We start from the raw sequence: 57,671 nt of genomic DNA on the forward strand, positions 1-57,671 counted from the left end.
GTCGCGGATGACGCGGCTCGTCACCTTGTCACCCTCGGTACCGGCGAGGGGCGAATCGTTCACGATGAACGACATGGTGACGGTGGGCGGATCGATGGGCTGGGCCGCCATGGCCTCGGTCACTTCGAGCGCGCAGAAGGTGTCAGCCACCGTGCCCTTGGAGAGGCCGGCGATGGCGACGATGTCGCCCTGCACGCCTTCCTCGATGGGCTGACGCTCAATGCCGCGGAAGGCGAGGATCTTGGAGACGCGGCCCTGCTCGACCAGCGAGCCGTCCTGCGCCAGCACCTTGATGGCCTGGTTCGGCTTGATGGAGCCGGAGGTGATGCGCCCGGTGATCATGCGGCCGAGGAAGGGGTTGGCCTCCAGCAGCGTGCCGATCATGCGGAACGGGCCGTCGTCCACGGTGGGCTCGGGCACATGCTTCAGCACGAGATCGAACAGGGGCGCCATGCCCTGGTCCATGGGACCTTCCGGGCTGTCGGCCATCCAGCCGCTGCGGCCGGAGCCGTAGAGGATGGGGAAGTCGAGCTGGTCGTCGGTGGCGTCGAGCGCCGCGAACAGGTCGAACACCTCGTTGATGACTTCGGTGGGACGGGCGTCGGAACGGTCCACCTTGTTGATGGCGACGATGGGCTTCAGGCCGATCTTCAGCGCCTTGCCGACCACGAACTTGGTCTGCGGCATGGGGCCTTCCGCAGCGTCCACGAGCACGATGGCACCGTCCACCATGTTCAGGATACGCTCCACCTCGCCGCCGAAGTCGGCGTGGCCGGGGGTGTCCACGATGTTGATGCGCGTGTCCTTCCAGACCACCGAGGTGGCCTTGGCGAGGATGGTGATGCCGCGCTCCTTTTCCAGATCGTTGGAATCCATCACGCGCTCGGCCACGCGCTGGTTCTCGCGGTAGGACCCCGACTGCTTCAGCAGCTCGTCCACCAGCGTGGTCTTGCCGTGGTCGACGTGGGCGATGATGGCGATGTTCCGCAGCTTCATGGAGGGTCCAGCACGAAAACGCGGGTCCGAATGGTTCGGGCCCGCCGGGAAAGGGGTATTTTGCGGCGCAAAATACACACAAACCGATCAAGATCAATGTGCCGGCGCTGCGGCCATGTCACCGGGGCCCCTCGGAACCGCGCCGGCACCACCCCGCAAAGCCCTTGAGCGCAACGCCTCGGCGCCCCTTGCTGCCACGTCCGTGCTGGTCCATCACGCTGGTTGGCGGGTGCGCACCCACCTGATGCGGAGAGCGATGGGGATGTTGATGGACGGAGCATTCGCTGCGGGCCTTCTGGTGAGCATCATCACCATCGCGATCCAGGCCCTGGGTACCGTCGTCGTCATCAAGATGGTGCGGATCGCTGCGCAACACCTCAGCGGACGGCGCAAGATCGAGACACTCGTCGTCGTCATGGCGGCCTCGGGAACGCTGCTCACCGTCTTCCACCTCGTGGAGGTGATGGTGTGGGCGCAGCTCTATGCGCTCACCGGTGCCACCGAGCCCGACAACATCTATTATTTCGCCTTCGTCAATTTCACGACGCTCGGCTACGGCGACCTCATCCCGGCCCGGCCCTGGCGCATCCTCGGGCCGATGACGGCGGCCAACGGCATGCTGCTGTTCGGCTGGTCCACCGCCGTTCTGTTCTCCGTGCTGTCGCGAGCCATCGCCCAGCTGCACATCAAGTAGCGCCAGCGCTGTCCCGCGTTTGAGGTAAGAGCGTCCCGCCCCGGCTGCGCTATAGTGGTTCATCGTGAGGGGCGCACGCGGACCATGGTACCAGGAGCATCACAGCAGCAGAGACCGGACCCGACGGTTCCGGCAGGAACGGCGCCGGCCGCCCTGGCGGCCGCGCAGGTGATGGCGCGCCATCCCTATTTCGCCGGCTTTCCCCTGGAGGCGCTCAGCGCCCTCATCGCCGGTGGCGAATGGATGGACGTGGCGGCCGGCACCCGCCTGCTCTGCCGGGGCGACATCGGCACCTTCGCCCTGCTCGTCTTCGAGGGCACGGCGGTCGTCACCATCGACACGCCTTACGAGCACGTCCAGCTCGCCCAATTGCAGGCGCCGGCGGTGATCGGCGAGATCGCCGCCTTCACCGGCGTCGCCCGCACCGCCCATGTGGATGCGCTCACCCCCATCCGCGCGGTACGGCTGTCCGCCGAGGCGCTGGAGGCGGCGGGGCGGGTGCACCCCGATCTCCTCTCCGCCGTCATGCGCCAGTTCGGCCGCCGCTTCGAGACCTTCAACCAGGTCTTCGGCTTCTACGCCAACGCCCTGAATGCGCTGGAACGGCGCAACTTCGACCTCGCTTTGCTCGACGACCTGCGCAATCCGCTGCCGGAGATGGTGGATTTCTCCCACTCCTTCCGCCGTCTCGCCGAGGCCATCATGAGCCGGGCGGCCGAGCGGCGGGAGATGGCCAACGCCGCCGCCATCCAGCGCGCCATGCTGCCCCCGCCCCTGCCGGCGGAGACGCTGGCCGGGCAGGCGGACATTTTCGCCGCCATGCGTCCGGCGAAAGACGTGGGCGGCGATTTCTACGATTATTTCCTCATCGACGGCCGCCGGCTGGTGGTGACGCTCGGCGATGTCGCCGGCAAGGGCACCCCCGCCGCCCTGTTCATGAGCGCCACCCAGACCGCGCTGCGCATGGTGCTGCGGAGCGAGCCGGACCTGGCCGTCGCGGTGGCGCGGGTGAACGAGCTGCTCTGCGCCACCAATGGCGAGGACATGTTCGTCACCCTGTTCTGCGGTGTCATCGACCTCGACACGGGCCTCCTCACCTACTGCAATTGCGGCCATACGGACTGCATGATCCTGCGCGCCGACGGTGGGCTGGAGCGGCCCGCCGCCACCGGCCCGGCCCTTGCCATGATGGAGGGTGCCCGCACCCGTGCCGCGACCGTGTCCCTCGCCCCCGGGGATCGCCTGTTCCTGTTCTCGGACGGCCTCACCGACGCGTTCAACCCAGCGGAAGAAGCGTTCGGCGAGGCCCGGCTCGAAGCCGCCGCGCAGGCCGCCCTTGCGGCAGCGCCCGATCTTCCGGCCGCGACCTTCATCACCAGCCTGCTCGACACCGCGACCCGCTGGGCCGACACCGCTCCCCAGTTCGACGACATGACCGCACTGGCGGTGACGCTCGGCCCGCGCTGATCGCGGAACCTCGCCCCCGCCCTGCGTGTTGCCCGAAGGGGGCCGAGCGAGCGGAGGACGGCCATGGCCCATGAAGAGAGCACGCACCCGACGGCTTTGGACGGCCTGCCGGCGCGAACGCCGCTGGAACTGGACATCGCCACGGCAGCCCACCGCAAGCTGCTGGTGCTGGCTCTGCAGCTGATGGCGCGGGACGAAACCCTCCGCCTCGCCCTCATGGAGGCCGTCAGCCAGACGCTGACCTTCCACGATTCCCACGAGGACGCCGGCCTCGAGGCCGATGCCGCCTTCGCCTTCGAGCGGCGGGTGGACGCGGAATTCCGCCGCATCCTGACCGACGTGCAGGCGGTGCTCGGCGACGGGATGCGCTCCCCCGTCGCCTGAGAGGGACGGGACGGCACGCCGATTGCTTCGTCCGGCGCACGATCCTCAGTTCCGTGTCCGCATCCGGACGCATTGCGCGGAAACCCGCCCATGAGCCAGTTCTCCTTCGCCCACGCCGGCAATACCGACTGGCAGGCCGCCCTTGGCTCCTGCTGGAGCCAGCTGCACGCTCAACTGGCGGACAAGCCGCCGCCGACGCTCGGCTGGTGCTATCTCTCCGACCGCTACACCGGCGCCGCCGGAAACATCATGGAGGCGCTGAAGGCGGGCCTGCCGGCGGTGCGCTGGGTCGGCACCATCGGCGTGGGGGTCGCGGCGGACGATGTGGAATATTTCGACGCGCCCGGCATCGCGCTCATGCTGGCCGACATTCCGCCCGACGACTTCCGCGTCTTCTCCGATCTGGCACCGCTCGGCACGGACGGGTTCGAGCCCTTCACCGCCCTCGTCCATGCCGATGGCGGCACGCCGGACCTGCCCGAGCGGCTCAAGTCCCTGGCCGGACAGACCCTCACCGGCTACCTGTTCGGCGGCCTGTCCTCCGCCCGCAACCAGCCTCTGCTGTTCGCCGACGACGTGATGCTCGGCGGGGTGTCGGGCGTCGCCTTCGGACCCGAGGTGCCGGTGCTGTCCCGCGTCACCCAGGGCTGCCAGCCCATCGGCCCCAAGCGGACCATCGACCGCGCCGAAGCCAGTTACCTCGTCACTCTCGATGGCGGACGCGCCCTCGACTGCGCGATGGAGGACCTCGGCCTGCCCGCCGACATCCCCGACGAGCAGCTGCGCCTCGAACTCGGCCAGACGCTGGCCGGGCTGATCGCGCCGGGTGAGGACACAAGCTCCGCGCCGGGCCGCTTCGGCACCGACACGCAGGTCCGCCACCTCTTGGGCGTCGGCCGCAAGGCCGGGGTGCTGGTGGTGGCGGAGCAATTGGAGGCCGGCACCAGGCTCGCCTTCTGCAAGCGCAACGCGGAGGCTGCGCGCCACGATCTCCTGCGCATCGTCGCCGAGGTGAAGGCCCAGGCCGAAGCCGCCGGCGGCGCCCGTGGCGCGCTCTATGTGAGCTGCTCCGGCCGCGGCGGCCCGCATTTCGGTGCCCCCAACGCGGAGTTCGCCATGGTGCGCGAGGCCCTCGGCCCGGTGCCGCTCGTCGGCTTCTTCGCCGGCGGCGAGATCGCCCGCCACCATCTCTATGGCTATACCGGCGTGCTCACGCTCTTCGCCTGAGGGCCACGCGCGCCGCCCCCCAGAGCATCCCGACGAATGAAAGCCGCAGCGCGGAACCCTTGGCAAAGGCCGGGTTTCGGCTCGCGCCCGCGCGCCCGGCACCCCGATATGCCTTAGCGTCAGCCCGGCCGCCCTATAGCAGACCCGCCGGATTTTGCAGTGCCGCATGTCACGATAGTGCCATTTGGCACTATTGCCGGAGACATGGCCCGGCGCGTTAGAGTTATCCCAATAAGAAAACGACCGGGAACAGACAAGCAAGCTCTTCATCGAGAAGCGACAGTCTTGATGTGCGCATCCGTGCGCGCAGAGCCTTCTGTTTGTCTTTTTCGGCGAAGAGATCCGGTCGTCACACGCCTGCCTTCCGGATTATTTACGGGGAGTTGAGATGACGCACGAAACGCTGGGTGTCAGCAAATACGATATTCTTTTCGAGCCCATCAAAATCGGGCCGAAAACCCTTCGGAACCGCTTTTACCAGGTGCCGCACTGCATCGGCGCCGGTTCCGACAAGCCCGGCTTCCAGGCCGCGCACCGCTCCATCAAGGCCGAAGGCGGCTGGGCGGCCCTCAACACGGAATACTGCTCCATCCACCCGGAATCGGACGACACGCACCGCGTCTCCGCCCGCATCTGGGACGAGGGCGACGTGCGCAACCTCGCCGCGATGACCTCGGAAATCCATAAGTACGGCGCGCTCGCGGGCGTCGAGCTGTGGTACGGCGGCGCCCACGCCCCGTGCATGGAGACGCGCCAGACCGCGCGCGGCCCGAGCCAGTATGCCTCCGAGTTCGAATCCCTCACCTACTGCCACGAGATGGACTACGACGACATCCGTCGCGTGCAGGGCTTCTACGTGGAGGCGGCGCGCCGCGCCCGCGATGCCGGCTTCGACATCATCTATTGCTACGGCGCGCACTCCTACCTGCCGCTGCAGTTCCTCTCCAAGTATTACAACAAGCGTACCGACAAGTACGGCGGCAGCTTCGAGAACCGCGCCCGCTTCTGGGTCGAGACCCTGGAGCAGATGAAGGCGGCCGTGGGCTCCGAATGCGCCATCGCCACCCGCTTCGCCGTCGACACGCTGATCGGCGAGGACGGCATCGAGGTGGAGCGCGACGGCCTCAAGTTCGTCGAGCTAGCCGACGACCTCGTCGACCTGTGGGACGTGAACGTGGGCGACATCGCCGAATGGGGCGAGGACGCCGGTCCGTCCCGCTTCTACCGTCAGGGCCACCAGCTCTCCTGGCAGAAGTTCGTGAAGCAGGCCTCGAAGAAGGTCGTGCTGGGTGTCGGCCGCTTCACCGATCCGGAGAAGATGGTCGAGGTCATCCGCAACGGCGAGCTCGACGTCATCGGCGCCGCCCGCCCCTCCATCGCCGATCCCTTCCTGCCGGAGAAGATCCGCGACGGTCGGCTCGACGACATCCGCACCTGCATCGGCTGCAACGTCTGCATCTCCCGCTGGGAGATCGGCGGCCCGCCCATGATCTGCACCCAGAACGCCACCGCCGGCGAGGAATTCCGTCGCGGCTGGCATCCCGAGCGCTTCCCCAAGAAGGGCTCGGACGATGCCATCCTGGTGGTGGGCGCCGGCCCCTCCGGCTCCGAGTGTGCCCGCGTGCTCATGGAGCGCGGCTATGTGGTCCATCTCGTGGACAGCGCCGAGAAGGTCGGTGGCTATGTGAACGAAGTCGCGACCCTGCCGGGCCTCGGCGAGTGGAGCTATCACCGCGACTATCGCGAGGTGCAGCTCGGCAAGCTGGTGAAGCGCAACCGCGACAGCCAGATCGCCCTCGGCGGCAAGAAGCTGTCGGTGGAGGACGTGCTCTCCTACGGCGCCGACAAGGTGGTGATCGCCACCGGCGCCCACTGGGTCACGGACGGCACCAACTGCCTCACCCACGCGCCCATCCCGGGCCTGGAAGGCACGCCGCGCGCCAATGTGCTGACGCCGGAAGACGTGATCCTCGGCACCAAGCCCATCGGCAAGCGGGTGATGATCCTCAATGCCGACCCCTACTACATGGCGCCGAGCCTCGCGCAGAAGCTGGCGGAGGCAGGGCATCAGGTGACGGTGGCATCGGGCGTGGAACTCGGCCGCTACATGCACTTCACGCTGGAAGCGCCGAACATGCACCGCATGCTGCACGAGCTGCACATCAACGTGCTCTCCAGCACCTGGGCGAGCCGCGTGGAAGACGGGCGGATCGAGCTCTACAACCTCTGGGGCGACGGGCATAAGCGCGTCTATACCGGCCCCGGCAAGATGCCGCGCAGCGCCAACACCACCCACGCCTGGCACGAGTACGACACCCTTGTGCTGGTCACCGCCCGCCGCTCCGAGGATGCCCTGTTCCGAGCCCTCAAGGCGCGCTCCGGCGAGTGGGACGCCCGCGGCATCAAGGGCGTGTACGTGATCGGCGACGCCTGGGCGCCCAAGCTCATCGCCGATGCCACTTTCGACGGGCAGCGTCTTGCCCGCGAGATCGAAGAGGCGAACCCGCAGGAGCCCAAGCCCTACCGGCGCGAAGCTGCCGTCTACGGCTCGCCCTACCAGCCGGGCGGCTCCTACGAGATCCGCTACCAGGGCTAGTTCCCCTCGTCCTGGTCAGAGCGGGCGGGGCGCGGCAGATCACGCGCCCCGCATGCCCGCCGTCGTCGGGGTCCAATCCCTCGGCCGGCACGGGCATTCGCATGAGCACAGCCAAGAAAAAAATCAGAGGGCGAGCAGCACATGATTCCGAGCGGCATCGATCCATCCAAGGTCACGCGCATCCTGTTCCAGGATTTTTCGCCCTGGATGCTCGCGATCTTCTATGTCTATGCCATCGGCTGCATGGCGGCGTTCGCGTGGGGCGTCTATGCTCAGGTGCACAAGTATCGCGCCGGACGCCGGGGCGCGCGCCTCGCCTGGGGCGACATCGGCCGCAGGCTTCTCGATACCGCGAAGACCATCGCCTCCCATCGCACGCTGCGCCGGCGTGACACGACCGCCGGGCGGCTCCATGCCTTCATCTTCTACGGCTTCACGCTGCTGTTCATCGGCACCGCCACCATCACCCTGCAGGAAGACATTCTCGGCCCGCTCATCGGCCTCGAATTCTGGCACGGCCACTTCTATTTGCTGTTCAAGCTCACGATGACGCTCGCCGGCACCGGCTTCATCTGCGGCCTCCTCTATATGATGTGGCGGCGCGGCTGGCTGAAGCCGCCGAAGCTCGATTACGCCCGGCCCGACCGCACGCCGCAGGACGCCGACTTCTCCCGCGAGCGCTACCGCATCGAGGACTGGGCCTTCCTGTGGACCCTGCTGCTCATCGGCATCACCGGCTTCCTGCTCTCCGGCGCCCGCATGGTGTGGCTCCAGAATGATCCGGCGGTGTGGGACACGCGCTGGTGGGCGCCGGTGGGCGCGTCCATCGCCGCCGGCCTGAAGGCGGTGGGCTTCACCAGCGCCGGCGCGGGCGCCCTGCGCATGGGGCTGTGGTGGCTGCACGGCGTGCTGGCGCTCACCTTCATTGCGCTCATTCCCTACACCAAGGCGAAGCACATCTTCACCGCGGCCGCCTCGTGGCTGCTGCGCAATCCCGACGCCATCCGCCACCTGCCGCTGGGCGATCTTGATGCCGACCGCATCGGCTATCGCGAGCTGGGCGACGTTGCGAGCCGCTATCTCGTCCAGGCGGACGCCTGCACCAAGTGCGGCCGCTGCCACGAGGCCTGCCCGGCGCGCGCCGCCGGCTATCCGCTCTCCCCGCGCGACGTGGTGCTGACACTGCGCGAGCAAGCCAACACCCATCTCGGCGAGGTGCTGCCCAAGCCCCGCGCCGCCGGCTGCGCCACGCCCCTCATCGGCCTCGCCACCGGCGAATACCGGCCGGAGACCCTGTGGTCCTGCCGCCAGTGCGGTGCTTGCACGGAGATCTGCCCGGTGGGCGTGGAGCACGTGCCGCTCATCAACATGCTTCGCCGCACTTTGGTGGATGAAGGCGAGATGGATCCGGCCCTCCAGCGCACCCTCGGGGCGGTGAACAAGACCGGCAATTGCTTCAACGAAAGCCGCCGCAAACGCCCCAACTGGACCAAGGACCTGCCGTTCAAGATCAAGGACGCGCGCAAGGAGCCCGTGGATGTGCTCTGGTTCGTCGGCGACTATGCGAGCTTCGACCCGCGCAACCAGAAGGTCAGCCGCGCCTTCGCCCGCATTCTCCACTCCGCCGGCATCGACTTCGGCATCCTCTACGAGGGCGAGACCACGGCCGGCAACGACGTGCGGCGTGTGGGCGAGGAGGGCCTGTTCCAGCAGCTCGCGGAAGGCAACATCTCGACGCTCGGCGATTGCAGCTTCAACCGCATCGTCACCACCGATCCGCACTCCTTCAACACGCTGAAGAACGAATATCCCGACCTCGGCGGCACCTATGACGTCAGCCACGCCAGCGCCTTCCTGAAGGAGCTGATGGCGGACGGGCGCATCACCCCCGCCCGCAAGCTGGACTTCACCGTCACCTACCACGACCCCTGCCACCTGGGCCGCCTCAACAAGGGCTATGACGCCCCGCGCGAGCTGCTCGCGGCCACCGGCGTGAAGCTGGTGGAGATGGGCAAGAGCCGCGACAATTCCTTCTGCTGCGGCGGTGGCGGCGGCCGGGTGTGGGTGCCCGATCCGCCCGGCACCACCAAGGTGGGCGAGATCCGCGCGCGGGAAGCCGCCGAGATCCATGGCCTCGATGCTCTGGTGGTCAACTGCCCCAAGTGCATGACCATGCTCGAGGACGCGGTGAAGACCACCGGCAACGAGCGCAATTTCCGGGTGCTGGAGCTGACCGAGCTGCTCGCCGAGGCGCTGGAGCCCGAAGAGCCTGCCGTCCTTCCCGCCCACGCCGAGGTCGGCTGAGCGATGCGCGCGCCCGCCAACATGAGTGCGCTGACGGGTGCGCTGATCGCCCGGGGCGATGCCTATCTCGCGCTGCCGGCCTACGGGGCGGAGGGCGCGGAGTGGGCGCAGGCGGCGCTGGCGCGGCTGCTGCTCTCGAACGCGCGGCTGAAGCTGGTGTTTGCCGCGCTGCCCTTCGCGCCGCCGGCCTTCCTCGCCCTCCTCTCCGGCGAGGACCGGCCCGCCATCCTCCAGCGCATCGTGCGCAACCCGGCCACCTCAGGCGCGACGCTGCTGCGCCTGGCGCGGCAGATGGACGATGCGGAGACCCGCAAGGCGCTGGCCGCCCATGCTCACACGCCGGCCGTGGCGCTCATCGGCCTCGCCATGCATGCGGACGCCGCCGTGCGCGCCGCGCTGCTGCGCAATGCCGGAACGCCGGCCGTCGCCCTCCATGCCCTGCTGGACCATGCGGATGCCGCGGAGCGCGCCGCCCTCGCCCGCCATCCGCAGGCGGACGCGGAGCTGCTGCGCACTTTGCTCGCGGGCGGCGACGCCGTGGTGCGCGCCGAGGCGGTGGCTCACCCCCATTGCCCACTCACGCAGGTGGCCGATGCGTGCGTCGATGCCGATGCCGCCATCCGCCGCCGGGCGGCCTCCAATCCCGTGCTGCCGCCGAGCCTGCGTCAGGCGCTGATGGGTGATCCCGATCCGGCCGTCCGCGCGGAGGCCCTGCGCCTTCATGCGGAAGGCCAGGAACCGGCTTTGACCGATGACGGCGACGTCCGGGTGCGCCGCGCCCAGGCCCGCCATGTGGCCTTGCCGGAGGATCTGGCGGAAGCCCTCTCCCGCGACGGCGACGTGTGGGTGCGGGTCTGGCTCGCCCGCAATCCGGCGCTTCCCTCTGGCCTCATCCAGCGGCTGGGCGGCGATGCCGAGGCGCGGGTGCGCCATGCCGCCGGCCGCAATCCGGCCTGCCCGGCCGACGTGCTCGCGACCCTCGCCCGCGATGGCGACGAATGGGTGCGCGCCGCCGTGGCCTGCCGCCCCGACCTTCCGGCCGAGGCCCTGCGCGCGCTCGAACAGGAAGACGCGGTGGATGTCGCCTCCGCCGTCGCCCGCAACCCGCAGGCGCGGGAAGTCGCGCTCCGCCGCCTCGCCCGCCACGGGCAGGCGGACGTGCGCCGTGCCGTCGCGCTCAATCCCGATGCCCCGGCAACGGCCCTGCGCCTGCTGCTGGACGATCCCTATCCCCTCAACCGCGCTTTTGCCGTCCGCCATCCGAACCTTCCGGTGGCGGATGCCTGGGGCTCAGCCGACGACGACGCGCCGCAGGTGCGCTTCGCGGTGGGCAAGCGCGCCGTCACCCACGCCGCGGCCGCAGGGCGCGCCGCACGCAGGCACCTCGAAACCTTCCCACAGCCGTGAGGGCACCCATGAAAATACTCGTGCCGGTGAAACGCGTCGCCTCGCTCGATGACGAGTTCGAGCTGCGCGACGATGGTCGCGATGTCGACCCGGATTTCTGCGAGTTCGACCTCAACGAATTCGACGAATACGCGCTGGAAGCAGCGGTCCAGATCAAGGAAGCCGCGCCCGAGGGCTCGGTCGAGGTGGTGGTCCTGACCATCGGCCCCGACGATGCCGACGACGTGCTGCGCAAGGCCCTCGCCAAGGGGGCCGACCGCGCGATCCGCGTGGACGATGCCGGCCTTGAAGAGGCGGACCGCGTGGCCATCGCCCGCGTCATCGCCAAGGTGGCGGAGAACGAGGAGCCCGGCCTCGTGCTGTGCGGCGCGCAATCCGCCGACCAGGGCAACGCCCAGACCGGCATGTCGGTCGCGGCGCTGCTCGGCTGGGCGCGCACGGCGGTGGTCTCGAAGCTCGACTTCACCCCCGGTGCCGCCACCGCGCAGGTGGAGCGGGAACTGGAAGGCGGCCTGGTGGAGCGCATCGAGGTGGAGACGCCCGCGGTGCTCACCATCCAGCTCGGCATCAACACGCCGCGCTACGCCTCCCTGCGCTCCATCAAGCAGGCCAACGCCAAGCCCATCGAGTGCCTGACGCCCCACGACGTCGGCCTTGCCGACGCCGAGATCGGCGCCGCCGGCGCGCTCAGCCGCGTGCGGCGCGTGTTCGTGCCCGAGCGCGGGCGCGGCGAGATCATCGCGGGCACACCTTCCCAGCAGGTGGCCCGTCTCCTGGAGATCATTTCGGAGGTGAACGGCTGATGTCCGGAATTCTCATCCTGGCCGAGCACCGGCGCGGCACCCTGCGCGACGCCACGCTGGAGGCCATCGGCGCCGCCGGCACGCTCAAGGCGGCCCTCGGCGGTCCCGTCGCCGTCCTCGTCATCGCGGCCGATCCCGCCTCCCTGGTGGCGGCCGTCAGCGTCGGCGCGGTGGACGAGGTCATCACCGTCGCCCGCCCCGACGCGGCGACCTACGAGCCGCACGTCTACGAGGCGGTGCTGCGCGCCGTCATCGCCCAGCGCTCACCATCGCTGGTGCTGATGCCGCACAGCGTCGACAGCTTCTCCCTCGCCCCCGCCGTCGCCATCGGCGAGGGCCTCGGCTTTGCCACCGACGTGTTCGGTGTCGCGGTCGAGGACGGACAGGTGGTGGCGACGCGCGCCGGCTACAACGAGAAGGTCTTCGTGGAGATCGACTTTCCCGGCCGCTCCGGCGTGCTCCTCACCCTGCGCGGCGGTGCCTTCGCGCCGGAGACGGCGGCGGCCAGCCCCACCGTTTCCGCCCTCGACGCGGGTGCGGGCGCGGCCCGCAGCAAGCACCTCGACTGGCGCGATCCCCCGGCTTCCGGTGGCATCGACATCCCCGGCTCGCCCTTCATCCTCTCCATCGGCCGCGGGGTCGGGGACGAGGCGAACGTGGCGCAGTTCCTGGAGCTGGCGGACGGTCTCGGCGCGACGCTCGGCTGCTCGCGGCCCATCGCCGACAACGGCTGGCTGCCCAAGGCGCGTCAGGTGGGCCAGTCCGGCCAGCTGGCCGCCAAGTGCAACCTCTACATCGCCATGGGCATCTCCGGCTCGGTGCAGCACCAGTGGGGCATGAAGCACGTGGAGAACATCGTGGCGATCAACAAGGACCCCGAGGCCTCCATCTTCACCATCGCCCGCTACGGCATCGTCGGCGACATGCTGGAGATCGCCGAGGAACTGAGGAAGCAGAAGGGCATCCAGTAGAGCACAGCTGAAAATCCGGGCCGGGACCGAGCGCCAAATCGGTCCCGGCATCCGGCCATGACGATCGCGTCCAGAGGCAAGAAGAGCGACCTCCGATTTCGTCGGAAGCGCCGCAAGGGTGACGACAGACACCATCCGGGCCGGGCACGCACGCCGTCGCCCCGAAGCACCGGGCAAGGGAGGACACCGTGACGACGATAACCAACATTCACGCGACAACGGAGGGTGACGGGAAGCTGCACCGCTCCATCAGCTGGACCGGAGCCTTCTGGGTGGCGAGCGGCGTGCCCGCGCTCGTGCTCTTCTCCATAGGCGGCATCGCCGGCACCACCGGCACACTCTCCTTCCTCGTCTGGGCCATCTCCATCGGCATGGGCTTCATCCAGTCCTTCATCTATGCCGAGATCGCCGGCCTGTTCCCGAACAAGTCGGGCGGCGCCTCCATCTATGGCGCGGCCGCCTGGGTGCGCTACGTGAAGCTGGTGGCGCCACTCTCGGTGTGGTGCAACTGGTTCGCCTGGAGCCCGGTGCTCTCGCTCGGCTGCACCATCGCCGCCGCCTACATCCTCAACGCCTTCGCCCCCATCCCGGCGGTGAACAGCGCGGAGGTGGCGCAGTGGATCGCCGCCCATGCCACGACCCTCACCGGCACCGATGCCGAGAAGGCCGCGGCGGCCGTTGCGGCGCTGACGCCCGCGGTGCGTGACTGGACGCTGTTCTCCCACGCCATCGGCCCCGTCTCCTTCTCGCTGAATGCCTCCTTCTTCGTGGGCGCGACGCTGATGCTGGTGGTGTTCGCCATCCAGCACCGGGGCATCATGGGCACCGCCAGCGTGCAGAAGTGGATCGGCCTCTCGGTCATCATTCCCATGATCATCGTCGGCCTTGTGCCGATCCTCACCGGCAAGGTGGACTGGGGGAATTTCTCGCCGCTGGTGCCGCTCGCCGCCGCCGGCGCGGCTGATCCCGGCAGCTGGAACATCCCGGGCTGGACGCTGGTGCTCGGCGGCCTGTTCATCGCCGCCTGGTCCACCTACGGCTTCGAGACCGCCGTCTGCTACACGAGCGAGTTCCGCAATCCCGAGAAGGACACCTTCAAGGCCATCTTCTACTCGGGCCTCCTGTGCCTCGCGCTGTTCATCCTCGTGCCCTTCACCTTCCAGGGCGCGCTGGGACTGACCGGAATGCTGGACCCGGCCATCGTGGACGGCTCGGGCGTCGCCCAGGCGCTGGCGCACATGGTGGGCGGCGGCAAGATCGTCGAGAGCGCCCTCGTGATGCTCATGATCCTCGCTCTGATGCTGTCCATCATGACGGCCATGGCGGGCTCCTCGCGCACCCTCTACCAGGGCGCCGTGGACGGCTGGCTGCCGCGCTTCCTCGGCCATGTGAACGAGCACGGCGCGCCCACGCGGGCCATGTGGACGGACCTGTGGTTCAACCTCGTCCTGCTCGCCATCGCCTGCGCCGATGCCACCAGCTTCTTCTTCGTGCTGGCGGTGGCCAATGTCGGCTACATCATCTTCAACTTCCTGAACCTCAACTCGGGCTGGATCCACCGCATCGATTCCGGGCATGTGGCGCGCCCCTACAAGGCCCCCACCTTCCTCCTCGTGCTGGGCACCGTGTTTGCCTTCGCCAATGCGGTCTTCATGGGCGCCGGCGCCAAGGTGTGGAACCCGGTGGCGCTGTGGGCCGGTCTCATCACCGCCGCCCTCATCATCCCGGTCTTCATCTTCCGGCACTATGTGCAGGACGGCGGCAAGTTCCCGCACGAGACCTTCGAGGACCTGCAGGTCGGCGACGGGACGAAGACCCAGAAGCGCGCCGGCATCCTGCCCTACCTCGCGCTCATCGCCGGCATCGCGGTGGTGATCCTCTCCGACCTCTTCTTCCACCTCTGATCCGCAAGGAACATGCAGGATGACACAGGGACTTTCCGCCTTCTCGCGCCTCTCCGCGCTGTCCGACCGCCACCGCGCGCTCGGCACTGCCTTCGAGGCTTCCTGGAACGACATGCCGGTGCCGCAGAACTACGCCACCGACACCTATGACGAGGTCATCGCGGTGCGCACCGCCGCCGGCCTGTTCGACGTCTCCGCGCTGCGCATGATCGACGTGGCGGGCAAGGAAGCGCTCGCCGTGCTGAACGAGATGTGCACCTCGGACATCTCGAAGATCGCGCCCGGCGCCTCCTCGCTCACCAGCGTGGTGGACGAGAACGGCTCCCTTATCGACGACGTGCTGATCTATTGCGATGGGCCGAACGCCTATCGCATCTCCCACGGCGGCGGCTCGCTGGAGGACATCCTGCCCGGCGTCGCGGCGGGCCGGGACGTGACCTTCACCAAGGACAACGACGTCCACATCATGTCCCTGCAGGGGCCGAAGGCGCTCGACATCCTCAACCCGAACACCCCGTTCGCGCTGGAGACCCTGCCCTATTTCGGGCACCAGCGGACGACGCTGTTCGGCCGTCCGGTATCCATCGCCCGCGGCGGCTATTCCGCCGAGCGGGGCTACGAGGTGTTCTGCGCGGCGGCGGATGCGGTCGCCCTGTGGGACGCCATCCTCGCCGCCGGAAAGCCGGTCGGGGCCATGCCGGTCTCCTGGTCCTGCCTCGACGTGGTGCGGGTGGAGGGCGGCCTGCTGTTCTTCCCCTACGACATGCCACAGGGCGACACCACCCCGTGGGAAGTGGGCCTCGGCTGGACGGTGGACCTGTCCAAGCCCGCCTTCCGCGGCCGCGACGCGCTGGTGCGCCGCAAGGGGCAGGAGCGGGTGGCGCAGGTGGGGGTCGAAATCGACCACCACGCCGCCGTGGAGCCCGGCGCCAAGCTGTTCCGGGACGGCAAGGAAGTGGGGCTCGTGAACTCCACCGCCTACAGCCGCTACCTCATGCGCTCCCTCGCCCTCGCGCATGTGACGCCGGACCTCGCCGGCTTCGGCACCGAGCTGGAGGTCCGCGGTGCCGACGGCACGTTCGCGGCGCGGGTGGTGAAGACGCCCTTCTACGACCCGCTGCGCCTGCGCACCCACCCGCTTGAAGAACGTACGGCCTGAAACCTTAGCCACCTCAGGCCGTCGTGCCCCAGGGTTCTCTCCGGGCTTCCTCCGAGGAGCTTCCCCCCTGGGCGCTCGCCGGAGAGCGTTCCGTCCCAATCGCGCTCTCCGGCCCTACCCCTTGGGGCCGGTTTCGGCCGGCCCCATTTTTCTGAAGCGAGTCCCATGATGGTCCCTTCGCGCGCGCCCCAGAATTGCCAAGCACCGAAGCTTGGGCTTTATTCGCCGCAACAAGAATTTCGCGCGTGGCGAATCCGTTGGGGCATGTTGCGATGGTCGACGCCGATCAACCCCGGCCCGCTGCCAAACCTGCCCGCTACAGCGCCGTGCGTCTGAACAGCCCGGAATGGTTCGCGCGCGTGGGCGAGGTGGCCCGCGTGATCGGCTCGGACCGCTTCCACCGGGAACTGGTGGAACTCGCCGGCGCCGCCATCAACCACGATGCCTGCTGGATCATCCGCTATTCGCGCGTGGCGCCGCCGGATGTGCTCTACACCAAGGACGTGGCGAGCGACGTGGTCGCCTACTACACCAACCTCTATTCGTCGGTGGACCCCTTCTCCGAATACTGGAGAAAGAACGGCAGCCCCGGCGTGCTGATGCTGAACGACGTGGGCTCGCCCGGCCGCTCGTGGGACATGTACCACAAGGTGTTCCAGACGCTGGCCAGCATCTCGGACGAGCTGGGCATGTTCTTCTCCACCGTCGGCCATTGCTGCTTCGGCCTGTTCCTGGAACGGGAGACCGGGCGCTTCTCGCCGACCGACATCGAGCGGGCGCGGCTGATCTTCCCCATGCTGGAGGGCTTCCACCGCTCCCATCTGGGCGCCCTGTTCAACGACCTGCGCAACCCGCGCGGGACGCAGGTGGAGGGCTTCATCACCCGCCCCACCCTCATCGAGGACCGCTTCGGCGTGGATGTCTTCGCCAATGACGCCTGGCGCGACGCCGCCCGGCGCGCGCCTGCCCTTGGCGACGCGGTGGAGGCCCTGCGCGTGGCGCCGGGCGGGACGATCCATGCGGCAGGGCCGCTGACCGTGAAGGTGGAGGTCTTCGACCGCGACTTCCCGCTCGCGCCGGGCGGACGCATGTATGTGCTCGATGCGCCGCAGCGCGGGGTCGAGGACGATCCCGACCGCCTGCTGGAGGACGCGCTCGGCATCTTCACGCCGCGCGAGCGGGAGATCCTGCTGCTGCTGATGAACGGGCAGACCACCGGCGAGATCGCCCAGAAGCTCAGCCTCAGCAAGGGCACCATCAAGAACTGCCGGCTGCGCATGTACCGCAAGGCCGGCGTCGGCTCCGAGCGCGCGCTGGTCAAGCACGTGATGCAGTCCATCGGGGCGCGCTGAGGCCCCGGGGCCCCTACTGCGACAGTGCGGCCGAGATGCGCTGGGCGGCGTCGAGCAGCACCGGCAGGAACTGCGTCCGCATCGCCTCGATGGAGGAGCGGCCCTCATGGGTGGAGACGTTGAGCGCCGCCAGCACCTCGCCGCGCCGGTTGCGCACCGGCACGGCAATCGAGCGCAGGCCCAGTTCCAGCTCCTGGTCCACCAGCGCCCAGCCCTGCCGGCGCGCATTCTCCACCGCCTCCTTCAGGGCCACCATGGTGGCGACCGTCCGGGGCGTGCGCTTCTCGATCCGCACCCGGTCGTAGAACACCGCGAGTTCGGCGGGGGGCAAGCCGGCGAGCAGCACCCGGCCCATGGAACTGCAGAAGGCCGGCAGGCGCGAGCCGATGGACAGGCCGATGGTCATCACCCGCGCCGTGGGCACGCGGGCCACATAGACGATGTCGTCCCCGTCCAGCACCGAGAGGGAGCAGGATTCCTGCAGCGTGTTCACCACGTCGCGCATGACCGGCTGCGCCACCTCCCACATGGGCAGGGAGGACAGGTAAGCGAAGCCCAGCTCCAGCACCTTGGGGCGCAAGGCGAAGAGCTTTCCGTCCGTCTCCGCATAGCCCTCGCGCACCAGAGTGAGCAGGAAGCGGCGGGCGGCGGCGCGGGTCAGGCCGGTGTGCTGGGCCACCTCGCTGAGCGTCATGCGGGGCTTGTACTGGCTGAAGGCGCGGATCACCTCAAGGCCGCGCACGAGGGACTGGACATAGTCCTTGTCCTCGCCCGCCCCGGCGCGCTCCAGCACCTCGCCCGTCGTCATGCGCCCTCCCCGCCGGCGGCGGTCGATCCCGCCGGCGCATTATAGGGGGCGCCGTTGGCCTGCCCAGCCGCCTTATGTTCCGCCCCGCGGGCCGCCATCAGGCGCTCGTCGCGCCAGGCGACGCGGGCCTCCCAGTCCTCCAGCGGCAGCAGCGCCCGCCGCTCGGCCGTGGCGCGGGCGACGAGGGCCTCGCTCCACCCTTCCGGCTGGCCGCGCTCGGCCCCCATCTGCCGGTAACGCTCGCCCATGCGGCGGGCGTGCTCGGCGAGGCCGCCGCGATAGTTGAGATCCGACGTCTCGAACGGCCCGACGATGGACCAGCGAAGCCCCAGGCCGGACGTCATCACCCGGTCGATGTCGGCCACGTCGGCGATGCCCTGTTCCAGCATCCAGTAGGCTTCGCGCAGCACGGCGCCCTGCAGGCGATTGTAGATGAAGCCGTTGACCTCGCGCTTCAGCACCACCGGCACCTGCCCGGCGCGCGCCATGAGCACGCGGGTGCGTTCGGCGGCGGCAGGATCGGTGAAGGGCGCCGGCACGATCTCGACGATGGGAAGAAGATGGGGAGGATTGGCCGGGTGGGCGACGAGGCAGCGCGCCCGCCCGGGAAGATCCGCCGCGAATTCGGAGGCCGGCAGCGAGGAGGTGGAGCTGGCCAGCACCGCATCGGGCGGCGCCATCTCGTCCATCGCGCGGAACAGCTCCCTCTTCAGGTCGAGCCGTTCCGGCACGCTCTCCTGCACATGAACGGCACCGTCGAGCGCATCGGCCAGGGTATCGACCACCCTCACCCGGGCCATCACCGCCCGTGGCGCTTCGTCGAGGAGACCATGGGCCGCGAGCGCGGCGAGGCGCTCGGCCACGGCGGGCAGAACCCCACGGCGCACGTCCGCGGAGGCGTCGTGCACCCGCACATCGAGCCCCGACCGGGCGAACACGATGGCCCAGCCCACCCCCATGCTGCCGCCGCCCACGAGGGTGACGGGACCGCTCCGGCCTTCGGTCATGACGCGCCCCTTCCGTGCGTAGACGACATCGTTAGTTCGTAATGCGAACAAAATTGGAAGGCAAGCACGCTCGGCAGGCTCCAATCCGGAACGATCGGTGCGATCGCCGAGACGCCAGAGACCAGAACAGGAATCATTCAAAATCCAAGCCTTCGTTAGCAGGTGCAGCATGGAATCTGCTTGACGCTGGAGGCGCGCGCGCCGTACGAATTGCCGCATAAAAGTTCGCTATTCGCACAAATTCTGATCCGGATGCACGCCGTGGCGGAAGCCCTCATTCGCGATGACGCCCTGCTCCTGCCATCCGGCACTTCGGGTTCCTTTGGCCCGCCAAATCCCGTGGGAGTCCCGTCGCACCTCGCCATCCGGACGCCCTGACCAGCGCGCCCTTTCACCCTCAGGAGGAAACATGAAGACCAAGGCCCTCGCGGTGCCCTTCGCAGCCGCGCTCCTCGCCAGCGCCATGATGGTCGCCCCCGCGGCCGCCCAGTATGCCGGCGGCGGCGTGAAGATCGGCGTGCTGACCGACATGTCGGGGGCCTATTCGGACCTCGCTGGCGCGGGCTCGGTGGAAGCCGCGAAGATGGCCATCGAGGACTTCGGCAAGCCCATCAACGGCAAGCCGGTGGAGCTGGTCTCCGCCGACCACCAGAACAAGGCCGACATCGCCTCCGCCACCGCCCGCAAGTGGTATGACACGCAGGACGTGGATGCCATCTTCGACATCAACGGCTCCGTGGCGGCCCTCGCCGTGCGCGAGGTGGCCAAGGAGAAGGGCAAGGTCGACATCAATTCCGGCGCGGCATCCATGTCGCTGACCAACAAGGCCTGCTCGCCCACCGGCCTGCACTGGACCTATGACGTCTATTCGCTGGCCGCCGGCACCGGCAACGCGCTGGTGAGCGAGGGCTTCAAGACCTGGTACTTCATCACCGCCGACTACACCTTCGGCCACGACCTGGAAAACCAGGTGGCCAAGATCGTGAAGGAGAAGGGCGGCACGGTGAAGGGCGCGGTGGCCCATCCGTTCGGCACCTCCGACGTCTCGTCCTATTTGCTCCAGGCGCAGGCCTCCGGCGCCAAGATCATCGCCATGGCGAACGCCGGCTCCGACACCATCAACACCATCAAGCAGGCGCGCGAGTTCGGCATCACCCAGGGCGGGCAGACGCTGGCGGCGCTGCTGCTGTTCCTCACCGACATCCACTCGGTGGGCCTCGACGCCGCCCAGGGCATGGTGCTGACCACCGGCTTCTACTGGGACACGGACGAGAAGACCCGCGCCTTCTCCAAGCGCTTCGCCGAACGCATGAAGGGCAAGATGCCCACCATGGTGCATGCGGGCGTCTATTCGTCGGTGCTGCACTATCTGAAGGCCGCCGAGGCCGCCGGCACGGACGAGGGCGAGAAGGTGATCGCCAAGATGCGCGAGCTGCCCATCGACGACATGTTCGCCAAGAACGGCAAGATCCGTCCCGACGGCCGCATGGTCCACGACATGTATCTCGCCAAGGTGAAGTCCCCGAAGGAGTCCAAGGGCCCCTGGGACTATTATGAGATCGTCCGCGTGATCCCGGGCGACGAAGCCTTCCAGCCGCTCAGCGAGAGCACCTGCCCGCTGGTGAAGAAGTAGGTCTCGCGCGCGCCGGGCCGTCTCCTCCCCGGTTCCGGCGCGCCCTCGGGCGCCTGCGCGCACTTGCAGCGCGGGCGCCCGGGGTCTTTCCTCAGCTTTGTGCCGTCCAGAAGGCGAAGACCATGCTGTTCCATGTCGAGATGCAGGTGAACATTCCCCACGACTTTCCCGCCGAGAAGGCGGACGCCATCAAGGCGGCGGAGAAGGCCTATGCGCAGGACCTCCAGCGGCAGGGCAAGTGGGTGCACCTCTGGCGCATCGCCGGGCGCTACGCCAACGTCTCCATCTTCGACGTGGAAAGCGTGGACGAACTGCACACGCTCCTCTCCTCGCTGCCCCTCTTCCCCTTCATGGACATCAAGGTGACGCCCCTGGCGCGCCATCCCTCCGCCATCTGAAGCCGCGCCCGAAGGACCGCCGCATGCCCTACATGATCGAGACCTTCGACAAGCCCGGCACGCTGGATCTGCGCACGCAGGTGCGGGACACGCACCTCGCCTTCCTCGATGCGCACAAGCACCTGCTGCTCGCCTGCGGCGCCAAGCTGGACGACGACGGCAACGCCGCCGGCGGCGGCCTCTATGTGGTGGCGCTGGAGACGCGGGCGGAGGCGGAAGCCTTCATCGCATCAGACCCCTTCTTCACCGCCGGGCTGTTCGAGCGCGTCCAGATCCAGCGCTGGCGCAAGGCCTATGTGGACGGCGTCTGCTACCTGCCGGGGGCGAAATGAGCCCGCGCACCCTCGTCACCGGCGGCGCAGGCGGCATCGGCCTCGCGGTGGCGCGGCAGGAGCTGGCCGCCGGCCGCGCCGTGGTGGTGCTGGACCGTGAGCCGCCCCCCGCCGATCTCGATGCACGCTTCGTCTGCGTCAACCTCATGGACGAGGCGGCGACCGCCGCCGCCCTCGCGGAAGCCCTGTCGCACGGCCCCGTCACTCGCCTCGTCAACAATGTGGGCATGGTGCGGCCCGCCAGCCTCGACGACACCACCGGCGCGGATTTCGCCGCCGTCATGCGGCTCAATCTCGGCGTCGCCATCCAGGCCACGCAGGCGCTCCTCGCGGGCATGCGGGCGGCGCGCTTCGGGCGCATCGTCAACGTGTCGAGCCGCGCCGCCTACGGCAAGGAATTGCGCACCGCCTATGCCGCCAGCAAGGCAGGTCTGCTCGGCGCCACCCGCACCTGGGCGCTGGAACTGGGCAAGGATGGCATCACGGTGAACGCGGTCGCGCCCGGCCCCATCGCCACCCCCCTCTTCACCGCCGCCAACCCACCCGACGCGCCACGCACCCGCGCCATCGTGGAGGCCATCCCCGTCGGCCGCATGGGCACGCCGGAGGATGTGGCGCAGGCGGTTTCGTTCTTCCTCTCGGACGAGGCCGGCTTTATCACCGGCCAGACGCTGCCGGTCTGCGGCGGCATCACGGTGGGCAAGGGCGCGGTCTGAGCGCAGCGGCAGCTTCGCTCCGGCGCCGCCCGGGCTTCACCCAAACGGAGACGTCCATGCCGTCCAATCCCCGCTGGGCCCGCCGGCCGGAAGGCTCCACCTGGGGCGATTTCGGCCCGGACGACGAACTCGGCCGCCTCAACCTCATCACCCCGGACAAGGTGCGCGCCGCCGTGGCCGAGGTGAAGGAGGGCCGCACCTTCTGCCTCAGCCTGCCCCTCGACCGGCCCGGCGGCAACGTGCTGAACCCGCGCCGCGTCCCGCCCGTGCTGACGCCCACCGGCACGGCGGAGGCGCCGCGCTTCAACGCCACGCTCTGCGCGGAAGACGCCAGCCTCGTGGACGTGGTGAGCGACGACAAGGTGGAGATCTGCCTGCAATACTCCACCCAGTGGGACAGCTTCGCCCACGTGGGGGCGCTGTTCGACGTGAGCGGGGACGGCCGGCCCGAGCCGGTCTATTACAACGGCTTCCGCGCCGGCGCCGACATCGTCGGCCCGCGCGACGCCGAGGCGCGCGGCATCGCCTCCGGCGCGCACCGGCTGGGCATCCACAATGCCGCCGTCCACGGCGTGCAGGGCCGCGGCGTGCTGGTGGACCTGCTCTCCCTGTTCGGCCGGGAGCGCCACCTCGTTGGCTATGACGATCTCATGCGCGCCATGGACGCGCAGGCCGTGACGGTGGAGGAAGGGGACATCCTCTGCCTCTATACCGGCTTCACGCAGGTCGTCATGGAGATGAACGGCACCCCCGACGGCACCATCCTCGGCAAGAGCTGCGCCGCCCTCGACGGGCGCGACACGCGCCTTCTGCAATGGATCTCGGACAGCCGCATCTCGGCCCTCGTCGCCGACAATTACGCGGTGGAGCATCTGCCGGCGAAGCGCCTCGCCGCCACGACCCAGGCGGCCATGCCGCTGCACCACCACTGCCTGTTCCGGCTGGGCGTGCCGCTGGGCGAATTGTGGTGGCTTGCCGATCTCGCCGCTGACCTGCGCGCCGCCGGGCGCAGCCGCTTCCTGCTCACCGCCCCTCCCCTGCGCCTGCCCGGCGCCGTGGGTTCTCCCGTCACCCCCATCGCCACCGTGTGATCTTCCACAGGAGAGCCGGATGCCCTTTATCGCCGTCGACGGCCGCACCACCCATTACGCGCTCGAAGGGGCGGAGGGGGCGCCAGTCCTGCTGCTCGCCAATTCGCTCGGCACCAGCTTCCTCGTGTGGGACGCGGTGATGCCGGCGCTCACCGCCCGCTTCCGCGTGCTGCGCTACGACATGCGCGGCCACGGCCTCTCCGACGCCGCGCCGCTGCCCGACGAGAACACCGGCTATTCCATCGCCGCCCTCGCCGGGGATGCGCTGGGGCTGCTCGACGCGCTGGGCATCGAGAAGGCGCATGTCTGCGGCCTCTCCATCGGCGGCATGGTGGCCCAGCATCTGGCGGCCCATGCGCCCGGCCGCGTGGATCGGCTCGTTCTGTGTGACACCGCCATGCAGATCGGCCCCGCCTCGGTGTGGAACGATCGCCTCGCCGGCATCCGCCGCGACGGCCTCGCCGCCATCGCCCCCGGCGTGATGGCCCGCTGGTTCACCGATGGCTTCCGCGAGCGGGTACCTCACATCGTCCGCGGCTACGTCAACATGGTGGCCCGCACCACTTTGGAGGGCTACGTGGGCTGCGCCATGGCCGTGCGCGACGCCGACCTCACCGCCTCCGCCGGCAGCATCTCCGCACCGACGCTGGTCGTGGTGGGCGACAAGGACCCCGCCACCTCCCCCGCCTCCGCCGAGGCCATGAGGGCGGCGATCCCCGGCGCGCGGCTGGAGGTGATCGCCGACGCCTCGCACATCCCCTGCGTGGAGCAGCCGGAAGCGCTCTCCCGCCTGCTCATCGCGCATCTGGCGGGGTGAGACGGCTCCTCTAAACGGTCTCCGGGTACGCTTCGCAGAAGCGTACCCGTCGCCCGAGATCCGCCAAGGCCCCATTTTATCGTCCTTGGCGTCGGACTTGGCACCCGCGGCGCGCATGTTCACGAGCTCGGAAAGACCATCTGGAGAATCGGTGGACCGGCGAGGGCAGCGGCAAGCTCCCAAGGCGTCAGGTGCGGCGCAATGGCCGATGAAGCCGGACCCGCCGACGCGCTTCAACACCCGACATCACGATGCGGGCTGCGTCTGTATCTGGGATGGGCGCTTGATTTGGCTGGGGGACCTGGATTCGAACCAGGATTAACGGAGTCAGAGTCCGCGGTTCTACCGTTGAACTATCCCCCACCACCCGGCGGGCCGCAGGAGCGGGGCGGGTGGGTCTGCCGAGGCAGGTGGGCTCTATACGCAATTCGAACGTCGGGTTCAACTCCCGTTTCGCGCCATTCACAGGCCCGTTTCTGTCGGGACTGTCCGGGGTGGGACGGAACCCATGCGACCGGCTGGACCCGTGGTATACGACATACGCAATGGTGCCATGCACAATCCGCTATATTGCATCGCACGCGGATGGCCTATCTTGCCTTCATCAAATGGAGGCGAAAATGGTCACGATCACTGCACATGCTCCCCGCGAAACCGGCTTCTTCGGTCGCATCGGCAATGCGGTGTGCGACTTCCTCGACGCCGTCGCCGAAGCCCGCGCCATGTCCGAGCGCTATGAGTACCTCTCGCGCCGCTCCAACAGCGAGCTCGCCGAGATGGGCCTCGACCGTCAGCGCATCACCCAGGCCGTTGCCCGCGGCTTCTGAGAATTCCTGAAGGCCCGGCCGCGCGGTTTCGCGGCGGCCGGTCTCAAGTTCCTGTCTTCCGCGTTTCCTCCCAGTGCCCTCCACCCGCTGCCGCAAGGCAGCGGGTTTTCTTTTGCTCACTCCACCTTCACCGTCACGCTGTCGCTGCGGCCATCCGCATCGATGACCGTGAGGCGGGCGAAGCCGCGGCCGGGCGGGGTCCAGAACAAGGTGCGGCGATCCTCCACCCGCGCCACCGGGCGGCCGTCCATGAGCAGGGTCAGGGGGAAGGTGCCGCCGTCCACCTTGAGGGCCAGCGTCTCCGCCCCCTCGGCTGCGACGCGCGCGCCGTCGGGGGGATAGACCACCTCCAGCGCCTGCTCCTGCCGGACCCGGCCGAAATGCCGCTGCGGCGGAGGCAGCCGCGCATTGCCGGCCATCACCGCCCCGCGCGGGGCGGCGGCGAGGCTCGCGGGGGTGCGGACGATGCGCGCGAAGGCATCGAACAGCAAAGGCGCCGCCGCCGCGCGGCCGGTGAGGTCCGGCACCGCCTGCCCGTCCGGCCGGCCGACCCAGACGCCCACCGTGCGCCGCCCGTCGAAGCCCACCGCCCAGCTGTCGCGATAGCCGTAGGAGGTGCCGGTCTTGAAGGCGATGCGCCCGCCCAACGCATTCTCCGGCGCCGGTGTGCCGAGCAGGCACTGGCCCACATACCAGGCGGCCACCTCGTCCACGAGCCGGGCCTTGCGCGGCGCCGCCACCGCCCCGTCGCCGCGACGGAAGACCGGGGCATGGGCCTCCCCGCCCCGCGCCAGCGCGGCATAGAGGGTGGTAAGGTCGATGAGGCGGATGCCCACGCCGCCGAGCCCCATGGGCAGGGCAGGCGCGGCGCCGGGAGGTAGCTCCAGCCGCCCGCCCGCCTGCTGCATACGGCTGGCGAGGCGCTGTGGCCCCACCGCCTCCAAGAGCCGTACCGCCGGCACGTTCAGCGACATCTGGAGCGCCTTGCGCACGGAGAGGGTGCCCTGAAAGGTGCGGTCGAAATTCTCCGGCCGCCACGCGCCGAAACGTGCGGGCCGATCCTCGATCAATGTCTCGGGGTGGGCGATGCCGTCCTCGAAGGCGAGCGCATAGATGAAGGGCTTCAGCGTGGAGCCCGGCGAGCGCACGGCGCGGGCGAGGTCCACGGCGCCGGCGCGGTCCTTGTCGAAATAGTCGGCGGCCGCCACATAGGCGCGCACCTCGGCGCTGTCGTTGTCCATCACCACGATGGCGGCGGAGAGCCCGCGCCCCAGCGTGCGGGTGCGCTCGCGCACCAGTTCCTCCAGCCGCTCCTGCAGAGGGGCATCGAGGGTGGTGAGGTGGCGGGGAAGGTCCGGCCGCTCGGCCGCCATCTCCTCGGAAAGATGCGGCGCGATCTGCGGCAAAGGCCGGCGGGCCGTGGGCACGGCCTCGGCCTTGGCGACGCGCACCTCGTCCGGCGCGATGATCCCCTGCGCGGCGAGGCGGTCCAGCACCCGGTCGCGGGCCGCCTTGGCGCGGGCGGGATAGCGGTCCGGCCGGCGCGTCTCGGGAGACTGGGGCAGCGCCACCAGCAGCGCCGCCTCGCCGAGCGTGAGCCGGCGCGGCTCCTTGCCGAGATAGGTGAGAGAGGCCGCGCGCACCCCCTCGATGTTGCCGCCATAGGGCGCGAGGGTGAGGTAGAGCGAGAGGATCTCGTCCTTGGAGAGCCGCGCCTCCAGCTCCAGCGCGCGGCGCATCTGGGCGAGCTTGGCGCCCAGCGTGCGGGCACGCGGCGGCAAGGTGAGCCGCGCCACCTGCATGGTTAGCGTGGAGCCGCCGGAGACGACCCGCAGGGACCCGGCCGCCTGCCCCGCCGCGCGCAGCAAGGCAATGGCATCGACGCCCATGTGGTCGCGGAAGCGCCGGTCCTCATAGGCGAGGATCATGGCGACGAGGCGCGGGTCCACGTCCGTTGCCGACGCCGCCAGCCGCCAGCGCCCGTCCGGCAAGGCGAAGGGGCGCAGCAGGCGGCCCTCCTTGTCCACCACCTCGGCCGAGACCCTGGGCTCGGGCGGCGGGGGGGCGTCGGCGCGGATGACGGCGAGCCCCACCGCGCCGGCGCCCACCGCCAGCACGAGGCCGAGCCCCGCCGCGCCCGCCACCCAGCGCCAGCGGCGCGAGAAAGCGGAAGGCGGGACAGGAGGCGGGAGAGGCGCGGGCAGCTCGCTCATCGGGCGGGCGCGACCTCCATGCTGCCGGCCGCCGTGCGGGCGAAGCGGTCGGGGCGATACATGTCCTCCACCATGGCCGGCGGGTGGGCATAGCGGCCGGGCGAAACCGCCCGCACCGTGTAGGCGACCACGAAGGGCTCGTCGCCCTCCTGTCGCGTCACCGCGGCGACGAAGCGGTCGTCGCGAAACTCCACATGGCCGGCCTCGCTGGTCTCGTCCAGCCAGGTGAAGCCACCGTCGCCGCCCTTGATGAGGTTGGGGTTCTCGATCTCGAAGCCGGCCGGCAGGAAGTCCACCAGCAGCACGTCGGCGAGCGCGCTCTTCTCCTCGGAGAAGGTGAGCACCACCGCGAAGCGCTGGTTCTGCACCGCCTTGGTGGGGTCCGCCGGCTTGCCATCGAGGGTGAAATACTTGCGGTCCAGCGAGAAGCCCTTGGCAATGGCCGGCTCGGGAGCGACCGGCGCGCCGTTGACGCCGATCACCACCTTCACCGCCTCGGTGCCGGCATTGCGCAGCGTGAGCGGCCCGCGCTCCAGATCGGCGCGCGAGAGCTTGCTGCCGAACGGGCCGCGCACGAGCCCGCCATCCACCTCCAGCGTCATGTTGGCGGCGCTGGCGGCGAGCGTTCGGGCGGCCAGCAGCATCCACGCATTTTCCTGCGTGGAGGTGCGCTCCGTGCGCACCCGCGCCGCATCCACGCGGGCGAGCGCCACGGCGGCCACCTTGTCCAGCCCCGCCTCGCGGGCGAGCACGGTCAAAGCGGCGGCGTCGCGCAGCACCGAGCCGAAATCGGAACGGCCGATCTCCGGCGCGGTGGCGCTGGCGGGGATACCCTCCAGCGCCACGTTGAACGCCCGTTCCGCACGGGTGCGATCGCCGAGCAGCGCGAGGGCCGCGCCCACCTGCCCGCGGGCCAGCGGCGAAGAGAGATCCTTCAGCCGCGTGTCGGCGATGTAGCGCAGGTCGCCCAAAGGCGCGCGGCCGTTGCGGGCCAGCACGTAGAGGGCATAGGCGAGGCCCTCGCTGGCGGATCGCATGTCGGCCCCCGCGAGGTTCACCGTGTTGCGCAGCCGGTCGAGGGCCAGCGAAAAGGCCTGATCGGGAACGGTGAAGCCCTTCTCCTTCGCGCGGGTGAGGAAATCCACCACATAGGCGTCGAGCCAGGTGTCGCTGCCACCCGCCGACCACAGGCCGAACGAGCCGTCCGACCCCTGCCGCGAGAACACGCGGACGATGGCGTCGCGGATGCGCTGGTCGGCCTCCGGGTCTTTCGCCCGGCCCACGAGCACCGAGAGGTCGTTGTAGGAGAGCAGCGGCAGGGCGCGGCTCGTCACCTGCTCGGTGCAGCCATAGGGGTAGCGGTCCAGCGCCGCCAGCAGCGCCGGTACGTCGATGGCGCTGGAGGGCGACACGCTCACCGCCACGCTGCCGGTGCCCGGCAGCAGATCGGCGAGGAGATCGCGCGACACGCTGATGCTCTCGCCGGGGGCGAGGTTGCGCACCGTGCGCCGCTCGATGTCCGGATAGGCCGGGCGCACCTGCATCTGGAAGGAGCGGGTGATGTCGATGCCCTGCCCCGTCAGCCGCGCCGTCAGGGTTGCCGGGCCGACGCCCCGGCCCTCCAGCGCCAGCCGCACGGACTGGCGCTGCTTCTGGGCCAGCGTGATGGGCGGCACCGCGCCGGTGACGGCAGCGGCGCCGGTGGCCGTCACATCCAGCCGATACTCGCCCGCCGGGCCTTCCACATTGGTCAGGTCCAGATTGACGCTGGAACGGTCGCCGGAGGCGAGAAAGCGCGGCAAGGTGGCGAGCATCACCACCTTGTCGCGCACCACCACATCGGCCGAAGCGTGGCCGAGCCGGTTCTGGCTCCAGGCGATGGCCATCACGCGGAGCGTGCCGTCGAAGGCGGGCACGGGGAAGGAGACGGTGGCGGTGCCGTCCGCCCCGACGTCCACGAGGCCTGAGAACAGCGCCACGGGCGGGCCCTGCGGCGGGCTCGCCATCATCGCCGTCTCGCTGCCGTCGCCGCCGGAGCGCAGCCGGCCGGCAGCGCCCTGCATGCCGTCGATGAGCGCGCCGTAGAAGTCGCGGATCTCGGCGGCGAGCCGGCGCTGGCCGAACACCACGTTGTCCGGCGCAGGCGGCTTGTAGCCGGTGAGGTTGAGGATGCCCACATCCACCGCCGCCACCGTCACATAGGCCTTCTCGCCGGCGGGGAGGTTCGACACCTTCACCGGGATGGCGAGCGTCGTGTTGGGGCGCATGTCGGCAGGCGGGGACAGCTCCACCTTCAAAGTGCGCGCCTCCTTGTCCACCGAGAACCACGAGAGCCCCATGGCGCGGCCGGGCATCCGGCTCGCCTGAACGTCCAGCGGGCGGTGGAGGAAGGCGACCACATAGGCCCCCGGCCCCCAGCCGCCCTCCACCTTGAAGCTGACCTTGGCGGCGCCCGGCTGCACCTGCAGCACCTTGGAGGCGCGCACGCCGTCATTCACCACCATCACCGTGGCGGTGCCGGCGGTGCGGGCGGTGAGGGTGGCTTCCAGCGTGTCACCGGCGGCGTAGGCGGGCTTGTCGAGGGTCAGTTCCAGGCGGTCCGGCGTGTCGGCATTGCCGTCGCCGCCGAAGCCGGCCTCGAAGGTGAGGGAGGTGAGCGGCAGGCCGTCGCCGGTGAGGTCGAGGCGGTAGCGGCCGTACTGGGTGGGCACGGAGAGGCGGGCCGGGCCGTCGGCGGTGGTGGCGATCACGCCTTCGCCGACGCGGGTCACGGTCTTCACCGGCTCATAATCCCACGAGCCGCTCACGCGGTACCACTGGTAGCGCGTCTCGATGCGCGAGAGCTTCCAGGTGAGGCCGGGCGAGGCGAGCAGCTTGTCGTCCACGCCGGCCACCACCACGTCGAAATTCGCCGTCTCGCCCTCGCGGACGCGATCGGCGAACAGCGGCTTCACGCCGATCTGGCTGCCGGCCGGGGCGAGCGGGAGCACGATGGTGCGCTGGACGGCGCGGCCGCCGGCCTCCACGAGCCGCACGAAGGCCTCCATCTCCAGCGGCCGGGCGGTCTTGGGGAGCTGGCCCGCCAGCAGGCGGATGGTGGCGCGGCCGCGGGCGTCGGTGACGGGGGCGTCGGCCGTGGGCTGGCGCTCGGCCAAAACCTCGTCCTGCGCGTTGCCGAAGGCATAGCCGGCGAAGCCGGGCCGGTTGGCGGCGGCGCGCAGCTCGGTCTCCGCCTCCACGTCGAGGCCCGAGGCGGGGGCGCCGAACAGGAAGCGGCCGTCCACCAGCACCTCCACCGCCTTGTCACGCGGCAGGCGCGGCTCGCGGGCCTTGAGATCGAACTCCACCCGGTCGGGAACGTAATCCTCCACCAGGAACGTGACCTCGCCGATGGCGGGGGCCTTCAGGTCGGTGAGCGCCTTGGCCCGCCAGGTGCCGGTCATGGCCCCCTTGAGGATGGGCAGATCGAGCGTGCGCCCGCCCGCGCCCTGGTCCTGCACCACCACGCGGCGGTCGGCGACGCCATCGGGGCGCACCAGTTGCACGGTCAGCGGCACGTTGGGCGCCGCATTGCCCGCCGCGTCGCGCAGCAGGACGGTGACATGCACCGTCTCGCCGGAGCGGTAGACGCCGCGCTCGGTGGCGAGGAAGGCGTCGAGCGCGCCCGGCGCCTCGCGGCCGGAGACGCCCCGGTCGGTGAGGTCGAAGGCATTCTCCTTCATGGAGAGGAAGGCGTAGTCGCCATTGGCGGCGCGCGCCGTCACCACCTCCGGCCCCATGCCGGCGGGACCGCGCGAGAGTCCGGCATCGAAGCGGGCATAGCCGTTGGCGTCGGTCTTCGCGGTGCCCAGCACCTCGTTGGAGCGGGCAACCAGCGTTACGTCCGCGCCGGCCACCGGCTCGGCGCTGCCCAGCGAGCGCACCAGCACATGCACGCCGTCCGGGCCGGCCAAGGCGGTCATGCCGAGGTCGGAGACGATGAACCACTGGGTGGCGAGGCTGCCGTAATCGTCGTCGCCGGAGGTCTCGCGGGGCTCGGCGGTCATGGCGTAGACGCCGGCTTCCAGCTTGCCCACCGCCTCGTTGACGGGGATAGCCGTGACCACATCGGCATTCAGCGCGCCGTCCACCTCCAGCGTGCCGGAGAACACCTCGATGCCCGCCCCCTCGGCGAGACGCTCGCGCACGTAGCCGTCGAGGCCCTGGCGGAACTCGCCCTGGATGGCGGTGGGCACGAGGCCCCGGTCGCCGATGCGCAGCACCTTGATCTTCAACTCGCGCGAATTGACCGAGGTGACGGGAATGCCCTTCTGCCCGGTGCGCGGCAGCACATAGTTGCGGCCGGAGAAATGGGCCGAGGGCTGGCGATCACGCACATAGATGGAAAGCTCGGTGGCCTTCTTCAGCTTCTCGCCATTGGCCGAGGGCACGCCGGGCCGTACGGCGATGGTGTAGCGGGAGCCGTGCTTGAGGCCCTCCACGCAGATCTGCCGCGCCTCGCCGGTGATGGCGGGCTTGTCCATGCCGCCCACCTGCACGAAGGCGGAAAAGTCGGTGCCCGGCGCGATGTCCTCGGAGAATTGCACGCAGGCGCGCGGCGTCACGGCGTCGGATTCGACCGAATAGTCCACCAGCCGGAAGCCGTGCTCGTCCTTCAGCTTGTCGTAGAAGGCGCGGTCGGCGGGGGTGTCGCGCAGGTCGAGGGCCAGCTTCATGGTGTCGATGGCCGGCTGCCACAGGCGCCGGTCGGCATAGACATGGCCGATGAAGGAGAGCGCCTCGCCTTCCTCCACCCGCGTCGTGGCGCGGCGGTAGGCGATGAAGGCGGCGGCCAGCGCATTGTCGATGAAGGTGGAGGCGTCCTCGTCGTCGGTGGGCTTGATGGCCGCCAGCGAGCGGGCAAGCCGCATCCAGATGCCCGGGTCCTGCGCCTGCGCCAGCGCGAGGCCGGCGTAAAGCTCGGCGGCGGCGCGGGCATCGTTGCGTTGGAAGGCCTGGGCGGCGTCGCGCCGGGCCTTGTCCAGCGGCCCGCTTGGGGCGGTGGCCTCGCGGCGCAGCAGCCGCTCGTAGCGCCGGGCGCCGGCGATCAGATCCTGCCGCTGGAACGTCTTCTGGCTCGCCGCGCGGGGCGGCAGCGGGGTCGCCGGCTGGGCGGGCGCGGGCTGGGCGGCCGGAGCCTGAGGGCGCGCCTGCTGGGCCAGAGCGGGCGTACCGAGGGCCACGCCGGCCGCCAGAGCGACGGCAAGGCCAAGGCGCGCGCCCATAGGACGGAAGCTGAGGAGACGACGGCGAAGGTCCATGGACCGCTCCCTCGGTGCGCGGCACCGTTGCGGGAGGCGGGGCGTGCGATGCGGCAGGACAGCTCTGGAGAGCGGCTCCTGCCCGCAGATCGTTCGACCGGCCCCCTCACGAGAAATGACCGACCGGTGCCCGTCATCCCCATTCCGGAACGACGTGGCCCGACCCCGCACCGCCATCTATGCGCAAGGAGGGCCGCTCGCCAAGAGGGACGTTTGCGGAACGTCAGTTATTCGCTGCTGGGATGTTCCCCGGACCAGCGACAGCGAACGCCGGAGCGCAGATCCGGGGTCCAGTGCAGATCGGTGTGAACATCCCTATCGAGCGTCATGCCCGGCCTTGTGCCGGGTATCCACGTGGAGTGGCCGGGAATACATCTCTGGACAGGGACTCGATCGGCCCGACGTGGATGGCCGGGACGAGCCCGGCCATGACAGCCTGTGAAGCGGGAGCCATGGCGGGAGAGGAGGTCCATGCGGCGGCAACCGCTTGAAGCCGCCGCGCAGGCGTCGCAGAATCGGGCAACATGCGGGGCGCAGCGTTCAGGGCGCGAGGGGGCTTGATCCATGGTGTCGTTGAGATTTTCCGCCGGCCTGCGGCCGTTCGCGCGTGCCGCTGTCCTCGCCGCCGGTCTTCTCTGCGCCGGCCTCGCGCACCCCGCCTTCGCGCAGGCGGTCGATCCCCTCCCCTCCTGGAATGCGGGGGCGACCAAGACCGGCATCCTCGATTTCGTGAAGGCCGTCACCACCCCCGGCGGGCCGGATTTCGTGCCCCCCGCCGACCGCATTGCCACCTTCGACCAGGATGGCACGCTCTGGGTGGAGCAGCCGGTCTATACCGAGGTCGCCTTCGCCGCCGCCCGCGTGCGCGCGATGGCGCAGGCCAATCCGGCCTTGAAGACCGAGGAGCCGTTCCGCACGGCCATTTCCGGCGACGAGAAGGCCAGCGAAGAGGCCCTGGGCAAGCTCTCCTCCGGCGATTTCATGAAAATCATCATGCTCACGCTGGAATCCCTCACGGTGGAGGAGCTGCGCGCCGCGGCGCAGGACTGGATGGCCACCGCCCGCAATCCGGTGCTGAACCGCCCGCACACCGAGCTCACCTACCAGCCCATGCAGGAGGTGCTGCAGCTGCTGCGGGCCAATGGCTTCCGCACCTATATCGTCACTGGCGGCGGGCAGGATTTCGTGCGCGCCTTTTCCGAGAAGCTCTATGGCATCCCGCCCGAGCAGGTGGTCGGCACGCCGGACGCGGTACGCTTCGGCTACGACGCCGCGGGCCGCCCGGTGCTGCGGCTGGAGCCTGCCGTTCTGTTCGAGGACGTGAACGGCGGCAAGCCGGAGGGCATCCACCTCGTCATCGGCAAGCGCCCCATTGCCGCCTTCGGCAATTCCACCGGCGACCGGCAGATGCTGGAATATACCAAGGCCGGCAAGGGCCTGCGCTTCGGGGCCCTGGTGCTGCACGACGACGGGAAGCGCGAATTCGCCTATGGCCCGGCGCAGGGCCTGCCATACTCCGAGGTCGGCACCTTCACGCAGAAGCTCTATGACGAGGCGAAGGCGCGCGGCTGGTACGTCATCTCCATGAAGGACGACTGGAAGAAGGTGTTCGCCTTCGAGCCGTAAGGGTCCTTCGCCGCTCCGTTGCGTCCTCCTCCATTTTGGGGATGCGGCGCCCGGAGCTTCCGTGGACGATGGCGACGCGCTCAACCGAGACCTCCCGGAAAGCGCCGGCCGGGCCGCCGCTTCCCCGCAGGCGCCCGGCCGGATTTTTATCCGGATACCGCCGAGCGCCCATTCGGCACCTCCCTGGTGGCGACTTTTCCCGCTGCGCCGGACAGACACGCGACTGTCACCGCCGTCCGCTTGATTTGCATCATGGAAGGCAGGACGCTGCCGGCCGACAGGTTGGGGCGAGCATCCGTCCGGAGGCCCTGCCCCCTGGCCGGCCCGGACGGCGGCACGAGGGAGAGCGCACATGACCGCTCATTTGGCCGCAGCGGCGGCCCAGGACGCCCAGCACAATCGACATGCCAAGTATGATCGCCTGATCTCGGCGGCCCAGGCGCTGCCGAAGCTCAAGGTGGCGGTGGCCCACCCCTGCGACGACGTTTCGCTCCGCGCCGCGCTGGAGGCGGCGGACCTCGGGCTCATCGAGCCCATCCTCGTCGGCCCCCCGGCCAAGATCGCGGCGGCGGCCGCCGCCGGCCAGCTCGACATTTCCGGCGTGCGGCAGGTGGCCGCGGCGCACAGCCACGAGGCGGCGGAGAAAGCGGTGGCACTGGTGCGCTGCGGCGAGGCCGACGCCTTGATGAAGGGCAGCCTTCACACCGACGAGCTGATGAGCGCGGTGGTCGCCCGCGACACCGGCCTGCGCACCGCGCGGCGCATCAGCCATTGCTTCGTCATGGACGTGCCGAGCCATCCGGACGCGCTCATCATCACGGATGCTGCCATCAACATCGCCCCCTCGCTGGAGGACAAGGCGCACATCGTGCAGAACGCCATCGAACTGGCGCAGGCGCTGTCCTTCCCCGAGGTGCGGGTGGCCATCCTCTCGGCCATGGAGACGGTGAACCCCGCCGTGCCCTCCACCATCGAGGCGGCGGCCCTGTGCAAGATGGCCGATCGCGGCCAGATCACCGGCGCCATCGTCGACGGGCCGCTGGCGCTGGACAATGCCATCGACCTCGGCTCGGCCGCCATCAAGCACATCTCCTCGCCCGTGGCGGGGCGGGCCAACGTGCTTGTCGTGCCGGACCTCGAAGCCGGCAACATGCTGGCGAAGAGCCTGTCCTTCCTCGCCGGCGCCGATGCGGCCGGCATCGTCGTGGGGGCGCGGGTGCCCATCATCCTCACCAGCCGGGCGGATTCCGCGCCGACGCGCCTCGCCTCCTGCGCGGTGGCGGCGCTGCTCGCCGCCGCCCAGCAGGCCACGGCCCGCGCGGCGGCCAAGGCGCTGGAGGTCTGACCATGGCGCGCGTGCATCTTGTCCTCAATGCCGGCTCCTCCAGCCTCAAGTTCCAGGTGTTCCTGGACGACGGCGCGGACGTGCCCAACCGCATCTATCGCGGCCTGTTCGAGGGGCTGGGCACCGATCCGCACTTCAAGGTGAAGGACCACGACGGCGCCACCGTCGGCGACCAGCGCTGGGATGGCCACGCGGCCTTCGGCTTCGAGGAGGCGCTGGCCACTCTCTCCGACTGGCTCGGCGCCCACCGGGGCGGCCACCAGCTCGCCGCCGTCGGCCATCGCGTGGTGCATGGCGGCCCGCATTATACCCATGCGGTGGAGCTGACGCCCGCCATCATCAACGAGCTGGACACCCTCTCCCCGCTCGCGCCGTTGCACCAGCCGAAGAGCCTCGAACCCATCCGCATCATCGCCCGCCGCGTGCCGGGCCTGCCGCAGGTGGCGGCGTTCGACACCGCCTTCCACCGCACCCAGCCGGAACTGGCGCAGATGTTCGCCATTCCCCAGTCGATGACCGACGCGGGGGTGAAGCGCTACGGCTTCCATGGCCTCTCCTACGCCTATCTCGCCACCCAGTTCCCGAAGGTGGACCCGCGCCTCGCCAAGGGGCGGGTGGTGGCGGCGCATCTCGGCAACGGAGCAAGCCTGTGCGCCTATGACGCCGCGCGCTCCATCGCCACCACCATGGGCTTCTCCGCCCTCGACGGGCTGGTGATGGGCACGCGCAGCGGCACCATCGATCCCGGCGTGGTCTTCTATCTCCAGCGCGAGATGGGCATGAGCGCGGAGGAAGCGGAGCTTTTCCTCTACACCAAGTGCGGCCTCGTCGGCGTCTCCGGCCTCTCCAACGACATGCGCGTGCTGCGCGAGCGCTGCGAGACGGATGCGGGGGCGCGGCGGGCCATCGACCTGTTCGTCTACCGCATCAACCGCGAGTTCGGTTCGCTGGTGGCGGCGCTGCGGGGCATCGATGCCCTCGTCTTCACCGCCGGCATCGGCGAGAACGATGCCGAGACCCGCGCCGAGGTGCTCCGCGCCGTCGCCTGGGCTGGCTTCGAGCTGGACCCGGAAGCGAACCGCGCCGGCGCCACCCGCATCACCAAGGGCACCGGCCCACAGGCCTATGTGATCCCCACCGACGAGGAATGGACCATCGTCCGCGAGATGCGGCAGGTCCTCTCCCACACCCAGGTTCCTTCGGCCTGAGGAGGCCTCCATGCATCCGCTCGACATGATGAACGTCTATGGCCGGGTGGCGGAGATCTACCGCCTGCGCATCGGCGAGGCGGTCTCGGCCTATGGCGCGGCCATGCGGGAAGCCGCCTCCGCCTTCGCCGGGGCGGGCCGCCCGCAGACGCCGGCTGAGGCGTGGCGCGACAGCGTCTCCTACGCCTTCGACGCCGCCCAGCGCTCGCTGATCTTCTGGGACACCATGCGCCAGCGCGGCAACAACTGGATCGCGCATGAGAAGGCCGGCAAGCCGCCGCTGCTCGCCTTCGACTATGAGATGGTGGCCGACGCCCGCACCTTCGCGCGGCCCTGCAACTATGCCCTCGTGCGCATCCTGCCGCCGGACGGCGTGACGCTCGATCCCGAGCAGCGCGCCTTCCTCATCATCGATCCGCGCGCCGGGCACGGGCCGGGCATCGGCGGCTTCAAGAAGGATTCCGAGGTCGGCTTCGCCCTGAAGGCGGGACACGCCGTCTACATGGTCATCTTCTTCCCCGAGCCGGTGCCGGGGCAGACGCTGGCGGACGTGTCGCTGGCGGAATCCGAATTCGTGCGCATCGTGCGCGATCGCCACCCCACCCGCGAGCGGCCGGTGGTGATGGGCAATTGCTAGGGCGGCTGGGCCGCCATGCTGGTCGCGGCGCTGGACCCGGACAATGTGGGCCCCATCGTGGTCAACGGCGCGCCCATGTCCTACTGGGCCGGCAACGATGCCGAGAACCCCATGCGCTATGCCGGCGGCGTGCTGGGCGGGGCCTGGACCGCCTCGCTGGCCTCGGACCTCGGCGGCGGCGTCTTCGACGGCGCCTATCTCGTGGACAATTTCGAGTATCTGAACCCGGCCAACACCTATTTCACCAAATACTATTCGCTCTATTCCAAGATCGACACCGAGCCCGCGCGCTTCCTGGAATTCGAGCGCTGGTGGGGCGGCTACTTCCTGATGAACCGGGAAGAGATCAAGTGGATCGTGGAAAACCTGTTCGTCGGCAACAGGCTGGCCGCCGGCAAGGCGGAATGGGCGCCGGGCAAGACCTTTGACCTGAAGGCCGTGCGCTCCCCCATCATCGTCTTCGCCTCGCTGGGCGACAACATCACCCCGCCCCAGCAGGCCATCAACTGGGTGGCGGACCTCTACCCCACCACGCAGGCGCTGAAGGATGCCGGGCAGGTCATCGTCGGCCTCATGCACGAGAGCGTGGGCCATCTCGGCATCTTCGTCTCCGGCGCCATCGCCCGGCGCGAGCATGCGCAGATCGTGGACCTGCTCGATTATGTGGAGGCGCTGCCCCCCGGCCTCTACGGCATGACCATCGAGGAGGACCGCTCCGGCCCCGAGGTGAAGTATGACGTGACCCTCACCGAGCGCCGGGTGGAGGATCTCGCGGTTCTTCAAAAATACGACCGCAACGACGAGATCCCGTTCGAGGTGGTGGCCAACGTCTCCCAGACCAATTCGCGGCTGTACGAGACCTTCGTACATCCCGCGCTCGCCGCCGTGGTGACGCCGGAGATGGGGCGCGTGACGCGGGCGGTGCATCCGCTGCGCGCGGTGCGCTGGGGCCTGTCCGATCTCAATCCGTGGCTCAAGGCCATGGCGCCGCTCGCCGATTTCGCCCGCAGCCAGCGCACGCCGCGCGACGAAAAGGGTGTGCATGTGGCCGGCGAGCATTTCGCCGCCACCGCCATCACCGCCGGCCTGGACCTCTACCGCCGCCTGCGCGATGCGACGGTGGAGACCGAATTCTTCCGCCTCTACGGCACCTTCGCCATGCTGGACCCGGACCTCACCGCGCCGGCCACCGCCGCCGCTCTGGTGGAGCAGCCGCCGGCGGAGGTCGCGGCCGCGCTCGCCGCCATCCGCGAGGGCGGCTTCACCGATGCGGGCGTGCGCGTGGCGCTCATCGGCTTCAAGCGGGGCGGCAACGAGCGCCGGCTGTCCACCCTGAAGCAGATCCGCGAGCTGGTGGGCTACGAGCTGGGGCTCCTGGCCATGCCCTCCGATGTGGCGCAGGCCATCATCCGCCGCCAGTCCATCATCGTGGACCGCAACGAGGCGGAGGCCATCGCCACCCTGCCCGCGCTGCTGAAGACGCCGCAGGAGCGCTCGCGCCTGCTGGCCCTGCTCGACCGGCTTCTGTCCAACATGGACATCGCCCCCGAAGCCGCCTCGGTGGTCGAAGAGGTGCGCCGCGTGCTGGCGGCGGCCGATGCAGCGCCGGGCGTGGCCCCGGCCTTGCCGCAGGGTGCGGGCGCGCAGGTGGTGCCGTTCCCGCTCAGCGTGGCCTGAAGCTACGGCACAGCGGGCCGGCCGGCTGGCGCCAAAAGGCAATTGGCCCGCCGCGCCGCCTGTGCCAAGCGCTGGAGCGAGACGGGTACGTTGCCGGCCCCGACCGCGGTGCTAGTGTGCGTGCAAGCGTGGCGCTGCCGGGTCGCGGCACGGCGGTGCGAAACACGTTGCGGAGGTCGGGGCGGCGCCGCCATGCGGCATCGTCCGGCCGATCAGGGGGGAAGAGCCATGGGCATCGTCGCTCGTCGGAAGCCGGCGCGTTGGGAAACCGTTCGTCCCGCTTTGTGGGCTGCCGCACTGCTGCTCGGCGCGGCACCGGCGAGCGCCCAGCAAGGCCCGATCCCCGTGGGGGTGGTGGCCGCCGAGCTGAAGCCCATCGCCGATGCCATGGAATTCGTGGGCCGCGTGGAGGCCCCCGAGCGGGTGGACATCCGCGCCCGCGTCAAGGCCATGCTGGAGGCCGTGCTCTTCAAGGACGGCGAGAGCGTGAAGGAGGGCCAGCCCCTCTACCGCATCGAGAAGGCGCCCTTCGAGGCCGACGTTCAGCAGGCCCAGGGTGACGTGGAGCGGGCGAAGGCCGCCCTCGCCCTCGCCAAGATCCAGCGCGAGCGCGCCGAGGAGTTGCTCACCAAGAATGCCGGCACGGTGGTGGCCCGCGACCAGGCGATCGCCAACGAGGACAGCTCCAAGGGCGCGCTGCTCACCGCCGAGGCGGCGTTGAATACCGCCAAGATCAATCTCGGCTATACCGACATCGTCTCCCCCATCACCGGCCGCATCGGCCGCACCGCTTTCACCCGCGGCCACATCATCGGCCCGGACAGCGGCCCGCTCGCCACCGTGGTGAGCCAGAACCCCATGTACGTCACCTTCCCCGTCAGCCAGCGCGACTATCAGGAAGCGCAGAAGGAAGAGGGCAAGGCCGACCTCTCCAATGTGGAAGTCCGCATCAAGTTTCCCGATGGCAGCTTCTATGGCGAGGTGGGGCGCATCAACTTCATCGACGTGTCGGTGAGCCGCACCACCGACACCATCGTCATGCGCGCCGACGTGCCCAACCCCAAGGGCCAGCTGACGGACGGCCAATTGGTGCGGGTGGAGCTGAAGTCCGGCAAGCCGGAGGAACGTATCGTCATCCCGCAGGCGGCGCTCATCGCCGATCAGGCCGGCGTCTACGTCTTCGTGGTGGAGGACGGCAAGGCGGTGGTGCGGCGGGTGAAGCCGGGCGGCAACGTGGGCGCCGGCATCGTGGTGGAGGGGATCAAGGCCGGCGAGCCTGTGGTGGTCGAAGGCTTCGAGGCGCTGCGCCCCGGCGCCGCCGTGCGCGCGACCCCCGTCGTCGGCGTGAAGGGCTGAGCCATGCTCTCCTCCGTCTTCGTCGACCGCCCGCGGCTCGCCATCGTCATCGCCATCGTCACGGTGATCGCGGGCCTGCTCTCGCTCTTCGCGATCCCCGTATCGCAATATCCCGACATCATCCCGCCGCAGGTGTCGGTGACGACCTTCTACCCCGGCGCCTCCGCCGAGGTGGTGGATTCCACCGTCGCCCAGCCCATCGAGGCGCAGGTGGTGGGCGTGGACAAGCTCATCTACATGAAGAGCGTGTCCGGCGATGACGGGTCCTACACCCTCACCGGCTCGTTCGAGCTGGGCACCGACCCTGATATCAACACCGTCAACATGAACAACCGGGTGCAGGTCGCGCTCTCCAAGCTGCCGGAGGACGTGAAGCGCCAGGGCGTGACGGTGAAGAAGAAGTCGTCCGCGCTGCTCGGCGTGCTGGCGATCTATTCGCCCAAGAAGACCTGGGACCCGCTCTATATCTCCAATTACGTCACCATCAACATCCTCGACGAATTGAAGTCCATCCCCGGCGTCGGCGACGCGGGCCTGTGGGGGCCGCAGGACTATGCCATGCGCGCCTGGGTGAAGACCGACCGCCTCACCGGTCTCGGCCTCACCGCCGAGGACGTGGTGAACGCCATCCGGTCCCAGAACATCCAGGCCGCCGTCGGCCGGCTCGGCGCCCGCCCGGTGGCGGACGACCAGCAATTGCAGCTGAACCTGCGCACCAAGGGCCGCCTCTCCAGCGTCGCGGAGTTCGAGAACATCGTCCTGCGCACCAATGCGGACGGCTCGGTGCTGCGCCTCGGCGACGTGGCGCGCCTCGAGATGGGGGCCTCCAACCTCGACCGCGAGACCCTGTTCAACGGCGGCCCCTCGGCGGTGCTGGCGCTCTACCAGTCGCCCGGCGCCAACGCCATCACCACCATCAACGCCATCCGCGCCCGCATGGACGAGCTGGCGAAGGGCTTCCCCGAGGATCTCGCCTGGAAGGTCACCTATGACCCCACCGTCTTCGTCACCGACACCATCCACGAGGTGCAGAAGACGCTCATCGAGGCGTTTATCCTCGTGGTGCTGGTGGTGTACCTCTTCCTCGGCTCGTTCCGCGCCACCCTCATCCCGACGCTCGCGGTGCCGGTGAGCCTCATCGGCACCTTCATCGTGCTGAACGCCATCGGCTATTCCGCCAACACCGTGTCGCTGCTCGCCATCGTGCTGGCCATCGGCATCGTGGTGGATGACGCCATCGTGGTGGTGGAGAACGTCGAGCGGGTGATGGAGGAGCATCCCGAGCTGTCCCCCGCCGACGCCACCAAGAGGGCCATGGCGGAGATCACCGCCCCCATCATCGCCATCACTTTGGTGCTGCTCTCCGTGTTCGTGCCGGTGGCCTTCATCCCCGGTATCTCGGGCGAATTGTTCCGCCAGTTCGCCATCACGGTGGCGGTGGCCATGTTCCTCTCGGCCATCAACGCGCTCACCCTCTCGCCGGCCCTGTGCGGCATCCTGCTGAAGCCCTCCCACGGACCGAAGAAGGGGCCCATCGGCTATGTCATGCGCGGCATCGACAAGGTGCGCGACGCCTATGGAGCGGTGGTGGCGCGCCTCGTGCGCTTTTCGCTCATCGGCCTCGTCTGCGTGTTCGTCGCCTCGGGCGGCATCTTCGCCTTTTCGAAGCTCACCCCCACGGGCTTCCTGCCCGAGGACGACCAGGGCGCCTTCTTCGTCGTCGTGCAGCTTCCCGGCGGCGCCTCGGTGGGGCGCACCACGGAGGTGATCCGCAAGGCCGAGGCCATCCTGAAGGAAGAGCACACGGTGGAGGACTACACTTCCGTCATCGGCCTCAACTTCATCGACAACTACTCCCAGCCCAACGCCGCCTTCATCGTCGTCACCATGAAGCCGTTCGAGGAGCGCAAGGGCAAGGACGAGAGCGCCAACGCGGTGCTCGCGCGTCTCGGCGAGAAGATGCGCATGATCCCCGGCGGAACGGTGGTGCCGCTTGGCCCGCCGCCCATCGTCGGCCTTGGCACCGGCGGCGGCTTCTCCTTCGTGCTGCAGGATCTGCGGGCGGGCGATCCGAAGGTGCTGGCGCAGGTGCTGCGCGGCCTGCTCATCGCCGCCAATCAGGACCCGCAGCTCACCCGCGTGTTCTCCACCTATTCCGCCACCAACCCCTCGCTCCAGCTCGACATCGACCGCGACAAGGCGCAGGTGCTGGGCGTGCCCCTCGACAGCGTGTTCACCGCGCTCCAGACCTCGCTGGGCGGGCTCTACGTGAACGACATGAACCTCTACGGCCGCACCTGGCAGGTGCAGGTGCAGGCGGAGGGCGAGGACCGGAAGGATGTGGAGGACATCTACCGCATCCATGTCCGCAACAACAAAGGCGAGATGATCCCGCTCAGGTCCATCGTGGAGGTGCGGGTGGAGGTCGGCCCGCCGGCGCTCATCCGCTACAACAACAAGCGCGCGGTGACGGTGCAGGGCTCGCCGGCCCCCGGCGTCTCCTCCGGACAAGCGCTGGCCGCCATGGACGCGGTGGCGGCCAAGACCTTGCCGCAGGGCTTTTCCGGCGCGTGGACCGACACCTCGTTCCAGGAAAAGCGGGCGGAGGGCAAGACGGGCATCATCCTCGCCTTCGCCGTGCTGTTCGCCTTCCTGTTCCTGGTGGCGCTCTATGAAAGCTGGTCCATCCCGGTGCCGGTGCTGCTCTCCGTCACGGTGGGCATGCTCGGGGCGTTCGCGGCCATCGTCATCGGCCAGCTCACCCTCGACCTCTACGGGCAGATTGGCATGATCGTACTGATCGGCCTTGCGGCGAAGAACGGCATCCTCATCGTCGAGTTCGCCAAGGAGCGGCGCGAGCATGGCGAGGACCTGCTCCAGGCCGCCACCGAGGGCTCGCGGCTGCGGTTCCGTCCGGTGATGATGACGTCGCTGGCCTTCATCCTCGGCCTCTACCCGCTGGTGGTCGCCACCGGCGCGGCGCAGATGGCGCGGCAGAATGTGGGCACGCCGGTGTTCGGCGGCATGATCGCCGCCTCCTTCCTCGGCATCTTCGTCATCCCGCCGCTCTACGTGCTGTTCCAGGGCATCCGCGAGAAGCTGCGCCCCGGCGCGCGGCCGAAGGTGGCGGCGCCGCCCAAGGTAACGACGCCACCCGCGCCGGAGGCGGGCGGCGGACACTGAGAAAGTTGGGCGGCCGCCCCTTTCGCGGGGCGGCCGCTCAGATGCCGAGATACGCCTCGCGCACGCGCGGGTCGGCGATCAGCTCCGCCGCAGGTCCCACCATCGTGACGCGGCCGGTTTCCATCACATAGCCCCGATCCGCCACCGACAGCGCCCCGAAGGCGTTCTGCTCCACCAGCAGCACGGTCACATCCAGCGCCTTCAGCCCCTTCACCACCTCGAAGATCTGCGCCACGAGGATGGGTGCGAGGCCCATGGAGGGCTCGTCCAGCAGCAGGCAGGCGGGCCGGCCCATGAGGGCGCGGGCGATGGCCAGCATCTGCTGCTGCCCGCCGGAGAGGCCGCCGGCGAGCTGGTTGCGCTTCTCCTTCAGGATGGGGAACATGGCGAAGGCATCCGCCATGTCGCGCTCCACGCGGTCGTCGGCGAAGACGAAGGCGCCGAGGCGCAGATTTTCCTCCACGCTGAGGTTGGTGAAGATCTGCCGCCCCTCCGGCGATTGCGCCAGCCCCCGCGCGACCCGGCGATAGGCGGGAACAGCCGTCAAAGCCTCGCCGCGGAAGGTGATGGTGCCGCCCGACACCGGCTGCACGCCGGAGAGGCAGCGCAAAAGCGTCGTCTTGCCCGCCCCATTCGCCCCCACCACGGTGACGATCTCTCCGGAGCCGACGAACAGATCCACCCCGTGCAGCACCTCGATGCGCCCGTAGCGCGAGCGCAGGCCCTCAACCGTGAGCATGGAGCGCCTCCGTCGTGCCGGCGCCGAGATAGGCCTCGATCACCCTGGGGTCGCGGCTGACCACGGCCGGATCGCCCTCGGCGATCTTCTCGCCATGGTCCAGCACCACGATGGTGTCGGAGAGGCGCATCACCAGCTTCATGTCGTGCTCCACCAGCAGGATGGCGACGCCGGTCTTCGCCACCTCGCAGATGAGGCGGTCGATCTCCTCCGTCTCCACCGCGTTGCAGCCCGCCGCCGGCTCGTCGAGCAGCAGCACGCGGGGCCGGGCGGCCAGCGCCCGGGCAATCTCGAGGCGCTTCAGCGCGCCGTAGGAGAGGGCGCCGGCCTCGCGCTCCGCCGCCCGCTCCAGCCCCACCCGCTCCAAGAGCACGCGCGCGCCCGCCGCCGCCGCCCGGGCCCGCTTGCGCGAGCCGGGAAGGGCGAACAGATCGGCCAGCACCGGCCCGCGCTCGTGCATGTGGAAGCCGACGATGACGTTCTCCAGGACGCTCATCTCCTGGAAGATCTGGAGGTTCTGGAAGGTGCGCGACATGCCGCGCACCGCCAGCAGGTCCGGCCGCAGGCCGGTCACGTCCTCCCCGTCGAGGCGCACCTTGCCGGATTTCGGCAGATAGACGCCGGAGATCATGTTGAAGAGCGTGGTCTTGCCCGCCCCGTTGGGGCCGATGACCGAGACGATCTTGCCCTGATCCAGCGCGAAGGACACGTCGTTGACCGCCGTGACGCCGCCGAAGGAGATGCCGAGGCCTTCCACTTGCAAAAGGCTCATTCCCCCCTCCCCCGCAGCAGGCGCCGGGCGCTGGGGATGAGCCCCGCCGGCAGGAAGATCATCACCCCCATCATCACGAGGCCCAGCACCACGTGCTCGTAGTCCTGCAGCACGGTGAGCACCTGCGGCAGCAGAGTGAGCAGCGCCGCGCCGAAGATGCCGCCCAGCACCGAGCCCGCCCCGCCCAGCACCGCCATGGTGACAAGCTCGATGGAGTGCATGAAGCCCGCCACATCGGGCGTGATGAGCCGGTTCTGCAACGCCAGCAGGGAGCCGGCGACGGAGGCGTAGACGGCGGAGATGACGAAGGCGTTCAGCTTTGCTTTCGCGATGTCGATGCCCGCCGTGCGCGCCGCCACCTCCGAGCCGTGCAGCGCCCGCAGCGCCCGGCCGGTGGGGCTTTCGCGCAGGTTCAGCGCGAGCCAGGCGCCGACGAAGAGCACGAGGCCGCAGAAGGCGTACCAGAATTGCGGGTTGGTGAGCTCGATGCCCACCTGTTCCAGCAGCGCGCGCAGGCCGGGATCGGGCACCTTGATGCCGTCCGGCCCGCCGGTGAGCCAGCCTTCATTGGCGAGCACCATGGACACCAGCACGCCGAAGCCGAGCGTCGCCACCGCGAGGTAATAGCCCTTCAGCTTCAGGATGGGCCGGCCCACGACATAGGCGATGGCGCCGGAAATCGCCGCGCCGGCCACCACCGCCAGCGCCGGAGGCAGGCCGAAATGCGCCGGCAGCAGCGCACAGGCATAGCCGCCGATGCCGAGGAAGCCGGCATGGCCCAGGCTGATCTGCCCGGCATAGCCGGTGAGGATGACGATGCCCACCACCGCGATGGCATTGACGAAGACCAGCGAGCCGACGCGGTAGTAATAGTTCGACGGGAAGAAGAAGGGACTGGCGATCATCAGTATCGCCAGCACCAGCAGAGTGGACTGCTTCGGGGAGAGCCGCATGGTCACACGCGCTCCACCGGATTGCTGCCGTAGAGGCCGCGCGGGAAGGCGAACAGCACGGCGAGGATGACGAAGAAGGCCACCGCATCCTTGTAGTGGGAGGAGATGTAACCCGCCGTCAGCGCCTCCATGAGGCCGAGCAGCAGCCCGCCCGCCAGCGCGCCCTTGGGGTTGCCCATGCCACCCAGCATGGCGGCGGCGAAGCCCTTCAGCGCCAGGGAGATGCCGATCTCGAAGCTGGTGGGCAAAATGGGGGTGATGAGCACGCCCGCCAGCGCGCCGATGGCGGCGGAGAGGGCGAAGGAGAGCGTCATCACGAAGCGCGTGTTGATGCCCACGAGCTGCGCCGCGAGGCGGTTGTTGGAGGTGGCGAGCACCGCGCGGCCGGTGAGCGTGCGGGTGAAGAACAGCCACAGCGCCACGAAGATGGCCACCGCCCCCGCCACCACCCACAGGCTCTGCGGCAGCACGGTGGCGCCCAGCACATGGATGGGATCATCGCCGGAGAAGGAGGGCAGCCGGTGGGTGCCCTTGTCGAGCACGATCTGGGTGACGCCCCGGATGAAGATGGAGGCGCCGATGGTGATGATGATGAGCGACACCACGGGCGCCCCGCGCGCCGGCTCGATGGCGAAGGTGTTCAGCGCCACGCCAATGGCCGCCGTGAGCGCGATGGCGATGAGCGCCGCGAGCGGCAAGGGCAGCCCGGCGGCGACGCCGGCCACGCTGATCATGCCGCCCAGCATCACGAACTCGCCCTGGGCGAAGTTCACCACGTCGGAGGCGTTGTAGATGATGGTGAAGCCGAGGGCGACGAGGGCATAGACCGCGCCCACCGTGACCCCGGACACCAGGAATTGCAGCAGATCGGACATGCGCTCGCTCCCCGCGGGCGGTTCGAGACGGCGCCGGGTGGACACCGGCAGGTCGCCTCACGCTGTGTGGAAGGGGTGCCGCGCCGTGCCGCCGGGTGCGACGCGTCCGGCGGGGGCGGCTTGTCTGAGGTCGGGGCGTCCACGGCCGCCCCTGACGGCGGCCGTGGACCGATGGCGGAAGGCCGGCGGACAGACGGGCCGGGTGGGGCCCTCTACTTCACCAGCTTCCAGCCGCCGTTGCTGATTTCCAGCATGCGGAAGGCGGAGAGATCGAGGCCGAGATGGTCGATCTTCGAGTAATTGTAGGTGCCGGTGGTGCCGACGAGGCCCGTGGTGCCCTCGATGGCATCGCGGATGGCGGCAGGCTTGGCGGACGGCGCCTTGGCCAGAGCCTCGGTGAGGATGCGCATGGCGTCGTGGGCATAGCCGCCGAAGGTGGAGACCGGCGCGCCGCCGGCCGCCTTCTCGAAGCTCGCCTTGTAGGCCAGCACCACATTCTTCTGCGGGTCCTTGGGGTCGAGCAGCTCGCCCACGAGCAGCGCGGTGCCGGGCAGGCGCACGCCCTCGGCATTCTTGGCGCCGGAGAGTTCGATGAAGGCGTTGGAGGCGACGCCGTGGGACTGGTAGAGCGGCAAAGTGATGCCGAGCTGCGCATAGTTCCGCGTGATGGTGGCCGGCCCCTGCCCGAAGCCGGTGTTGAGCACCGCCTGGATGCCCGGCTTGTTGCGGATGTTGGTGAGCTGCGGGGTCATGTCCGCATCCTTCGGCCCGTAGGTCTCGTCGGCGACGATCTCGATGCCGGAGGTCTTGGCCACCGCGATGCACTGGGTGCGCATGGAGGCGCCGAAGCCGTCGGTGCCGGAGATGAGGCCGATCTTCGTCAGGCCGCGCGACTTCATGTCGTCGAAGATCTTCTGGCACGCCATGCGGTCGGTGTGCGGGGTCTTGAAGGTGAAGGGCTTCACCGGATCGATGATCTCGATGGCGCCGGCCAGCGAGATGAAGGGCACCTTGCTCTCTTCCGCCACCGCGAGGATGGCGAGCGAGGTGCCGGTGGTGGTGCCGCCGACCATGGCGACGACGCCATCGTCTTCCACCAGACGGGTGGCGAAGGTCTTGGCCTTGGAGGGGTCGCCGCCGTCGTCATAGAGGACGAGCTTGGCCTTCTCGCCCTTGATGCCGCCCTTGGCGTTCAACTCCTCCACCATCATGCGGATGGTCTTGGCCTCGGGATCGCCGAGGGAGGAGGCCGGTCCCGTCTCGGAGACCACGGCGCCGATCTTGATGTCGGCGAGGGCGGGGGTTGTGGCGGCGGTGGTGGCGGCGGTGGCCATGAGGGCCAGCGCGAGGGCGCCCGTGACAATGCTCTTCATGTGTCCTCCCCAGAATTGATGGGTGACGCCGCCGAGCCGTCGCCACCGCTGACAAGCCTGAGGAGACAAGCCTGCGGGAGAAAGCGAGGGGGCATCACGCTTCGATCTATTATCGTTAGATCGTTCGGTCTTTTTAATTCAGATCCGTTCGCATTTCCACCAGAATCTTGAGCGCTTCAACGCAACGTCAGCAGGGCCGAATTTTTTGGGTCTTTCAGGGCATTAAGCGCGCCTCTGGGCGATCTCTCAGCGGCGGACGCGGAAAGAATTTGCGTCGGCCGATCGCAGGACGCCGCTTGACATGGCTCAAGGAACGCGAGAATACTTAGATCGATCGTTCGATGAATTATCCGACAATCCAACGTCGCATCAGGGGTGGACCGCCATGCCGCACGCCGCCGTGTCCGAGGCCGCACAGGCCCACGACTATCGCGCGCTCATCGAGCCCGCGCGCATCAACAGCCGTCTTTATTATGATCCCGCCATCTTCCAGGAAGAACTGGAGAAGATCTGGTACAAGACCTGGGTCTATGTGGGCCACACCAGCGAAATTCCCAACAAGAACGATTATGTCACCAAGTCCATCGGCCCCATGCCGGTGCTGATGGTGCGGGACCGGGAAGGCGAGGTCCGCCTCCTCCTCAACAAGTGCCCCCATCGCGGCAACCAGCTGTGCGCCTACCAGAAGGGCAACCGCACCAGCTTCACCTGCCCCTATCACTCCTGGACCTTCTCCAACACCGGCGACCTCATGGGCTATGCCCTGCCGGAGGGCTACGAGGGCCAGAGCAAGGCGGGGCTGAACCTCGGCAAGGTGCCGCGCATCGCCATCTATCGCGGCTTCGTCTTCGGCTCCATGGCGGCCGAGGGCATCTCGCTGGAAGAGCATCTCGGCGGCGCCAAGGCGGCCCTCGACCAGCTGCTCGACAACTCGCCCACCGGCGAGCTGGAGCTGACCGCGGGCTTCCTGCAGCACCGCACCAAGGCCAACTGGAAGTTCATGCTGGAGAACGAGACGGACGGCTACCACCCCGGCTTCGTCCACGGCTCGGTGTTCCAGGTGACCAGCTCCGGCATCGGCAGCCTCTACGGCGCGGAGTCCACCGCCCTCACCCGCGACTATGGCAACGGCCACACCGAGTTCGACCTGCGCCCCGAATGGCGCAAGCACGACAAGCCGCTCCAGTGGTTCGGCACCACGCCGGAGCGCCTGCCCGAATACGTGAAGAGCATGAACGCGGCCTATGGCGAGGAGCGGGCCCGCGAGATCATGATCGACGGCTCGCCCCACGTCATGATCTTCCCGAACCTCTTCATCGCCGAGATACAGATCTTCGTCCTTCAACCTGTCGCGGTGGACGAGACCATCCAGCATGTCACCGCCGTGCAGTTCAAGGGCGCGCCGGACATCAACCGCCGCCTGCGCCAGCAGACCATGGGCTCAGTGGGCCCCGCCGGCCTGCTGCTCGCCGACGACACCGAGATGTACGAGCGCAACCATCGCGGCGCGCAGATTCTCGATCCCGAATGGCTGGTGCTCTCCCGCGGCCTGCACCGCGAGCGCCTCGACGAGAACGGCTATCGCATCGCCCATTCCACCGACGAGACGCCGCAGCGCGGCATCTGGCGCCACTATCTGAACCTGATGACGGAGGCCCGCTGATGACCGCCCTCGCCCATTCCTTCGCGGACGCCTCCGCCCCCGACCTCGCCAAGCTGGAGCCGGCGACGCTGCACCATCAGGTGGCGCAGTTCCTCTATCTGGAGGCCCGCCTCGCCGACACCCATGATTACGACGGCTGGGAGGCGCTCTGGACCGGCGACGCCATCTACTGGGTCCCGGCCAATGGCGACGACACCGACCCCGAGAAGGAAATGTCGGTGCTCTACGACAACCGCTCGCGCATCGGCGTGCGCATCCGCCAGCTCAAGACGGGCCGTCGCCACACCCAGACGCCGCGCTCGGAGCTGGCCCGCGTGATCTCCAACATCGAGATCGCCGAGGTGCGCGGCCCCGAGGTGGACGTGCGCGCCAACGTCCTCATCTACGAGGACAATCTGCGCGGCGACACCCTCTGGGCGGCGCGCAACACCTACCGCCTGCGCATGACGGACGACGGCTTCCGTCTGGTGCGCAAGAAGATCTGCCTCGTGAACAACAACAAGCCCATCTACACGCTGTCGTTCCTGGTGTGAGGACGGGTCCGGGCAAGTAATCGCGCCATTCGCCCGGCAGCTTCCCAGCCCTCTCCAGCCGTCATGCCCGGCCTTGTGCCGGAAGTCGGCTGTTGCCGACTTTCGCCCGTGAGACCGGAACCCGCAAACATGCGGGTTCCGGGCATCCACGTCGGGCCGCTGGCGCAGCGTTCGAAATGATGTTCCCGGCCGCACCACGTGGATGGCCGGGACAAGCCCGGCCATGACGACCGGATGGGGCGTCGAAAGCGCTCGCCCTTCCGCCCTCCCCTCCCGCCCCAGAGGCACCCATGACACACAGCACCCCCACCGCCCCCGAAAACTGGATCGCCGAAGGCCCCGTCCTGCTCGATTATGCCGATGGCGTCGCCACCCTCACGCTCAATCGCCCCGGCTCGGCCAACGGCATGAACATCGAGCTGATGCAGGCGCTCTACAAGGCCATCATGGTGGTGCATCGCTCCGCCCATGTGCGGGTGGTGCATCTGCGCGGCGCGGGCGCCAATTTCTGCGCCGGCGGCGACGTGCGCGAGTTCGCCTCCAAAGGTGAGGCGCTGGGCGATTTCCTGCGCGAGGTGACGGCCTATCTGCAGGTCGCCATCGGCGCGCTCATCCGCCTCAAAGCCGTCGTCGTCACCGAGGTGCACGGCTATGCGGCGGGCGGCGGCGGGCTCGGCCTCGTCTGCGCCTCCGACATCGTGATCGCCGGCGCGGGCGCCAAGTTCATGGCCGGCGCGACGCGGGTGGGCATGGCGCCGGATGCCGGCGCCTCGGTCATCCTGCCCCATCTCGTGGGCTTCCGCCGCGCGGCGGAAATCATGCTCTCCAATCGCGTGGTGAGCGCCGAGGAGGCGCAGTCCATCGGCCTCATCACCAAGTGCGTTCCGGACGAGGCGCTGACCGAGGAAGCCGGCAAGGCCGCGCGCTTCTATGCCGCCGGCGCGCCCCTCGCCATGGCCGCCACCAAGCGCCTGTTGTGGAACGCGCTGGACGTGGAGCGTGCCTTGCCGGAGGAGGCGCGCACCGTCTCCGAACTCTCCTTCACCGCCGACAGCCGCGAGGGCCTCGCGGCGGTGATCGAGAAGCGCAAGCCCGTCTTCACCGGCCGATGACCGCGCCGACCACCCCGCGCCGGGCGCTCGTCACCGGAGGGGGCGCCGGCATCGGCGCCGCCATCGTCCGCCAGCTCGGCGCGGACGGCATTGCCGTAACCTTCTGCGATCGCGATGCCACGGCGGGCAGCGTGCTCGCGGCGGAAACCGGTGCCACCTTCGTCCATATGGACGGAACGGACGCGGCGGCCGCGCAGGCGCTGTTCGCCACACACGGCGGGTTCGACGTGCTGGTGAACAATATCGGCGCCGACCAGCACGCCTTTTTCACCGACACCAATGTGGACGACTGGCGCTTCCTGCTCTCGGTGAATCTGGAAACCGCCTTCCTCTTCACCCGCCTCGCATTGCCCGGCATGCAGGCGGCCCGCTACGGGCGGCTGGTGAACGTGGCCTCGGAGGCGGGGCGGCTGGGCTCCAAGGGCGGGGCGGTCTATGCCGCCGCCAAGGCCGGGCTCATCGGCTTCACCCGCTCCATCGCCCGCGAGAATGCCCGCTACGGCATCACAGCAAACGCCGTCGCGCCCGGCCCCATCCGCACCCCCATGGTGGAGCGGGCGGTGGCCGAGGTGGGCGAGAAGATCCTCGCCGACATGGCCGCCCTCACCCTCCTGCGCCGCATGGGCGAGCCGGAGGAGGTGGCGGCGGCGGTGGCCTTCCTCGCCTCGCCCGGCGCCTCCTTCGTCACCGGCGAGGTGCTGGGCGTCTCCGGCGGCATGGGCTGCGGCGCCTGATTTTCGTGAAGCAAGACCAAGATACTGGAAGCCCCCCATGACCCGCATCGTCTTCGTGACCCCCGCCGCTGAGCGCATCGAGATCGATGCGGATGACGGGCTCTCCGTCATGGAATGCGCCCGCCGCGCCAACGTGCCCGGCATCGTCGCCGAATGCGGCGGCGCCTGCTCCTGCGCCACCTGCCATGTGCATGTGGACCCCGCATGGTCTTTGGCCGTGGGCGAGGCCACCGGCATGGAGCGCGACATGCTCGAATTCGCCGAGGACGTGCGCGACACCTCCCGCCTCTCCTGCCAGGTGAAGGTGGCGCCGGCGCTGGACGGCCTCGTCGTCCATTTGCCCGCCGGCCAGGGCTGAGGGCGATGCCGGGTCCGCTTTCGGGACTGCGCATCGTCGAGATGGTGGGCCTCGGCCCCGCCCCCTTCGCCGCCATGATGCTGGCGGATGCGGGAGCGGAGGTCATCCGCATCCACCAGAAGGGCGCCCGGGCGGACATCCCGCTTATGAACACGCGCTTCGACGTGCTGGCGCGCGGCCGCCGCTCCATCGCCCTCGACCTCAAAGCCGAGGGCGACCTCGGTGTGATGCGCGATCTCATCGCCCGCGCGGACGGCCTCATCGAGGGCTTCCGGCCCGGCGTCATGGAGCGTCTCGGCCTCGGGCCGGAGCCGTGCCTTGCCGCCCATCCGCGCCTCGTCTACGGCCGCATGACCGGCTGGGGGCAGGAGGGGCCGCTGAAGGATGCGGCCGGGCACGATCTCAATTATCTCGGCATGACCGGCGCGCTCGCCGCCATCGGCCCGGCCGATGCGCCGCCGCCTGTGCCGCTCAACCTCGTGGCGGATTTCGGCGGAGGCGGCATGCTGATGGCCTTCGGCATGGTGGCCGCGCTGCTCGCCGCCAAGACCACCGGGCAGGGCCAGGTGGTGGATGCCGCCATGACGGACGGCGCATCGCTGCTCGCCGCGCTGTTCTGGGGCTTCCGCGCCGGCGGGATGTGGAGCAATGCGCGCGCGGCGAATTTGCTGGATGGCGGGGCCTATTTCTACGGCACCTATGCCTGCGCCGACGGGAAGTTCCTCGCCGTGGCGCCGGTGGAGGGCCGCTTCCACCGCATCCTCCTCGACCGGCTGGGGCTGGAGCCGTCCGAATTCACCCACGCCGCCGATCCCGCCCGCTGGGGCAAGCTGCGCGCGCGCCTTGCCGCGCTGTTCCTCAGTGAGCCGCGCGACCATTGGGCGGACCTCTTCGCCGGCACGGACGCCTGCGTCACCCCCATCCTCGACTGGGACGAGGCCGCGTCCCATCCCCATGCGCAGGCGCGCGGGGCGTTCGTCACCGTGGACGGCGTCACCCAGCCCGCCCCCGCCCCCCGCTTCTCCGCCGCGCCGTCCGCGGTGGCCCACGGCCCTTCGGCACCGGGGGCGGACGGACGGGCCATCCTCGCCGACTGGGGCCTCGATCCGGCGCGGCTGGGGTAAGCTGAATGGGGTGAGGCGGAGAGCTGACGCGCCCCCCACGCACCAGCCGTCATGGCCGGGCTTGTCCCGGCCATCCACGTGGAACGGCCGGGCATCAATTTTCGGACTGTAGCTCGATCGGCCCGACGTGGATGGCCGGGACAAGCCCGGCCATGACGCCGCATTGTAGGATAGAGGCCGTGCGTGAACGGAGCAGCCCACGAAAAAACCGGCCTCCCGGCGGTGGCGGGAGGCCGGCGAGTGGGCCCGGCTCTGGCGACGCGGACGAGGGTCCAGCCGTCGGGAGGAGGGCCGGGGGTCAGAGGCCGCGCAGGAAGGCGCCGATGCGCGCGAGGGATTGGGCCGCCTCGGGCAGCTCCTCGAACACCTGGAAGTGGTGGCACATGCCGGGGAACACCTCGACCGCCACCCGCCCACCCGTCTCAGCGGCGCGCTGCGCCAGAAGGTGGCTGTCGTCGAGCGTGATGTCGTGCCCGCCCGCATGCACCAGCATCGGCGGAAGACCGGCAAGATCGCCCTTGACCGGCGAGGCGGCGGGGTCGTCCGGCCGGTTGTCGCGGCCGAGATAGGTCCGCGCCATGGCCCTCAACTGCTCGGGGCGGGAGAAGATGTCCTTCTCCGCCAGCGCCGTGTAGCTCTCCCCGCTTATGGCGAGATCGAGCCAGGGCGAGAGCAGCACCAGCGCCTTGGGCAGCGCGAGACCCGCATCCCGCGCGCGCATGACGGTGCCCAGCGCCAGCGCCCCGCCGGCGGAATCCCCCACGAGTGCGAGCGGCGTTTCCCCCGCCTCCACCAGCGCGCCATAGACGGCGCAGGCGTCGTCGTGCGCCGCCGGAAAGCGGTGCTCGGGGGCGAGGCGATAGTCGAAGCCGATCACCCGCATTCCACTCGCCGCCGCGAGCCGCGCCATCAGCCCCGCATGGGAGCGGATGGAGCCGATCTGGAAGCCGCCGCCGTGGCAATAGAGCAGCGCGCGGGCGGCATCGCCCCCCGGCGCATCGAAGGCGCAGGCGGGCAGGCCGGCGAGGGGGAGCGGCGTGCGCACCACCTCCGGCGCACCCTCGCCCGCCCCGAGGAAGGCCTCGAAGCTGTCGCGGATCTCGGCCAGCGTCATCCCCGCCGCCCAGGCGGAGGTGGCGGCGGCGATGCGCGCACGCACCCGCGCGAAGGCGGGTGAGTCCATGGGAAGGGCCTCGGTCAAGGCGGCCTCAGTGGGTCGCTTCGGGCCGGTGCAGCACGCGCGTGGCCTTGGCCTCGTAGCGCGGCAGCTCGCCCTCGCGATGGCATTCCACGTTCACGTTGATGCCGAGGCGGGCCTTGATCTCGCGCCGCACGTCGGCCGCCGCATCCTCGCCGGGACGCTGCGAGGCGGCCACCGCCTCCACCGCCACGGTCATCTTGCCGATGGTGGTGGCTTCCTTGTCCACGTAGATCTGCCAGGCTTCCTTGGCGAGGCCGGGAATGCCGGCGATCACGTCCTCGATCTGGGACGGGAAGACGATGACGCCCTTGAACTTGATCATGTCGTCGGTGCGCCCGATGATCCGGCCGATCTTGCGCATGCCGCGCCGGCCCGAGGGGCAATCATAAGGGCGCGGGGAGAGCCGCACGAGGTCGCGGGTGCGCCAGCGCACCACCGGGGAGGCTTCCTTGCGCAGGGTGGTGATGACGATCTCGCCCACCTCGCCCTCGGACACCGGCTTCATGGTCTTGGGATCGAGGATCTCGACGATCACCGTATCCTCGTTGAGGAGCTGCAATTCGTCGTCGGCGTGGGTGAAGGGCGTGGAGATGGCGAGGATGGGCCCGCCGGCTTCCGTGGTGCCGTAGATGTTGTGGCTCATGAAGCCTTCCGGCATCTCGGCTTCCAGCTGCGCGCGGAACTCGGCCGAGACCGACTGGCCGCCGAGGATGGCGACCTTCAGCGTCCAGTCGGTGCGCGGGTTGATGCCCTGATGCTTGGCCGCCTGTACCAAAGTCATTAGCCACAAGGGCGACATGGAGGCGACGTCATAGGCGTGGTCGCGCAGCCAGCGGGCGGCCAGCTCGCCGCGGCCGGGGCCGATGGGGAAATTGGTGCAGCCCACGGCGGAGAAGCCGGCATCCAGCGCCGGGCCGCCGATCCACAGGCCGTAGCCATAGCCCTGATAGGCGCGGAAGCCCGGCTTCACGCCGGCGGCGGTGAGCAGGCGCGCCATCTGGGAGGGCAGCAGGCTGTGCAGGTCGTTCTTCGTCATGCCGAACGTCACCGGCAGGCCGGTGGTGCCTGAGGTGGCGACGAAGCGCTCCACCTTGTCCATGGGCACGGTGAGGAAGGGGAAGGGATAGAGGTCGCGCAGCAGCGACTTGTCCATGAACGGCGCGTTGGCGAGGCCGTCCTCGGAGGCAAGGTCCTCCGGCGTCATGCCGGCCTGGGCGAAATGCGCCTTCCAGGTGTCGCACTGCGCCAGACGCGCGCCGAGGCCAGCAAGGCCTTCGCGCTGGAGCTTCAGAATACCGTCGCGATCGAGCGACTCCACCTCAGGATGCTGCATGTGGCTCCTCCCCCATCCGACCGTTGAAACACGCGGCTCTTGTGGCCGCTCTCGGTTGGCGAATTAATAGACCGAACGGATGGTCTATGTAAACGGCGATTTTGATCTGCATCAACCTCCATGCCCGGATGCCCGGCGAGGCTACCATGGGGAAGGCGGGGAAGGCACCTGCGGCAGCGGGGTGGGGAAAGGCCCGGAGATCCTGTGCAGCCGTCATGCCCGGGCTTGTCCCGGGCATCCACGTGGTCGGGCCGGAAACAGGTCTGAAACACCCGTGAAATCGGCTCGACGTGGATGGCCGGGACAAGCCCGGCCATGACGGCGGGAAGAGGCCGCACGCTTATTCTACCCGAAGGATAAGCCACGCCCTGCCCGTCGCGCGCTTTTGAACGGCTTCAGACAGACCCCTCCCGCGCCCGCCGCCCTTGGCACCGCCGCCCCATGCGCTTATAGACCGAATGATCGGAACATTCTTGCAGGTGTGGCCGCCGTGGCGAGAACGCGCTCAGCCGAATACGACAACATTCACGACACCATCCTCGAACGGGCGGCGTCCGTGTTCGCGCAGCGCGGCTATGCGGCCACCTCCATCGGCGACATCGCCGAGGCCTGCGAGTGCTCCAAGTCCCGGCTCTATCACTATTTCACCTCCAAGGAGGCGATCCTTTCCGACATGCTGACCTCGCATGTGGAAAGCCTCCTCATGAAGTGCCGGCAGACCCTCTACGGCTATCAGGATCCGGAGGAGCGCTTCCGCCAGCTCACCCGCCTGTTCCTCGATGTCTACTCGGTCTCGCGCGACCAGCATGTGGCCCTGCTCACCTGTGCCGAGTTCCTCGCCCCCGAGACGCGCAAGGTGCTGGTGGCCAAGCAGCGCGAGCTGATCGCCTATGTCCGGGACATCCTGTTGCAGTTGCGGCCGGACCTCGCCCATTCCAGCACGGCCCACGTGGACACCATGCTGTTCTTCGGCATGATCAACTGGACCTATACGTGGTACCACGCCGACGGCGCCGTGACGCCCAACGAGCTGGCCGACCGCACGGTGGACCTCTTCGTGAAGGGCTACGCCAACGCCCCCGCACCGGCGAACGGCGGCACGGCGCACGCCAAGCCGGAGGGCCGCCATGCGGCGCGGCACGAGGGGCGCGGCGCCAAGGAGTGAGGCTCGCCGAAGGGACCGAGGGATTCGCACGAGCCGTCATGCCCGGGCTTGTCCCGGGCATCCACGTCGGGCCGATGGAGCCACTTCCGCAAAGCGTTCCCAGCCGCTCCACGTGGATGGCCGGAGCCCGCATGTTTGCGGGTTCCGCTCTCACAGGCGGAAGTCGGCAACAGCCGACTTCCGGGACAAGCCCGGCCATGACGAGGTGACGGCAACGCGCGCTGTTTTCCGTCCGGAGCGTCACCCCCTCATGCCGCCGGCCGCTTCATCCGCGCCACCGGATCGAACCCCTCCGCCG

Annotated in this window: 44 protein-coding genes, 1 tRNA gene and 1 pseudogene (2 of these 46 running past the window's edge); 32 read left to right on the top strand and 14 right to left on the bottom strand. The window is 69.3% G+C overall.

Features of this window, described 5'->3' with window-relative positions; genetic code table 11:
* Nucleotides 1–996 carry the 5' portion of a translational GTPase TypA gene (gene typA, locus V5F74_RS15655; protein WP_029557252.1) on the bottom strand. It extends 834 nt beyond the left edge of the window, so the window shows 996 of its 1,830 coding nt (coding positions 1–996); its start codon is at nucleotides 994–996; its stop codon lies off the left edge, out of view.
* 268 nt (nucleotides 997–1,264) lie between these two features.
* Between typA and V5F74_RS15660 the strand changes: the two genes are divergently transcribed.
* From V5F74_RS15660 to V5F74_RS15715, 12 genes are all read left to right on the top strand, one after another.
* A complete protein-coding gene (locus tag V5F74_RS15660; RefSeq protein WP_024277652.1) occupies nucleotides 1,265–1,690 on the top strand; it encodes a potassium channel family protein in 426 nt (141 codons plus the stop codon).
* Nucleotides 1,691–1,861: 171 nt separating this feature from the next.
* The gene (locus V5F74_RS15665) at nucleotides 1,862–3,157 is read left to right on the top strand and encodes a PP2C family protein-serine/threonine phosphatase (RefSeq protein WP_394009050.1); all 1,296 of its coding nucleotides are present in this window, start codon (nucleotides 1,862–1,864) and stop codon (nucleotides 3,155–3,157) included.
* 63 nt (nucleotides 3,158–3,220) lie between these two features.
* Nucleotides 3,221–3,541 carry a hypothetical protein gene (locus V5F74_RS15670; protein ID WP_394009052.1) on the top strand — a complete coding sequence of 107 codons (321 nt, stop codon included), beginning with the start codon at nucleotides 3,221–3,223 and terminating at the stop codon, nucleotides 3,539–3,541.
* Nucleotides 3,542–3,631: 90 nt separating this feature from the next.
* Nucleotides 3,632–4,768, top strand: coding sequence for an FIST signal transduction protein (locus V5F74_RS15675; protein ID WP_029557248.1), 1,137 nt, complete (start codon nucleotides 3,632–3,634; stop codon nucleotides 4,766–4,768).
* A 388-nt stretch (nucleotides 4,769–5,156) separates the two neighbouring features.
* Entirely contained in the window at nucleotides 5,157–7,364 is a 2,208-nt protein-coding gene (locus tag V5F74_RS15680; protein ID WP_029557247.1) for an oxidoreductase, read from the top strand.
* A 141-nt stretch (nucleotides 7,365–7,505) separates the two neighbouring features.
* Nucleotides 7,506–9,668, top strand: a complete 2,163-nt coding sequence (locus V5F74_RS15685) for a heterodisulfide reductase-related iron-sulfur binding cluster (RefSeq protein WP_394009055.1) — start codon at nucleotides 7,506–7,508, stop codon at nucleotides 9,666–9,668.
* Nucleotides 9,669–9,671: 3 nt separating this feature from the next.
* Nucleotides 9,672–11,075, top strand: coding sequence for a hypothetical protein (locus V5F74_RS15690; protein WP_394009056.1), 1,404 nt, complete (start codon nucleotides 9,672–9,674; stop codon nucleotides 11,073–11,075).
* Nucleotides 11,076–11,083: 8 nt separating this feature from the next.
* Complete coding sequence (locus tag V5F74_RS15695; protein WP_394009058.1) at nucleotides 11,084–11,878, top strand: electron transfer flavoprotein subunit beta/FixA family protein; 795 nt, start codon at nucleotides 11,084–11,086, stop codon at nucleotides 11,876–11,878.
* On the top strand, nucleotides 11,878–12,849 hold the full coding sequence (locus V5F74_RS15700; RefSeq protein WP_394009060.1) for an electron transfer flavoprotein subunit alpha/FixB family protein: 972 nt from the start codon (nucleotides 11,878–11,880) through the stop codon (nucleotides 12,847–12,849). The genes V5F74_RS15695 and V5F74_RS15700 overlap by 1 nt, the downstream gene beginning before the upstream one ends.
* Nucleotides 12,850–13,037: 188 nt before the next feature.
* The gene (locus tag V5F74_RS15705) at nucleotides 13,038–14,753 is read left to right on the top strand and encodes an APC family permease (protein WP_029557242.1); all 1,716 of its coding nucleotides are present in this window, start codon (nucleotides 13,038–13,040) and stop codon (nucleotides 14,751–14,753) included.
* A gap of 19 nt (nucleotides 14,754–14,772) precedes the next feature.
* On the top strand, nucleotides 14,773–15,912 hold the full coding sequence (locus V5F74_RS15710; protein ID WP_394009062.1) for an aminomethyltransferase family protein: 1,140 nt from the start codon (nucleotides 14,773–14,775) through the stop codon (nucleotides 15,910–15,912).
* A 272-nt stretch (nucleotides 15,913–16,184) separates the two neighbouring features.
* Nucleotides 16,185–17,264, top strand: a complete 1,080-nt coding sequence (locus tag V5F74_RS15715; RefSeq protein ID WP_394009064.1) for a helix-turn-helix transcriptional regulator — start codon at nucleotides 16,185–16,187, stop codon at nucleotides 17,262–17,264.
* 13 nt (nucleotides 17,265–17,277) lie between these two features.
* On the opposite strand, the gene V5F74_RS15720 is transcribed toward V5F74_RS15715, so the two are convergent.
* Nucleotides 17,278–18,072, bottom strand: coding sequence for an IclR family transcriptional regulator (locus V5F74_RS15720; RefSeq protein ID WP_394009066.1), 795 nt, complete (start codon nucleotides 18,070–18,072; stop codon nucleotides 17,278–17,280).
* Complete coding sequence (locus tag V5F74_RS15725) at nucleotides 18,069–19,079, bottom strand: 3-hydroxyacyl-CoA dehydrogenase (protein WP_394009068.1); 1,011 nt, start codon at nucleotides 19,077–19,079, stop codon at nucleotides 18,069–18,071. The genes V5F74_RS15720 and V5F74_RS15725 overlap by 4 nt, the downstream gene beginning before the upstream one ends.
* Before the next feature lie 409 nt (nucleotides 19,080–19,488).
* On the opposite strand from V5F74_RS15725, the gene V5F74_RS15730 reads away from it, so the two are divergent.
* From V5F74_RS15730 to pcaD, 6 genes are all read left to right on the top strand, one after another.
* Complete coding sequence (locus V5F74_RS15730; protein ID WP_374254522.1) at nucleotides 19,489–20,712, top strand: ABC transporter substrate-binding protein; 1,224 nt, start codon at nucleotides 19,489–19,491, stop codon at nucleotides 20,710–20,712.
* Nucleotides 20,713–20,834: 122 nt separating this feature from the next.
* Entirely contained in the window at nucleotides 20,835–21,110 is a 276-nt protein-coding gene (gene catC / locus V5F74_RS15735; protein ID WP_024277638.1) for a muconolactone Delta-isomerase, read from the top strand.
* A 23-nt stretch (nucleotides 21,111–21,133) separates the two neighbouring features.
* Nucleotides 21,134–21,442 (top strand): YciI family protein, encoded by a 309-nt coding sequence (locus tag V5F74_RS15740; RefSeq protein WP_394009071.1) that lies wholly within the window; start codon nucleotides 21,134–21,136, stop codon nucleotides 21,440–21,442.
* Nucleotides 21,439–22,158, top strand: coding sequence for an SDR family oxidoreductase (locus V5F74_RS15745; protein ID WP_394009073.1), 720 nt, complete (start codon nucleotides 21,439–21,441; stop codon nucleotides 22,156–22,158). The genes V5F74_RS15740 and V5F74_RS15745 overlap by 4 nt, the downstream gene beginning before the upstream one ends.
* 56 nt (nucleotides 22,159–22,214) lie before the next feature.
* Nucleotides 22,215–23,249, top strand: a complete 1,035-nt coding sequence (locus tag V5F74_RS15750; RefSeq protein WP_394009075.1) for a cyclase family protein — start codon at nucleotides 22,215–22,217, stop codon at nucleotides 23,247–23,249.
* 19 nt (nucleotides 23,250–23,268) lie between these two features.
* Complete coding sequence (pcaD, locus tag V5F74_RS15755; RefSeq protein WP_394009077.1) at nucleotides 23,269–24,066, top strand: 3-oxoadipate enol-lactonase; 798 nt, start codon at nucleotides 23,269–23,271, stop codon at nucleotides 24,064–24,066.
* 289 nt (nucleotides 24,067–24,355) lie between these two features.
* Here pcaD and V5F74_RS15760 read toward each other — a convergent pair.
* Nucleotides 24,356–24,429: transfer RNA gene (locus tag V5F74_RS15760), tRNA-Gln, on the bottom strand.
* A 257-nt stretch (nucleotides 24,430–24,686) separates the two neighbouring features.
* Between V5F74_RS15760 and V5F74_RS15765 the strand changes: the two genes are divergently transcribed.
* Complete coding sequence (locus tag V5F74_RS15765; RefSeq protein WP_024277617.1) at nucleotides 24,687–24,893, top strand: hypothetical protein; 207 nt, start codon at nucleotides 24,687–24,689, stop codon at nucleotides 24,891–24,893.
* 116 nt (nucleotides 24,894–25,009) lie between these two features.
* Here V5F74_RS15765 and pbpC read toward each other — a convergent pair whose 3' ends face one another.
* Nucleotides 25,010–27,106 carry a penicillin-binding protein 1C gene (gene pbpC / locus V5F74_RS15770; RefSeq protein WP_394009079.1) on the bottom strand — a complete coding sequence of 699 codons (2,097 nt, stop codon included), beginning with the start codon at nucleotides 27,104–27,106 and terminating at the stop codon, nucleotides 25,010–25,012.
* A complete protein-coding gene (locus tag V5F74_RS15775; RefSeq protein ID WP_394009081.1) occupies nucleotides 27,103–32,406 on the bottom strand; it encodes an alpha-2-macroglobulin family protein in 5,304 nt (1,767 codons plus the stop codon). Before V5F74_RS15775 ends, pbpC begins: the two co-directional genes overlap by 4 nt.
* A gap of 564 nt (nucleotides 32,407–32,970) precedes the next feature.
* Between V5F74_RS15775 and V5F74_RS15780 the strand changes: the two genes are divergently transcribed.
* From V5F74_RS15780 to V5F74_RS15805, 6 genes and pseudogenes are all read left to right on the top strand, one after another.
* Nucleotides 32,971–34,032, top strand: coding sequence for an HAD family hydrolase (locus tag V5F74_RS15780; RefSeq protein WP_394009083.1), 1,062 nt, complete (start codon nucleotides 32,971–32,973; stop codon nucleotides 34,030–34,032).
* Between the two features lie 352 nt (nucleotides 34,033–34,384).
* Nucleotides 34,385–35,377, top strand: a complete 993-nt coding sequence (locus tag V5F74_RS15785; RefSeq protein WP_197022978.1) for a phosphate acetyltransferase — start codon at nucleotides 34,385–34,387, stop codon at nucleotides 35,375–35,377.
* A gap of 2 nt (nucleotides 35,378–35,379) precedes the next feature.
* A complete protein-coding gene (locus V5F74_RS15790; protein ID WP_394009085.1) occupies nucleotides 35,380–36,585 on the top strand; it encodes an acetate/propionate family kinase in 1,206 nt (401 codons plus the stop codon).
* A gap of 226 nt (nucleotides 36,586–36,811) precedes the next feature.
* Nucleotides 36,812–38,899 (top strand): annotated as a pseudogene (locus tag V5F74_RS15795) (DUF3141 domain-containing protein).
* A 228-nt stretch (nucleotides 38,900–39,127) separates the two neighbouring features.
* The gene (locus V5F74_RS15800) at nucleotides 39,128–40,255 is read left to right on the top strand and encodes an efflux RND transporter periplasmic adaptor subunit (protein WP_394009087.1); all 1,128 of its coding nucleotides are present in this window, start codon (nucleotides 39,128–39,130) and stop codon (nucleotides 40,253–40,255) included.
* Nucleotides 40,256–40,258: 3 nt separating this feature from the next.
* The gene (locus V5F74_RS15805) at nucleotides 40,259–43,438 is read left to right on the top strand and encodes an efflux RND transporter permease subunit (RefSeq protein ID WP_394009089.1); all 3,180 of its coding nucleotides are present in this window, start codon (nucleotides 40,259–40,261) and stop codon (nucleotides 43,436–43,438) included.
* 37 nt (nucleotides 43,439–43,475) lie between these two features.
* Here V5F74_RS15805 and V5F74_RS15810 read toward each other — a convergent pair whose 3' ends face one another.
* The 5 genes from V5F74_RS15810 to V5F74_RS15830 form a co-directional block, all read right to left on the bottom strand.
* Nucleotides 43,476–44,177, bottom strand: coding sequence for an ABC transporter ATP-binding protein (locus tag V5F74_RS15810; RefSeq protein ID WP_029557223.1), 702 nt, complete (start codon nucleotides 44,175–44,177; stop codon nucleotides 43,476–43,478).
* Nucleotides 44,164–44,949 (bottom strand): ABC transporter ATP-binding protein, encoded by a 786-nt coding sequence (locus tag V5F74_RS15815; RefSeq protein ID WP_394009091.1) that lies wholly within the window; start codon nucleotides 44,947–44,949, stop codon nucleotides 44,164–44,166. Before V5F74_RS15815 ends, V5F74_RS15810 begins: the two co-directional genes overlap by 14 nt.
* On the bottom strand, nucleotides 44,946–45,902 hold the full coding sequence (locus V5F74_RS15820; RefSeq protein WP_394009093.1) for a branched-chain amino acid ABC transporter permease: 957 nt from the start codon (nucleotides 45,900–45,902) through the stop codon (nucleotides 44,946–44,948). The genes V5F74_RS15815 and V5F74_RS15820 overlap by 4 nt, the downstream gene beginning before the upstream one ends.
* 2 nt (nucleotides 45,903–45,904) lie before the next feature.
* Entirely contained in the window at nucleotides 45,905–46,777 is an 873-nt protein-coding gene (locus tag V5F74_RS15825) for a branched-chain amino acid ABC transporter permease (protein WP_029557220.1), read from the bottom strand.
* Between the two features lie 212 nt (nucleotides 46,778–46,989).
* The gene (locus V5F74_RS15830) at nucleotides 46,990–48,150 is read right to left on the bottom strand and encodes an ABC transporter substrate-binding protein (protein ID WP_394009095.1); all 1,161 of its coding nucleotides are present in this window, start codon (nucleotides 48,148–48,150) and stop codon (nucleotides 46,990–46,992) included.
* A gap of 385 nt (nucleotides 48,151–48,535) precedes the next feature.
* Here V5F74_RS15830 and V5F74_RS15835 point away from each other — a divergent pair, with 385 nt between their 5' ends.
* The 6 genes from V5F74_RS15835 to V5F74_RS15860 all read left to right on the top strand — a co-directional run bounded on the left by V5F74_RS15835 (nucleotide 48,536) and on the right by V5F74_RS15860 (nucleotide 53,674).
* Complete coding sequence (locus V5F74_RS15835) at nucleotides 48,536–49,813, top strand: aromatic ring-hydroxylating oxygenase subunit alpha (protein ID WP_394009097.1); 1,278 nt, start codon at nucleotides 48,536–48,538, stop codon at nucleotides 49,811–49,813.
* Entirely contained in the window at nucleotides 49,813–50,346 is a 534-nt protein-coding gene (locus V5F74_RS15840; RefSeq protein WP_394009099.1) for an aromatic-ring-hydroxylating dioxygenase subunit beta, read from the top strand. The genes V5F74_RS15835 and V5F74_RS15840 overlap by 1 nt, the downstream gene beginning before the upstream one ends.
* A 290-nt stretch (nucleotides 50,347–50,636) precedes the next feature.
* The gene (locus tag V5F74_RS15845) at nucleotides 50,637–51,458 is read left to right on the top strand and encodes an enoyl-CoA hydratase/isomerase family protein (protein ID WP_394009101.1); all 822 of its coding nucleotides are present in this window, start codon (nucleotides 50,637–50,639) and stop codon (nucleotides 51,456–51,458) included.
* The gene (locus V5F74_RS15850) at nucleotides 51,455–52,192 is read left to right on the top strand and encodes an SDR family NAD(P)-dependent oxidoreductase (protein WP_394009103.1); all 738 of its coding nucleotides are present in this window, start codon (nucleotides 51,455–51,457) and stop codon (nucleotides 52,190–52,192) included. Before V5F74_RS15845 ends, V5F74_RS15850 begins: the two co-directional genes overlap by 4 nt.
* A gap of 37 nt (nucleotides 52,193–52,229) precedes the next feature.
* The gene (locus V5F74_RS15855) at nucleotides 52,230–52,550 is read left to right on the top strand and encodes a 2Fe-2S iron-sulfur cluster-binding protein (protein ID WP_296584094.1); all 321 of its coding nucleotides are present in this window, start codon (nucleotides 52,230–52,232) and stop codon (nucleotides 52,548–52,550) included.
* Between the two features lie 5 nt (nucleotides 52,551–52,555).
* Entirely contained in the window at nucleotides 52,556–53,674 is a 1,119-nt protein-coding gene (locus V5F74_RS15860) for a CaiB/BaiF CoA transferase family protein (protein ID WP_394009105.1), read from the top strand.
* A 298-nt stretch (nucleotides 53,675–53,972) separates the two neighbouring features.
* Here the strand turns inward: V5F74_RS15860 and V5F74_RS15865 are convergent, their stop codons facing one another.
* Nucleotides 53,973–54,857, bottom strand: a complete 885-nt coding sequence (locus tag V5F74_RS15865; protein WP_394009107.1) for an alpha/beta hydrolase — start codon at nucleotides 54,855–54,857, stop codon at nucleotides 53,973–53,975.
* Nucleotides 54,858–54,882: 25 nt separating this feature from the next.
* Nucleotides 54,883–56,208 carry a phenylacetate--CoA ligase family protein gene (locus tag V5F74_RS15870; protein ID WP_029557211.1) on the bottom strand — a complete coding sequence of 442 codons (1,326 nt, stop codon included), beginning with the start codon at nucleotides 56,206–56,208 and terminating at the stop codon, nucleotides 54,883–54,885.
* Between the two features lie 490 nt (nucleotides 56,209–56,698).
* On the opposite strand from V5F74_RS15870, the gene V5F74_RS15875 reads away from it, so the two are divergent.
* A complete protein-coding gene (locus V5F74_RS15875) occupies nucleotides 56,699–57,373 on the top strand; it encodes a TetR/AcrR family transcriptional regulator (protein ID WP_081837830.1) in 675 nt (224 codons plus the stop codon).
* A 248-nt stretch (nucleotides 57,374–57,621) separates the two neighbouring features.
* On the opposite strand, the gene V5F74_RS15880 is transcribed toward V5F74_RS15875, so the two are convergent.
* On the bottom strand, nucleotides 57,622–57,671 hold the final stretch of the coding sequence (locus tag V5F74_RS15880) for an NAD(P)/FAD-dependent oxidoreductase (protein ID WP_394009110.1). The gene runs 1,186 nt beyond the window's last position; 50 of the gene's 1,236 nt are visible here — the last part of the coding sequence; the start codon falls outside the window, past its right edge; it ends in the stop codon at nucleotides 57,622–57,624.

This window comes from Xanthobacter aminoxidans (assembly GCF_043193615.1).
Lineage (GTDB): Bacteria > Pseudomonadota > Alphaproteobacteria > Rhizobiales > Xanthobacteraceae > Xanthobacter > Xanthobacter aminoxidans.

Excerpts from the sequence above, each read along its gene's own strand:
- V5F74_RS15660 (WP_024277652.1), top strand. The coding sequence starts at position 1,265 with ATGGACGGAGCATTCGCTGCGGGCCTTCTGGTGAGCATCATCACCATC.
- V5F74_RS15665 (WP_394009050.1), top strand. The coding sequence starts at position 1,862 with ATGGCGCGCCATCCCTATTTCGCCGGCTTTCCCCTGGAGGCGCTCAGC.
- V5F74_RS15670 (WP_394009052.1), top strand. The coding sequence starts at position 3,221 with ATGGCCCATGAAGAGAGCACGCACCCGACGGCTTTGGACGGCCTGCCG.
- V5F74_RS15675 (WP_029557248.1), top strand. The coding sequence starts at position 3,632 with ATGAGCCAGTTCTCCTTCGCCCACGCCGGCAATACCGACTGGCAGGCC.
- V5F74_RS15680 (WP_029557247.1), top strand. The coding sequence starts at position 5,157 with ATGACGCACGAAACGCTGGGTGTCAGCAAATACGATATTCTTTTCGAG.
- V5F74_RS15685 (WP_394009055.1), top strand. The coding sequence starts at position 7,506 with ATGATTCCGAGCGGCATCGATCCATCCAAGGTCACGCGCATCCTGTTC.
- V5F74_RS15690 (WP_394009056.1), top strand. The coding sequence starts at position 9,672 with ATGCGCGCGCCCGCCAACATGAGTGCGCTGACGGGTGCGCTGATCGCC.
- V5F74_RS15695 (WP_394009058.1), top strand. The coding sequence starts at position 11,084 with ATGAAAATACTCGTGCCGGTGAAACGCGTCGCCTCGCTCGATGACGAG.
- V5F74_RS15700 (WP_394009060.1), top strand. The coding sequence starts at position 11,878 with ATGTCCGGAATTCTCATCCTGGCCGAGCACCGGCGCGGCACCCTGCGC.
- V5F74_RS15710 (WP_394009062.1), top strand. The coding sequence starts at position 14,773 with ATGACACAGGGACTTTCCGCCTTCTCGCGCCTCTCCGCGCTGTCCGAC.
- V5F74_RS15715 (WP_394009064.1), top strand. The coding sequence starts at position 16,185 with ATGGTCGACGCCGATCAACCCCGGCCCGCTGCCAAACCTGCCCGCTAC.
- V5F74_RS15720 (WP_394009066.1), bottom strand. The coding sequence starts at position 18,072 with ATGACGACGGGCGAGGTGCTGGAGCGCGCCGGGGCGGGCGAGGACAAG.
- V5F74_RS15725 (WP_394009068.1), bottom strand. The coding sequence starts at position 19,079 with ATGACCGAAGGCCGGAGCGGTCCCGTCACCCTCGTGGGCGGCGGCAGC.
- V5F74_RS15730 (WP_374254522.1), top strand. The coding sequence starts at position 19,489 with ATGAAGACCAAGGCCCTCGCGGTGCCCTTCGCAGCCGCGCTCCTCGCC.
- catC (WP_024277638.1), top strand. The coding sequence starts at position 20,835 with ATGCTGTTCCATGTCGAGATGCAGGTGAACATTCCCCACGACTTTCCC.
- V5F74_RS15740 (WP_394009071.1), top strand. The coding sequence starts at position 21,134 with ATGCCCTACATGATCGAGACCTTCGACAAGCCCGGCACGCTGGATCTG.
- V5F74_RS15745 (WP_394009073.1), top strand. The coding sequence starts at position 21,439 with ATGAGCCCGCGCACCCTCGTCACCGGCGGCGCAGGCGGCATCGGCCTC.
- V5F74_RS15750 (WP_394009075.1), top strand. The coding sequence starts at position 22,215 with ATGCCGTCCAATCCCCGCTGGGCCCGCCGGCCGGAAGGCTCCACCTGG.
- pcaD (WP_394009077.1), top strand. The coding sequence starts at position 23,269 with ATGCCCTTTATCGCCGTCGACGGCCGCACCACCCATTACGCGCTCGAA.
- V5F74_RS15765 (WP_024277617.1), top strand. The coding sequence starts at position 24,687 with ATGGTCACGATCACTGCACATGCTCCCCGCGAAACCGGCTTCTTCGGT.
- pbpC (WP_394009079.1), bottom strand. The coding sequence starts at position 27,106 with ATGAGCGAGCTGCCCGCGCCTCTCCCGCCTCCTGTCCCGCCTTCCGCT.
- V5F74_RS15775 (WP_394009081.1), bottom strand. The coding sequence starts at position 32,406 with ATGGACCTTCGCCGTCGTCTCCTCAGCTTCCGTCCTATGGGCGCGCGC.
- V5F74_RS15780 (WP_394009083.1), top strand. The coding sequence starts at position 32,971 with ATGGTGTCGTTGAGATTTTCCGCCGGCCTGCGGCCGTTCGCGCGTGCC.
- V5F74_RS15785 (WP_197022978.1), top strand. The coding sequence starts at position 34,385 with ATGACCGCTCATTTGGCCGCAGCGGCGGCCCAGGACGCCCAGCACAAT.
- V5F74_RS15790 (WP_394009085.1), top strand. The coding sequence starts at position 35,380 with ATGGCGCGCGTGCATCTTGTCCTCAATGCCGGCTCCTCCAGCCTCAAG.
- V5F74_RS15800 (WP_394009087.1), top strand. The coding sequence starts at position 39,128 with ATGGGCATCGTCGCTCGTCGGAAGCCGGCGCGTTGGGAAACCGTTCGT.
- V5F74_RS15805 (WP_394009089.1), top strand. The coding sequence starts at position 40,259 with ATGCTCTCCTCCGTCTTCGTCGACCGCCCGCGGCTCGCCATCGTCATC.
- V5F74_RS15810 (WP_029557223.1), bottom strand. The coding sequence starts at position 44,177 with ATGCTCACGGTTGAGGGCCTGCGCTCGCGCTACGGGCGCATCGAGGTG.
- V5F74_RS15815 (WP_394009091.1), bottom strand. The coding sequence starts at position 44,949 with ATGAGCCTTTTGCAAGTGGAAGGCCTCGGCATCTCCTTCGGCGGCGTC.
- V5F74_RS15820 (WP_394009093.1), bottom strand. The coding sequence starts at position 45,902 with ATGCGGCTCTCCCCGAAGCAGTCCACTCTGCTGGTGCTGGCGATACTG.
- V5F74_RS15825 (WP_029557220.1), bottom strand. The coding sequence starts at position 46,777 with ATGTCCGATCTGCTGCAATTCCTGGTGTCCGGGGTCACGGTGGGCGCG.
- V5F74_RS15830 (WP_394009095.1), bottom strand. The coding sequence starts at position 48,150 with ATGAAGAGCATTGTCACGGGCGCCCTCGCGCTGGCCCTCATGGCCACC.
- V5F74_RS15835 (WP_394009097.1), top strand. The coding sequence starts at position 48,536 with ATGCCGCACGCCGCCGTGTCCGAGGCCGCACAGGCCCACGACTATCGC.
- V5F74_RS15840 (WP_394009099.1), top strand. The coding sequence starts at position 49,813 with ATGACCGCCCTCGCCCATTCCTTCGCGGACGCCTCCGCCCCCGACCTC.
- V5F74_RS15845 (WP_394009101.1), top strand. The coding sequence starts at position 50,637 with ATGACACACAGCACCCCCACCGCCCCCGAAAACTGGATCGCCGAAGGC.
- V5F74_RS15850 (WP_394009103.1), top strand. The coding sequence starts at position 51,455 with ATGACCGCGCCGACCACCCCGCGCCGGGCGCTCGTCACCGGAGGGGGC.
- V5F74_RS15855 (WP_296584094.1), top strand. The coding sequence starts at position 52,230 with ATGACCCGCATCGTCTTCGTGACCCCCGCCGCTGAGCGCATCGAGATC.
- V5F74_RS15860 (WP_394009105.1), top strand. The coding sequence starts at position 52,556 with ATGCCGGGTCCGCTTTCGGGACTGCGCATCGTCGAGATGGTGGGCCTC.
- V5F74_RS15865 (WP_394009107.1), bottom strand. The coding sequence starts at position 54,857 with ATGGACTCACCCGCCTTCGCGCGGGTGCGTGCGCGCATCGCCGCCGCC.
- V5F74_RS15870 (WP_029557211.1), bottom strand. The coding sequence starts at position 56,208 with ATGCAGCATCCTGAGGTGGAGTCGCTCGATCGCGACGGTATTCTGAAG.